This is a genomic window from Pseudomonas sp. TH10, assembly GCF_016651255.1.
GTDB lineage: Bacteria > Pseudomonadota > Gammaproteobacteria > Pseudomonadales > Pseudomonadaceae > Aquipseudomonas.
Genome location: NZ_JAEKEG010000048.1, coordinates 1 through 46,714, shown reverse-complemented (window position 1 = coordinate 46,714; position 46,714 = coordinate 1). Strand labels below are relative to the sequence as shown.

Below are 46,714 nucleotides of genomic sequence, written 5' to 3'. Positions count from 1 at the left end.
GGCAAATGCCTTGTAAGCCTCATGAAAACCGATGGGCGTGTGAACCTTTCCATTCTCATAGCGGCACCCCTGCTGATCCCCAGCGGCATTTATCGGTGCTAGCACACCGCTGGTAAAGCGTGCGGCTTCCTCGAGAACTTGTGCGGCAAGTTCGCGGTCAAGTCCAGTCATTACAGGCATTTTTTGCCAATCCTGAGGGGCCTGCAGCCAGTCCTCAATGACGTAACGCATGTCGCGTAGTGGCGCTTGGTAGTGCTGCATGGTGATCCTCGAGAATCCGTCAGCGGAGGGGCAGGAATAAGGGGGCGCCTAGGAGGGCCATAGGCATGAGAGGCCAGCCCGCGTTGCAGGAGGGGCTGGGCCAATTCTTGCCAAGCGGGTCAAATAGTTAATCGTGGTAACTATTATTTTTTGGATGCTATGGCTTCTTCGACGACTCGTCAACGTCAAGTGGGTCGATGAGTCCCGCAATTTGAGGCTTGGGCCACTCTCGGTACGTGCATGTCGCAACAAGGGCGTGTGCTCGGTTGATAGGGTTGGGCTGGCGGTCGGTACGAAGGGTGAGGAGGGCAGTTTTAAGGGGACGCGGATGTCTATCGACTTTTGCGAGTCGGGCATTCGGGAAGCCGACAGTCTGTACAAAAAATACAGTAGTGTATTTTGATATTTGTCGATTTCTTTTTTTACGAAAGCCTTTCGTTGGCTGCGCCTTTTTTTGGGAAAAATGAAAAAAACATAATTAAATCAATATATTGATGTAGTCGGAAAACATAAAAAATGCATCAAAGAAAAATTCTCTTGCCTCGTGTTGACGGTGGTGTATTTTGCCCATAGCATAAAGATACACCACTGTATTGTGATGGTGGGCGACAGCAAGCGGCATTTTGGTCATGCAGGCGAGGCACACTCGCCGCTGTACGGACGTTAGTGGAGCGGATGATTGAGCAGGTTCGAATGTTCAAGTGCTCGTGGACGTTGCCATCGAATTAGTAATGTCTGTGGAGGCAATCCCTTCTTCGGGAGAGTAGAAATTTCGTAATGTTGAGCTCACCTGCGACTGGACATTGCTCCAGGTATGTTCAAAAGACATAAATATAATAAAAAGGTGTTTGTATGAAAAAAGTCTGGTTAAGCCTGCTTGTGTTATGGGGTTTTCTAAATGCCTGCCAAAGCGTTGCCGGAGAAATGAGTGATGATGAACTGAATAATATCGTCCTCCGTTCATATCAATATGTCGCGATGTACAATTCCATTAACAATGTCGCCATGCAGGACCGAAACCCGTTTGGGACTCATGGTTGGAATAAAGTTTTTGTACCTGCTGGCCTACAGAATCATGAAGTCACAGCCGTTCCGCGTCCGAATAACGACACTCTGTATCTCACCTCGACATTAGATCTGCGTGATGATGCAATCGTTATCCGATTTCCTGCATTTGATTCCAAGTATGTATCCTTGGAAACTTCTGCCTACGATCATTTCGTCGAAATGCCGCTGTCCACAACAAAGGGCGACTTCAGAAAAGCGACAACACTATTATTTTATTCAGATCGCACCAAAAATTACCACGGTGAGCCTGTAAGAGGGGTCGATAGGATCCTGAAGATGAATGGCGATTTCGCAGTTGCCTTCTTGCGGATTGCACCGCACTCGACCGACAAGGTGCGTATGGAACGAATTTTGGCGCAGATGAAAACTCAACAGTTGATGACACTTTCAGATTTTCAGGGTACGGCGGCGCGGCCCGTCACTCCTGTAGAGTTTCCTGCGTTCAGTAACGACCAGTCTGTCTTCAAAAACAATTTTCTGGAGGTCATGCAGTTTGTTTTCAATCACACCAGTTTTGACCCAGACTTCGAGATGGACCAGAAAGTTTTGTCAGCATTCAAGCCTCTGGGCGTCGAGCCGGGAAAGGCATTCGATACAACGAAAGTCGTACATATAGACGGTGAGCGGCTTGCCACGGTTGCAGCGAAAGTACTTGCCGAATCATTGAGTATTTGGAACGACCCTAAGGGCAACCCTTATCTGGCCGGTTTATTTGTTCCCAAGAAAAATATGGCCCTGAAACCGATGGTTCTGCAGTCTGCGGTTGGGCCGCTCGGGATGCCGGCAGATCAGGCTCAGTACCCTGGAATAGGAACAGTTGACGGTCAGCCAATATTAGCGAGTGGGCATTATTTAGTTCGTATGACGAAAGACCAGTTACCCCCAGCGCGAGCGTTTTGGTCAGTAACGGTTTACGATTCGAAGCACGGCTTGTTTATTCCCAACGAATTTTATAAATACAGTGTTGGGGAAAATGGAGGCGTAAAGTTGAACGCTCAAGGTGGGGTAGATATTCATATTGCCCCGACGAGGCCTGATGGTGTCGTCGCGGAGAACTGGTTGCCTTCTGGTGGTGGCGATACCCAACTCGACTTGATCATGCGTATCTACGCCCCCGACGTTGGCATCATGAAAACATGGCATGCGCCAAAAGCAGTGAAGCTCGAATTGCAGGGTGTCGTAAAAGAATAAATAGTTGCGCTCGCTTTACGCTTTAGCCCGTAAGGCAGGGTTGATAGTTTGGTAAGGGTAAAAAATAAAAATGAAAATACTCAATGCTTCGATCGTCATGCTGTCTAGCTTACTTGGCGTAGCCACCAGTATGGCCACGGAATTAAATGATGCAGGCATCGATAATGTTGTCCGTCGCTCATATCAGTATGTCGCGATGTACAACACTAATAACAATTTCGCAATGCAGGAGCGCAACCCGTTTAGCACGCATGGCTGGAATAAGTTTTATGTGCCTGATGGGTTGATGGACCACACCGTCAAAGCGATCCCACGGCCGAATAACGATACGTTGTACTCAATATCGATGCTTGATCTACGTGATGATGCTGTCGTTATTCAGTTTCCTGCCGTTGATTCTATCTACGCCTCTTTGGAAACTTCGGCATACGATCACTATGTCGATATTCCGCTGTCTACAACCAAGGGCGACTTTCAGAAGCCTACGACAATCTTGTTCTACTCGTCTCACACCGACGGTTATAACGGGGAGCCCATCAGCGGAGTTGATAAAGTCATGAAAATGACGGGTGACTTTGCAATGGCGACCCTGAGAGTTACCCCGCATGCGAGTGAGCCCGAGCGCATGAAGCGAAACCTTGCGGCAATGAAAGGTCAACGGCTGCTCACCTTGTCGGAATATCAGGGGCGTCCAAAAAACCTGTCAGTGAAGTGACGTTTCCAGAATTCAGTAACGATCAAGCGGTGTTCAAGAATAATTTTCTGCAAGTGATGCAGTTCGTTTTTAATCACACAAGTTTTGATCCCGAAAATGAAATGGATCAGGCCGCATTGGCGGCGTTGAAGCCCTTGGGTGTAGAGCCCGGTAAAGACTTCGACAACTCGGGTGTCGCGCGTATCGACGGCGAGAAGTTTGCAAAAACAGCTGCGGACATTCGTTCAGAGTCGCTTGATATAAAGATCAAGTCTCAAGGTTCAACTGAGTTGGATGCGGTTTTTCTTCCCAAGGGTGAGATGACACTCAGAAACATGGTGATTCAGTCTGCCGTGGGACCTGTGGGCCTACCGACTCAGGAGGCGCAATATCCGAGCATTGGCACAATTGATGGTCAGCCGATGCTCGCCAGTGAACACTATGTAATCGGTATGACCCAAAAGCAGTTACCGCCCACTAGCGCATTCTGGTCAGCAACGCTTTATGACTCCGAGAGCGGATTGTTCATACCCAATGAGGGCCGCAAATACAGTGTCGGAGAAAACGGCGGTGTGAAGCTGGATGAGCAAGGCGGGGTCGAAATTCATATCGCACCCGCACAACCCGAAGGAGTTCCCGCGCAAAACTGGCTGCCTTCGGGCGGAGGGGCGGGGCAAGTGGATGTGATGTTGCGAGTCTATGGCCCGGATATTGAAGCCATGAAAGTCTGGCAGGCGCCCAAGGCGATCAAGTTATAGAACCCACATACGGGCTGGCCATTATTACTGGTCCTCGTGGTGCCGCAAAAAGCGTTCTTGTGCCCAATAACTACAGGAGTTGTTTGGAATGAAACTTAATCCTCAATGCCAGTCACTGCTGGACTTTATGGACGCGTCGTTCGCTTCCCTCGATACCAGTACGCTTACTGCATCCGAAATGCGGGCACGCGTCGACGCATCGGTGTCCGCGTTCGCTCCTGGTGATGAAGTAGCCTCGATTGAAAACATCAGTATCGGCGGTCCTGGTGGGCCGCTTCGGCTTCGGTTTTATCGGCCCATTGGCGATTTTGATGTGCTACCTGCAACCCTTTACTTTCACGGCGGAGGCTTTGTCTGCGGTGCCGTCGAGGGCCACGACAATGTTTGCCGGACTCTCGCTCAACGCGCCCAAACTCTGGTGGTATCCGTGGACTATCGACTGGCGCCTGAGGCGAAGTTTCCGGCCGCCACTCACTGACGCATTGGCGTCATTGGAGTGGTTGTTGGCAAACGTAAAAGAGTTGGGTATCGATCCAGGTCGAGTCGCTGTTTGCGGTGATAGCGCGGGGGGAAATCTGGCTGCAGTAATCGCCCAGCAGGCTCGCAGTCAGGCATTGCCGATCTGCCATCAGTTGCTGTTCTACCCGCTGACAGATTGTCGTATGGACAGTGAGTCATACACGGCTAATGGTGAGGGTTACCTGCTAACGAAAGATCTCTCGCAATGGTTCATGCACCAATACCTTCCCGATGAAAGCTGTGCGTCGGATCCCACTGCCTCACCCTTGCGACAGCCCGATCTTCGCGGGGTAGCCCCGGCGACGATCGTCACTGCCGGTTTTGATCCGTTGCGTGATGATGGGCGCGCCTATGCAAAGGCGTTGGAAGCGGCGGGTATCCCGGTTGTTCTGCGTGAGTGGGGTGATCAGATTCACGGTTTCGCCAGCATGCTTGGACTCCTGGAGGGTGCGGCCGAAGCGCTGGACTTCGGTGCGAAGGTATTGCGCGAAGCTTTCGCCCCCGCTCAGACAGATTAAGAGACAGATCCTGGAACCCTGTCCTCGAATCTTGTCGGTTTTCGGATTGAAACGTCGAAAAAAGAGGGGGAATACAACGTACAAATGCCCACCCACTCTTCAGTGGTGGGGCACGTACAGACCCAACGCAGTACCTTTATTCAGCACGTTGTAATTGGCGTGCCGTACTGCAGACCAATAAGAAAAATCTTGCGGTGGATGTCTTTACGCAATGGCATGGAATTGGAAACCTATGAACACTCCTGTGTATATCGCTGGCGTTGGCATGACTCAGTTTGGTCGTCACATCGAGCGCTCTTTGCAATCACTGGCCCAAGAGGCGCTGGATGCAGCGTTGAGCGATGCTGGCGCCGCGATCAAAGACATTAATCAGGCTTACTACGCAGGCGTGACTCAGAGCCCGCTTCAAGGCCAGATTGCCATACCGGGTCAAGTCGTTTTTTCTAAAATTGGCTTGACGGGTTTGCCCGTTTACAACGTTGAAAATGCCTGCGCATCAGGTACAAGTGCTTTCCAGTTGGCGGTACAGGCGCTGCGTGCCGGGTCTTGTGATGTCGCCCTGGCACTGGGTGCCGAGAAGATGAACGTCGAAGATAAAACGCGCGCCCTCGCGGTCTTTGAGGGCGGGTGGGATGTATTGACTGCCGATGAGAATGCCGATCGGTTAATCGCTCTTGGTGCTGGGGTTGAGGTTCCGCCAGGGAGCGAGTCTTCACGTCCTTACAGTCGCTTCATGGCGATCTACGCCGCGATGTGCCGTCATTGGATGAAGAGTTTTGGTACCACGCAGCGTCAAATAGCGGCAGTGGCATCCAAGAATCATATGCACTCAATGCACAACCCTCTGGCGCAATATCGTGTGCCGTTCACGATTGAAGAGGTTCTGGCCGCTGCGCCTATTACCTATCCGTTAACCATGCCGATGTGCTCGCCACTTTCAGATGGTGCGGCTGCGGTCATCGTATGCACTGAAGCAGGCCTGAAGAAACTGGGATTAGATCGCCGCCGAGCAATTCGGGTGGCAGCTACTGCAATTGCGACGGCCACTCCTCGTGCTGCCGACGAGTTCGATAAAGCAGTGTGTCGCCGTGCCGCAAACGCTGCCTACGAGCAGGCAGGTTTGGGTCCTGAAGATGTGTCGGTTGCTGAGGTGCATGACGCAAGTGCGATGGGCGAGATCATGGCTGTGGAGTACCTGGGACTTACCCCCATGGGCGGCGGCGGTGCCGCGGCAGAGGCGGGTGAGCTGTCCATAGGTGGGCGCATTCCAGTTAACACCTCAGGCGGGCTGGAATGTAAAGGGCATCCGATTGGTGCTACAGGGCTAGGACAGATTCATGAGCTCGTCACTCAACTGCGGGGCGAAGCCGGCGCAAGGCAGGTGGCCAATGCAAAGGTGGCTGTGCAGGAAAACGGCGGTGGTTCGATTGGCTTCGAGGAAGCGGTAGTGACGATCAACGTGCTGACACGTTAAAAGATTCCCGAGGCTTATAAACATCTGTTTGTAAGTTGCTCAAGTAACTCTTTCTACGTTAACAAAAACAAAAAAAGTCGGCTGTGACCGACTGGAGGAGCGAATACAATGACTCACCACATCAGAGAGTCGCATGCAGCGGCTTTTGCACTATTGTTCGCCTCAAATATCGGTGTGGCGCACGCCATCGAAGTTGATACGGGAAACACCGACTTCAAAGTACGTTGGGATAACACTGTCAAGTATAACTACGCCAACAGGGTTAACAGTCAGGACAAGCACCTCCTGGCAAGTCCGAATTACGACGACGGTGATCGTAACTTTGATAAAGGCACCGTCTCCAGTCGTGTCGACGTGCTTTCAGAGTTTGATGTCGTCTACAAGGGCAATATGGGCTTTCGGGTCAGTGCGGCTACCTGGTACGACGATGCTTATAACAACCTTGATAACAATAATGTTGCGTCGTCCAACCACTTGGAAAATGGAGTGCCGGCTTTAGGTCTTGGCAACACGACCGAGCGCTTCCATAAGGGTGTGTCCGGCGAGATTCTGGATGCTTTCGTATTTGGTGGATTCAATGCCGGGGACATGCCTGTCAACGTCAAGGCCGGTCGTCATACCTTGTATTGGGGTGAGTCGTTGCTGTCGCCCATTCATGGCATCAGTTACGGCCAGTCTCCGGTTGATTTGCGCAAGTCCTTATCAGTGCCAGGAACCGAGGCGAAAGAATTACTGATACCGCGAAATGCGATTTCCGCACAGATGTTGATGACTCCCGAGTTTTCGCTCGCGGCTCAATACTTTCTCGATTGGGCTCCCTTTCGACTGCCGGAGACAGGGTCATTTCTGGGTTCTCAAGACATGATTCTTGATGGTGGCGAATCACTTTCTGCCGGTGGCGGCAGCCGTTTTCTGCGCGCGCATGATGTGACACCGAACAAGACCGGTGATTGGGGTGTTGCGGGTCGCTGGAGCCCTGAGTGGCTGGATGCCACGATGGGTTTCTACTACCGTAAAACGGCTGACATCCAACCTCAGTTAGCCATCACTCCGGCGGTAGCGGCTGTGCCCGCTGCTGGCTGCGCAGGGCTTGGTTATCAGGCGCTGGGGCCTGCCACTTGCTACATCAATCCTTCTGCCGCCAGTCTCACGCAATTGCAAAACGGGAGCATTGGCCAGTATCGCCTGGTGTACCCCGGTGATATCGACATCTACGGTATTAGCGTCTCTAAAAATATTGAAGGCATCAGTGTGGGCGCTGACCTGAGCTATCGGGTGAACATGCCGCTGTCCAGTGATGCCGTATTGATTCTTCCACAAGCGATTGCCGCCGTAACTCCGGGGGCGATTTCTTCGCTGCCCAATAGCGGCGACGCAGCCGGGGCTGTCGGCGATACCTGGCACGGGGTATTCAACCTGGTAGGTTCCATTGCCCCTAATCCGTTTTTTGATAAAGCGGACTGGATAGGCGAGTTGCAATGGAACCGTTGGCAGAAAGTGACTTCGGGCGAGGCTCTGTTTAAAGGTCGCAGTGATTACGACGGTATCGACAAGGTCACCAAGGACTTCTTTGGGCTGGCGGCTACGTTTAAACCTACCTGGTTCCAAGTGTTCCCGGGCATAGACCTTTCCATGCCGTTGGCCTACTCAACTGGGCTGTCGGGTACTTCCGCGGTTTCAGCGGGCGGTAACGAGCATGCCGGCACCTATTCGGTCGGTGTCAGCGCCGATATATATCAACAGTACAAAGTTGACTTGAGCTATGTCGACTACTTCGGCAAGTACAGAACCGATACCGAAGGGCAAATCGCGTCTGCTAGCGGGAATAACTCCCTGCTTCAAGACCGTGGCTTTGTGTCCCTTACATTAAAGACCACATTCTGACGTAATCAGAGGAGCTGAATATGACGTTCTCTAAATGCATACTGGCTGTCGCCCTCAGTGCTGCTTTCAGTATGGCGGCTCACGCTGCAGTCACTGCAGAAGAAGCCAAACAACTGGGTACGACGCTAACGCTGGTCGGGGCCGAAAAAGCCGGGAATGCTGACCAGTCAATTCCGGCTTATACCGGTGGGCTCACGACGCCGCCAGCCGCTTACAAGTCTGGAAGCGGCATTCGCCCAGACCCTTATTCAAATGAAAAGCCACTGATTTCGATTACTTCCAAGAACATGGCTCAATACAAGGATAAGTTGACAGTTGCAACCCAGCAGTTGCTGGAAAGATATCCAGACTCCTATCGAGTGGATCTTTACCCCACCCATCGTTCAGTCGCATTGCCTAAATTCGTCACTGACAACACTTTCAAGAACGCCACAGGCGCCAGTACGACTGACGAAGGTGTAGGGTTGAAAGGTGCTCATGCGGGTTATCCATTCCCCATTCCCAAAACCGGTAATGAGGTGATGTGGAACCACCTGCTGCGTTACGTAGGGCAGGCTTACATCAGTAAATTCGACAGTGTAGTGGTCGATTCGGCGGGTAAAGCAACGCTGTCGACCACCGGGGAGATCACCCAGGAGTACCCGATATACGACCCGAAAAAACCGGTGAAATTGCCGCAACCGACACCTACTTCAGACTCAAAATCCAATATTTGGGCCCTGCACGCCGTGCCGGTGAAGGCGTACTGACCGTCGACTCCGTCAATCCATCGGTAAAACCCCGTAGAGCCTGGCAGTACCTGCCTGGACAACGCAGGGTCAAGCTGGCGCCTGATATTTCCTACGACACCCCTAACCCGGGTAATGCTGGGATGTCGACCTACGACGACTCCTGGATATTCAACGGGGCACTGGATCGTTATGACTTCAAGCTGGTAGGCAAGAAGGAAATGATCGTTCCGTACAATGACTATCGCATGCTCTATGAAACGAAGGGTGAGGACGTCACTAAACCGAATCACCTCAATCCTGACGTTGTGCGCTGGGAACTCCATCGGGTTTGGGTCGTTGAAGCAACGCTTAAACCAGGCAAGCGCCACATCTATGCCAAGCGCGTCTTCTACGTCGACGAGGATAGCTGGGTGGCCTTGGCGTCGGATCAATACGATGCACGAGGGAAGTTGTATCGCGGAGGTTTCTCCTTTATTACCGCCGCCTACGAGATGCCCGCGCCATCTGCTGATGCCAACGCTACCTACGATTTGATATCGGGGTCTTATGCGATGACTGGCGTCAATCTTGGGTCCTATTACGGCGTTAAATTTATTGAGCCGTTGACCGAGTATGACTGGTCGCCGGATGCCTTGGCAGGCCAGGGCATTCGTTGAGTTAGCCTTGTGGTCCGCACCGGGTTGTCGAATAGACAACTCGGTGCCAGTAAAGTAGGTGCATCTGATGAGCGTTTTTTATTTAATTCGTAACGCCGTTCTCGCGTTGACGATCTCTGTGGCAGCGCCCTTTGTTTTGGGTGCGGACTTTATTGCGCCTCTGGACTTGCCTGCACGGCAAAGCGTCCTGGCCAGTCTCTCCTTGATGCAGGGAGTGGTCGACGTCGACGGTCGATTAGTGGCAGTCGGACAGCGTGGACACATTATCTACTCTGACGATCAAGGAGGAACCTGGAAACAGGCATCTGTGCCGGTGAGTTCGGATCTGACGGCGGTGTACTTCGTAAATGCCAAGGCAGGCTGGGCGGTAGGCCAGGATGGTGTGATAGTGCACAGCCAAGACGGCGGTGCCTCCTGGGTCAAGCAGCTGGATGGTCGGCAGGCCAATGACCTGGTGGTCAACGCTTTACAGCAACAGATCGAAGCAGGTGATCAATCGAGCCGAACGCAGGCACTCCTGACCGAAGCCATTCGTAACCAGGAAGCGGGTCCCGACAAGCCGTTTCTGGATGTCTGGTTTGCCGATGAGAACAACGGGTTTGTAGTGGGTGCTTATAACCTGGTTTTTAAAACCACTGACGCGGGTAAACATTGGGTTTCGTGGTTTGACCGTACCGAAAACCCGAACCTGTACCACTTTAATGCCATCCGCGGGATGGGGGATCGCGCCTACATAGTGGGAGAGCAAGGGTTGTTCTTGCGGTTGGATCCCGCGCGTGAGCGCTTCGTGGCAGAACCTACTCCTTATCGCGGCAGTTTCTTCGCCCTCGCGGCGACGACCACTGGGGTTACTGCCTTTGGCATGCGTGGCAATGTCTATCGCACTGCAGATGAGGGCAAGTCCTGGAATAAAGTCGAGAGCGGTATTGAGTCAGGCTTGTTCGGTGCGTCTGTATTGGATGACGGACGTTTGGTTGCGGTCAGTCAAGCGGGTCAGGCGCTGATCAGCATCGACGATGGAGCCTCCTTCACGCTAATACCTGGCATTCGGCCATTGCCGTTCACAGCGGTCACATCCGCTGGAAAAAATAAAATTGCTATTTCAAGCGCTCGCGGCGTGCAGATCGAACAAGTTCCGTAACGTCCCTTGATGCCTGTCGAACAACGGCGTCTGTATACGCTCCGGTGTACCCGGCATTTGAATTCCGGACGTGTGATTTAGCCTCCAATGCCCGCTGATTACCTCGGCTATAAGAATAAGGAGAGAAGAAATGGCCACCGCCTCTAATGACTTTGAAACGATGCCGGTAATACGCGATCTCAAAGATTTCGATCGTCACTCCGGAAGCGCATTGGAGCGCCTCGTATTCAATCATCGAGCATTTCTGGTGATCAGTTGTATCGTGATCACCGTTTTGTTGGCGCTGCAGGCGACAAAGTTGGTCGTAAACGCCGGCTACGAAAAAATGCTGCCGCAAGGGCATCCTTATATTCAGAACTACTTCGATAACCAAAGAGAGTTACGTGGGTTAGGCAACTCGGTTCGAGTCGTGGTTGAGAGCGTCAATGGCGATCTTTTCGCTCCTGAATACCTGGAAGTATTAAAACAGATCAATGACGATATTTTTCTAACGCCTGGGGTCGATCGTGCCTGGATGAAGTCGCTGTGGACGGCCTCTGTGCGTTGGACAGAGGTCTCTGAAGAAGGCTTCACCGGTGGCCCCGTGATGCCGGACACCTACAACGGCTCGCCCCAGTCTGTCGATGTCCTGAAGCATAATATCGCCCGTTCAGGGATTGTTGGGCAGTTGGTCTCCAATGACTACAAGTCCAGCATGATCTTTGTGCCGCTTCTCGATAAGAACCCTCAAACCGGTGAGAAGCTCGATTATACGACGCTGTCCAAGGCGCTAGAGGACATCCGTGCCAAGTATCAGCATGCTGAAACCGGTGACGGCCAGGCAGGCGCTAACAACGCAGCGGCAGTTAAAATTCATATCATTGGTTTTGCCAAGCTCGTCGGTGATTTGATCGATGGACTGGTCAAAGTCATGAGCTTTTTCTGGTGGCTGCGCTGATTGCCGCCGGACTCATTTACGCCTACACCCGATGCGTTCGCAGTACGCTGCTGGTCCTGTTCTGCTCACTTGCCGCTATTGTCTGGCAATTGGGGCTCGTCCGGCTGTTGGGTTTTGAACTTGACCCCTATTCAGTGCTCGTCCCTTTTCTGATTTTTGCAATTGGCGTAAGCCATGGCGCGCAAAAAATGAACGGGATCATGCAGGATATCGCGCGTGGCACCCACAAACTGGTGGCGGCGCGCTACACATTTCGCCGGTTGTTTCTTGCAGGGTTGACTGCGTTACTGGCGGACGCGGTGGGTTTTGCGGTGCTGATGACGGTAGATATCCCGGTTATCAAAGACCTCGCGCTGACCGCAAGTGTTGGCGTGGCCGTACTGATCTTTACCAACCTTCTGTTATTGCCGGTTTTACTGTCCTACCTTGGCGTCAGCCCTAAAGCGGCTGCCCGTAGCCTGAAAGCAGAACAGCTGGAGTCCAAGGGGGCCTCGGCAGGCGCCGTCTGGTCCTTTCTTGATCGCTTTACCGAGCGACGCTGGGCAACGGGTGCTCTGGTTGTGGCGGCATTACTGACCGCCATTGGGTTTGTGGTTAGCCTGAATCTGAAGATCGGTGATCTTGATTCCGGCGCTCCCGAGCTGCGCGCCAACTCTCGTTATAACCTCGATAACGCCTATGTAACGAAGAACTACTCGTTGTCCAGTGACCTCTTTGCAGTCATCGTCAAGACGCCGCTGGAAGGGTGCCTCAAGTATCAAACGCTGGTCGAGGCCGATCGTCTGGCCTGGGAACTGCAGCAGTTACCCGGCGTACAGACGACGGTATCGCTGGTTAACGCGGTGCGTCAGATTACTACCGGTTCCTATGAGGGCAGCATGAAGTGGCTGACCATCAGCCAGAATCAGGATGTGCTCAACTACGGCGCTCAACAAGCGACCGTTAATAACCCTGAATTATTCAACACTGAATGCTCGGTAATGCCGGTTATCGCCTACCTCAGCGATCATAAAGCTGAAACCCTTGATAGGGTCGTCAAGACCGCCGCAGCCTTTGCCGAGCAACATGGCAACAAGGATTTGAAGTTCCTGCTTGCTGCCGGTAATGCGGGCGTTGAGGCAACGACCAATATCGTTGTCAAAGAAGCTAACCACACCATGTTGGCTTATGTTTATTTAGCCGTAATCCTGTTGTGCTTCGTGACCTTCCGAAACTGGCGCGCGGTGGTCGTTGCCGTTGTTCCATTGATTGTCACCTCCATCCTCTGTGAAGCCCTGATGGTGATGTTGGGCATCGGTGTCAAGGTGGCGACATTGCCGGTGATTGCGCTCGGTGTTGGTATCGGCATCGATTACGCGCTCTATCTGCTCTCGGTACAGTTGGCGCAGCAACGTCTGGGCTTGCCGCTAGCTGAAGCTTATAAGCGGGCGGTGCAATTTACCGGAAAGGTTGTCGCCCTGGTGGGCATCACGCTCGCAGCGGGCGTCATTACCTGGGCATTTTCTCCAATCAAGTTCCAGGCCGATATGGGGATATTGCTGGCCTTCATGTTCGTCTGGAACATGCTCGGAGCGCTGATCCTGATTCCCGCGTTGTCTCATTTTCTACTGCCAACTCGCGTGGTCTATCGAGGTGGAAAGAGCGCAACAGGCCCGGCATTAAAGAAGCCCACACCGGTTGCGTGTGACATAACGAAGTGATAACCGCCTCGCCCCTTGTCATGGGGCGGCGTGGTGATGCCCCTGAACATCGAACGGTCGAAGGGGCTATTACCGTCCTCACAACCATCGACACTGACTCGATATAAGTGGTTATGACTACCTATAAGAAAAACCTGCTCTCAATCCTGACAGGCCTGGCAATCGCCGGTTTTGCCTTGGCCGCGCCAGACAGCAGCACGCGGGTGACAGGGTCGGAAAACGTACCCGAGATTCGCCCCGGACTCCTGGCCGGCTACCTTGGCAAGGATCTGCCTGACAGTCATTTATTATTACCGCCCCCGCCTGCGATGGACTCGTCCGCGTTCAACAATGACCAGGCCGTCAGTCGCGCGTCGCAGCAGTTGCGCGATACGCCACGTTATACGCAGGCTGTCAAAGATGCCGACCTGAGCTTTCCAGCGGCGGCCTCTACGTTCTCCTGTGCGCTGGGGATATCCATTAACCAAAAGGACACGCCACGCTTGTATGTGCTGTTGCGAAGGACGATGACTGACGCAGGACTTGCAACCTATGGCGCTAAAAACTACTACAGCCAGGTTCGGCCGTTTGTTTACTTCAAGGAAGCGACCTGCACGCCTTCAGACGAGGGAGGGTTGCGCAAGGATGGGTCGTATCCATCGGGCCATACTTCGGTTGGCTGGGCCTGGGCGCTGGTGTTAAGTGAGCTGGCTCCTGACCGCACCAATGCGTTACTCGCGCGGGGACGCGCTTATGGTGAAGTCGTCTGGTGTGCAACGCGCATTGGCAGAGCGATATTCTGGAAGGTCGTACGGTGGCGGCTGGAACGGTGGCGCATCTGCATTCCAGCACAACTTTTAAAGCCGATATGGAGGTCGCACGTGTTGAAATCGACGCGCTGCGACTCAAAGGCCGCCAGCCTGATGGTGACTGCGTAACCGAAGCAGCAGCGCTGGCGATCAAGATTCCGGGAGTACTGTAGACCCGTGCTTGCGTGCCTTCGAAACGGGAATGACACGCCACCCAGCCACCAGGACTGTAAGTTAAAGTCCTGGTTGTTTTCGAAATACCCGATACTCACGAGTGTTTGGGTCAGTAGTTCAAACTCGTTCAGTCAGCCCGAGCATACTTGCCCTTGCCACTACATGCTTGCGACTGCCGGCATCCAGCTTGTTGAACAGATTTTTTATGTGCCATTTGACCGTCTGTTCACTGATGTCCATCGCGCGAGCGATTTCTCGATTACTCAGACTACGGGTGAGCAGGGTCAGGATTTCTCGTTCCTTCAGGGTCAACAGACCTGCGCCTAGCAGGAGCGAGTCCTTTGGCGCAGCGGCAACACTTTCCTTGGGTTTGTCTTCAGCTGCCGGTTTCGAATGGGTGGGTGTCGGGTGGATACCGTTTACGCGCTCACGTAAGAGCCGGCCCATTCCACCTGCGGTTGCGAGGCTTATGGCCTCGGCATATACACCGCTTGCATCATGGGAGCCTTGCCGGCGCAACACTTCGGCACACACCAGGCGTGCTTCGATGGAATCACCGTGACGTTTGAGCTTTTCCGCCAAGCGCTTCGCTGAATCTGCGGCCCTTATGGCAATCACCAGGTCGTCATCGGCGAGACAGGCGTGGGCGCGGGCCAAATCAGAATACAACTCCAAAGAGGTATCAAACAGTCCGGTGGAGTGCACTGGATTCGCACGCAGCAATTCGTCCAGTTGCGCACTGATGGCCATTGCCGTATTGCCTCGCCTATGCCCGGCGTGCAAACGGATGCGCTCGAAGTGAGCCATGGCTTGAACGCGCAAAATTGAGTTTTCCTGCCCGATGGCTTGCAGTGATTCCAGCAGATTCAGTGCCTGGTCCTGCCGCCCTTTGTGGTCTGCTACGCGCGCCAACACTTTGTAGGCGGCCATCAGAGCATCTGGAAGGCCATGTCGCTCCAGTACGATCAAGCGCCCCGCCAGCAATGCGGTGCATCCTTCATCCTGATCGCTTTCCCACTGCGCTTCAGCCAGCAACGCAGCCAACATGCAAACAACGGGGTTGCGTCGGTCCATATGCTCTTCGGCGCGAGCCAGTGCAGGCCTTAAATGCTGCTCTGCCAGCGCATACCGGCCTTCCCACAGATAGCTCAAGCCGACGCCGTAATCGGCAAAGCCATAGGCCATCGGAGAATACGCTTGGGCCTTGTCAAAATCGGCAATGCGTAAAAAGTCCAGTCGGGACTGGTCTGGCTTCCCTCCATATAGCGCGGTGAACCCCTTGACTACCCAGTAGATGGGCGCCTCGTCAATTCGCGCTTCAGGCGGGGGCGCCGGCCATCTGGCGAGTATTTCAACCATCAAGTCGACATTGTCGGTGTATCCGGCAATCGTGGCGCTGATCAAGTCCGCCTCGAAGTGTTCCGCCGCAGACAGGTCAGGTTTGTCGAGCATCAATTTGATGAGCGGGTGGGCGAGGGAATGTTGTTCGCTCATAGCGAAACCCCATGCCACAGGTGCCCAGAAGCCTGGGTATTTCTGCAGTTCTTCCGCCGACAAGCGGTTGTACCAGGCGAGTATTTCATCGCTGCGACCCCCGGCCATCATCTGGTGAGAAGTGCTTTCGACCAGGGACAGGGCCTTGTCGATATCGCCTGCGAGAAACGATTGCTCAGCCGCCTCTTTGCAAAACTGATGAGCGACGTACCAATCGGATGCCTTTCTTGCGATTCCCTGTCGTTCATCTTCTGGAAGCTGCAGGAAACGCTCGCGTAAAACCTCGCGTGCCACGGGATGAAGACGCATCCATTCGCTGCCCTCAGCCTGGGATAAAAGGGGGTTTCGTCCTGGAGAATCATCAGGTGGCGAACCAGCTCGTCATCCTCGAAAACCGCCAAACATAAATCCGGATGGATGAGGTCGATATTGGCTAGACGCACCAACAGGTAGGTCGCCACTTCCGATTGTCGGTCAATCAGGTTATCAATGAAGTAGCGTCGGACATCCGCCGACCCCCTCCGCTAACAACCCCTGCAGACTGCCCATCCGATGGGCAGTTGCGGCGGCTAGCTGCACGCCCAGTGGCCAGCCGTCGGTCAACTCGTGCAGGCTGATGCCTTCTTCCGGATTACAGCTGCTGCCCAATGCTGATGAAAGCACTTGCAGTGTTTCTTCCGGGCGCAGCCGCAAATCTGAAGCGGTCACGCGCGTAATCGGAAAGGTGTTCAATACGCCGCTCGACATCAGAGCATTGGTAGGGCGTGCGGCCAACGCAATGTGCAGGTTCGCGGGTGCGTTGCCCAGCAAGTAACCGAGTACCTGGCTCAGGGAGTCTCCCGGCAGGAACTCGACATCATCGAGCAGAAGCAAAACGTTGACTGACAGCGTTGCGATTTCTGCCAGCCAGGCTGTCGCTGCTTCTTGAACATCGGAACATTCACTTATCCATTGCATGAACGGCCCCGCGAAGCCGCGCTTGCCCGACGTGGCCTGGGCCGAATGAGCAAGCCCTGCGATCAGGCGTCTTGGCGTGTCTCGATTGTCGAGACTGTGCCAGAACGCCAGCCCGCCCTGCGCCAGCGCGTCACGCCGCCACTGGACCAACTGAGATGTTTTGCCGAAGCCGGTGGGCGCCAGAAGGAGTGTGGCGTTACCGCTGCCCATTTCGAGACGGCTCAATTTGAGGCGTTCGCGATCCATAAAGCTTTTAAGGGCTCGAGGCGGCGTCGATTTCAGAAGGAGTGCGGGTTCGCTGCTCGACAGATGGGTCACCGGTCTCTCCAATTCGGGTGCCATTCCCGGTCCTGGCGATGCCCTTTGTCTGGGCTCAGGCCAGCGCGATAACGCGATAACGGAGAAGGCGGGCTATTTTTATTTTTGATTGCCTGAGGTCTTTCAGACCAATACGCCTGAATGCGTGTTTAGCCGTCTGCGACCTCTGATCAGTAGCGCTTGGGCTGCATCCTATAGCACGTGCCAACAACAGAGAAGCCAATCCTCCGTTAACACTTTCGGATTCCATTATTGAGGGTTTTCGAGGGGGGATCCCACTCTTTTCTGGGGGGCGCACGCAAGATTGTCTCATTACCGTTGCGTTGCACGCTGTGGTATGTCTGTTTTCGGCTGGCATCCCAATCTCTTGGCAGCGGCCATAAAACAAGAAAAAGGGAGGGCTTTGTTCCGAGAAAAGGTCGTAGTGATCACAGGGGCCGGGTCCGGGATCGGGCGAGCGCTGGCGGTCGAAATGGCAGGCGAAGGCGCACTGCTTGCGCTTGCAGATATCAATGCACACGCGCTGGCTGAGTCGTTGAGTCTGCTTCCAGGGCTCACAGGCCAGATCGTACGTGCTGGATGTGAGGTCTCGGGAGGCCGTATTTCAGTTCGCCGACGAGGTCGTGCGGGATTTCGGATACGCGCATTTCGTTATCAACAATGCCGGAACCTCGGTGCTCGCCACCGTCGAACACACGACGATGGAGGTGTTCGAAAAGGTCATCGACATCAACCTGTGGGGCGTCATTTACGGAACCAAGGCGTTTCTCCCGATCTTGCTCAAGCAGCGCGAGGGTTGCATCGTGAATGTCTCCAGCGTTTTTGGCTTGTTGGCAACGCCTTGCGCTGCGGCTTATACCGTCAGCAAGTTTGCGGTGCGCGGATTGACCGAGACGTTATGGCAAGAGTTGCCGGGCTCGGGTGTGCGTGCCGTATTGGTGCACCCCGGCGGGATCAATACCAATATCAGTAAAGAGCGAAATAACGTCTATGCAGGCGAGATGGAACAAAAAGTAGAAAAAGCCAACCTGGGCCAAATGACCACCACACCTCAGTCGTGTGCCAGGCAGATTGTCGACGGTTTGAAGCGCGGTAAACCCAGGCTTTTGGTGGGTAACGGCGCGAATATCCTGCACTGGATTTCCCGCCTGTTTCCAGACAGTTATGGCGTCCTCGTGCGACGCAAGCTAGGGCTTTGAGTCGTGGCAAAGGCAGACGGTTGTACTGTGGTATTCAACAGACGGAGAGTCGTTACGTAATGTTCAAAGATAAAGTGATTGCTATTACCGGAGCGGGTTCAGGTATCGGACGCGCTTTGGCTGAAGAGTTTGCTTTGCTCGGGGCTCAATTGGCCCTGTCTGATATCGATGAGGCTGCGGTCGAGGCTGTCATCGCGTCGCTGCCTGCCAATAGCCGCGCCCGAGCCTATGCACTGAATGTGGCTAACCGAGCTGCGGTGGAGAAATTTGCCGAGGACGTCGTCAGGGATTTCGGAACGGCTCATTACATCATTAACAACGCCGGCACCTCCGTATTCGCTACCGTCGAAAATCAGAGCATTGAGGAAATCGAGAAGGTCCTGGCCGTGAACCTATGGGGCGTTATCTACGGTACCAAAGCTTTTCTGCCCATCATGCTCCGCCAGCGTGAGGGCTGCATTGTGAATATGTCCAGCGTGTTCGGCTTGGTAGCCTCTCCGTGCTCAGTGTCATACAACATGTCCAAATTCGCCGTGCGCGAGCTGACCGAAACGCTTTGGCAGGAACTGATGGGCACCGGTGTGCGGGCGGTGGTTGTGCATCCTGGTGGCATTAATACCAACATCAAATACGTGCCAAAGGCGGAAAAAAGCGGGGCGCTGGAGCTGGCCGTACTGGAAGGGAATGCCCGCAAGATGACGACCCTGCCACGTGACGCGGCCCTGGCCATTATCGATGGTCTGCGTCGGGGCAAACCCCGCCTGCTGGTGGGCAAGGGGTCAACCGCGTTGTTTTGGTTGTCGCGCCTGATGCCTGATCGCTACGGTGCGATTCTACGTCGTGAACTCGGGGTTTGATCGTCGGCCGGGTTCTGCGATGAGGGCGAGGGCCACTGCTTGGCCAGCGTCTTCACCGCAATCCGGCGTGTCGGATCAATAGCGGTTACAAGGGAGGACGGGCCATGCTGGACCGCAGCAAGACAGGTACCGTATTTGCACCGTTCACGGTGGTAGTAGGGCTGCGGCAATTGATGTTTTTCGCCAAGGCCATTGGTGAAACCAACCCTGTTTATGTGGATGAAACTGCAGCCCGGGCGGCTGGTCATCGCTCGATTCCGGCACCGCCCACGTTTGCGATGGTGCTGGACATGGACCGGCAAGAAGACCTCTCGCCCGAAGTGGCGCTGTTGCAACTGGACGTCAGGCGTATTCTGCATGGCAGCCAGTCCTTTGAGTATTTTGCTCCGATCTATGCCGGTGACGAGATCACGGTCACTCGGCAGATTGTCGATATCTACGACAAGAAGGGCGGTGCACTGGAATTCGTGGTCACTGAGAGCCGCTATACCAATCAGGATCGACAGTGTGTTTCAACGGCTCAATGCTGTCTGGTGTATCGCAATTAATGGGAGAGAGTCGCCATGTCGGTTATTGCAGTCGCAGATGAAATACCTCCCCTGGAACTGCCGGCCATTACCCGCCACACCTTGGCGCTTTATTGTGGCGCTTCCGGGGATCATAACCCTATCCATGTGGATATGGATTTTGCCAGGCGAGGTGGCTACGACGATGTGTTCGCCCATGGAATGTTATCCATGGCTTACCTGGGGCGGATGTTGACCAACTGGCAAGCGCAATCGAAGCTCAAGAAGTTCAGCTCCCGCTTTACCGCGATCACTCATGTGCATGATGTCGTTACCTGTACCGGCACCGTAGTGGAGGTGTATGAGGAGGGGGAACGCAATACGCTCGCCTTGAGATTTCAGCGTCCAGAGCCTCGGGCGAAAAGACCCTGGTCGGTGAGGCGTTAGTCTCACTGTAGAAATGCCATTGGCCCGGCATAGGCCGGGCCAATGGTGGGTTACAACACCTCGAACAAACCGGCCGCGCCCATCCCCCGCCAATGCACATGGTCACCACAACGTAACGGACATTGCGACGCTTGCCTTCCAGCAAGGCATGGCCTACGAGACGCGAGCCTGTCATGCCGTAGGGGTGCCCCACCGCAATTGCACCGCCGCTCACATTGAGGCGGTCATCAGGAGATGCCCAGCTTGTCGCGGCAATACAGGACCTGCACTGCAAACGCTTCGTTCAGTTCCCAGAGACCAATATCGCTGACTTTAAGTCCGGCCTTTTTTAGCAGTTTTGGCACTGCGTACACGGGGCCGATCCCCATTTCGTCGGGCTCACATCCGGCGACCTGAAACCCCAGGAAACGGCCGAGCGGTTGCAGCCCCTGGCGTTCAGCGAGCGTCGCATTCATCACTACGCACGCCGACGCGCCGTCGGACAATTGACTGGCATTTCCGGCGCTCACCGTTCCATTGGCTTGAACAGAGCGGATCTTCGCCAGGCCTTCGAGCGTGGTGTCGCCGCGAATGCCTTCGTCCCGGCTTACCGTGACCGTTTGGGTGACGACCTGGCCATCGGGCTGGAAGGTTGCCATCCGTGTTTCAAACGGAGCGATTTCAGCCTCGAAGCGTCCTTCAGCCTGAGCTTGCGCAGCTCGCAATTGGCTTCGTACGCCGTAGGCATCCTGCTGTTCCCGGCTGATTTTGTAGCGACGAGCCACGACTTCGGCAGTGTCGAGCATGCCCCAATAAAGTTCCGGCTGATGCTGCTCAAGCCATGGTTCCTTCATGTTGAAGGGTGTTCATGTGGGTTTGCACTTGGGTGATGGACTCCACGCCTCCGGCCACATACACATCGCCTTCGCCGGCGATCACGCGTTGCGCGGCCAGCGCGATCGCCTGCAAGCCTGTCGAGCAGAACCTGTTGATCGTCAAGCCACTGGTGCTCACCGGGCAACCAGCCCGCAAGGCGACTTGACGGGCGAGATTGTTCCCCCGGGTCCTTCGAGGAAGGAACTGCCAAATATAACGTCTTCAACCTGATCCGGCGCAATGCCGGCCCGCTCGATAGCCTGACGCACGACATGGGCGCCAAAAGTCACCGGGTGTGTGAGGTTTAATCCACCACGAAAGGATTTGGTCAACGCGGTACGCGCGGTGGAGACAATGATCGCGTCGTTCATGGAGTTTCCTTCAGATTGAATTGGGCGAGTGATTGGCCACTTTCAGCCAGGCGCACCAGCAGGGGAGCAGGGCGCCAGAAGTGTTCGGCGTGCTGATAAACAGGCCCGACAGAGAAACGCGACAGTGCAGCAATCACGTCTGCCAGGCCTCGTTGTTCGGCGTAAAGCATTGGACCGCCACGCCACCGTGGGAAGCCGTAGCCGGCGGTGTACACCACATCAATATCGGAGGCACGCTGGGCGATGCCCTCTTCCAGAAGTTTGAAACCTTCATTGACAAGCGCCAGCACGAGGCGGTCGACGATTTCTTCATCACTGATGTGCCGGCGCTGCAGACCCAGTTGGGCGGAGTGCGCAACCACCGTGCTTTGCACTTCAGGGCTTGGTGAAGGCTTACGTGCACCGGGGGGATAGTCATACCAGCCGCGACCGGCTTTTTGACCATAACGGCCCATGGCAGTGATCAGGTCGCTGACGCCGGAATAGACCCGCGAAGCGTCTCGCTCGATACGCGCGGCCCGAATTTTTGCGCCAACGTCGTTGCCGGCCATGTCGGACATCCGGAACGGCCCCATCGCCATGCCCCATTGCTCCATCGCAAGGTCAACCTGGTGCGGCAAGGCGCCCTCGTCGAGAAGTAAACCGGCTTGCATGAGGTAGGCTTCGATCATTCGGTTGCCGATGAACCCCTCGCAAACGCCAGCCACTACGGCGGTTTTGCCTATTTTTTTGGCGAGTGCCAACGCACTGACCAACACGTCGGGTGCCGTTTTGGCTCCGCGTACAACTTCCAGCAACTTCATCACGGGAGCGGGGCTGAAAAAGTGCAGGCCTATCACATCCTGAGGGCGACGGGTGAAGGCTGCAATGAGATCCAGGTCCAGCATCGAGGTGTTGGAGGCCAGGATTGCGCCCGGTTTGGCGACGGCATCCAAGCGTTCAAAGACCTCACGTTTGACCTCCAGGTCTTCAAACACGGCCTCGATCACCAGGTCTGCCTCGGCTATCCCGGCGTAGTCCGTCGCGCCGCTAATGAGCGCGATACGGGCAGCGGCCGTGTCACTGGAAAGTTTTCCCCGTTGCACAGACTGTTCGTAATACTCGCGAATGGTCTTGAATGCTCGGTCCAGCGCAGCCTGCTCCCGTTCGATCAGCAGGACCGCAAGCCTGGCATTAGCGAGCGTTATGGCGATGCCGCTGCCCATGGTGCCGCCGCCGATAACAGCGGCTCGTTTTATTTCTCGCGCAGACGTGCCATCCGGCAAATCGAGCACGTTGGCAGCCGCTCTTTCTGCCAGGAAAGCGTGACGCAAGCCGGCAAACTGCGAGCTGGTTGCCAAGCCACGGAATCGCTCCGACTCGACAGCCATACCTTCTGCGAAAGGCAGGCATACGGCCGCCTCGATACAGTCAAGGCAGGCCTGTGCGGCAGTCGGTCCGCCTGCCGGCGTCTTCAAGGTGCTGCGGGCGAACGCTATGAAAGCCTGGGCGTTATCCATGTGGCAGGCCAGCGCGCTGGTGCGTCGAAGAGTGTGATTTTCAGCCACGTCAGCAGCCAGCGATCGAGCCAGCGTAATGGCTTCCTCCAGCACACTGCCTTCAGTTACCCGATCGAACAGCCCGCTGTCGGCCAGTGCAGCGGCACTGCTGACAGTGCCCTTGAGGATCAGGTTGAGCGCCGTTTCAACGCCCACCAGGCGCGGCAGTCTTTGAGTCCCCCCAGCCCCTGGCAGCAGGCCCAGGTTGACTTCCGGCAGACCCACCTGGGTGCTCGCATGGGCGACCCGAGCGTGACACGCCAACGCCAGTTCCAGACCGCCGCCTAAAGCCATGCCATGGATGGCGGCAACCACCGGTTTTGGACTGGCTTCAAGCCGTGCAAACAGCGCGGGCGCCTGAGGTTCTTCAGCACCCGCGGGCAAGTTGAACTCGGTGATGTCGCCGCCACCGCTGAAGCAGCGGCCAGCGCCGGTGATCACAATCGCGACCACGTTGCTGTCACTGCCAGTGGCGCGTAGAGCATCGTCCAGGTGCCGGCGCAATGGCAGGCCTTGAGTGTTCAGCGGTGGGCGATCCAGGGTGATGATGGCAACGCCATCGTTGACTTCGTACAGGCTCATGTTGGGTCCTTTTGGACTGGGGGCATCGGGTAACAAGGCCCGGCTCGTGTCACGCAATCCAGTGAACGGGTTTGCCGTGCGGCCAGTTATCCCTGCATTTTTTCGGGGTGCCGAGCGAGTCCTCAGCGCAATAGCCGTTCCAAGCCTCGCACTTTAAGGCGCTCCTCGGCAGTTTCCCCCCTCTGCGGGGGTGGGGCGAGCTATGCCTGCGCACTTGTTACAACCGCACATTCCCCACTCCTCGTGGGTGGCCTTGATCGTAAATATCAATGGCACATTGCAGGCGTCGACGGCGTGTCACTCAAGTGATTGCGCGTACCCAAATTTCGAGGAAGATTTTGTGAGTTCATACAGCGCCCCTTTGGAAGATATTCACTTCGTACTAAACGAGCTCTCTGATATAGGTCATGTCGCGGGGCTACCAAGTGCGGAGGCGCTTGCCCAGCCGGACCTGACCGGCGCGATTCTCGAGCAGGCGGCACGATTTGCAGAACAAGTGCTGTTGCCTGTAGATGCGATCGGTGATCGTCATGGTGCCCGCTGGAGTCTCGAAGGCGTCACCACCGCTCCCGGGTTCCTGGGGGCTTATCAACAGTTCACCGCAGCGGGCTGGAACAACATCGAGATAGCGACCGAACTCGGTGGGCAGGGATTGCCAACGTTGTTGTGCGCCGCTATCGAGGAAGTCTTCACCTCGGCCAACAAGTCATTCTGTTTTTGCCCCGGGCTCACCGCGTTTGCCGTGAAGGCCTTGGCCGCCAGTGCAGACGAAGCTGTGCGCTCGCGCTTTTTGCCAAAACTGGTGAGCGGTGAAGTGGGCCGCAACCATGAACCTGACAGAACCACAGGCGGGTTCGGATGTGGGGGCATTGCGCACTCGTGCGGTCGAAATGGCTGATGGCACGTATCGCATTTCAGGGCAGAAAATTTTCATCAGCTACGGTGATCACGACCTCACCGAAAATATTGTGCACCTGGTTTTGGCGCGCTTGCCTGGCGCCCCTGAAGGGTCCAAAGGCGTATCACTGTTCGTGGTGCCCAAGTTTCTGCCTACCGAAAGTGGCTCCGGTGGGGGGAGCGTAATGATGTGGTTTGCGCCGGCATCGAACACAAGATCGGAAACCACGGCAGCCCGACCTGCACCATGGTGTATGGCGGTTCAAGTGAAGGTGCGGTGGGGTGGCTGGTCGGGGAGCAGAACAAAGGCCTGCAGGCCATGTTCGTGATGGTCAATGCCGCACGCTTCAACGTGGGTACCGAGTCGCTTGCGATGAGCGAGCGCGCTTACCAGTTGGCATTGGGTTATGCACGCGAGCGCGTGCAAGGTTCGTTACCCGGGCAGCGCGGCGAATCCGTACCGATCATTCGCCATCCCGATGTGCGTCGCATGCTGTTGCTCATGCGTTCCCAGACTGAAGCCATCCGGGCATTGGCGTACCTCATTTCCGGGGCTCGTGACTTGGCGGGAGGCCACCCGGACTCCAAGGTAAGACGCGAGCGGCAAGCCTTTGTCGATCTGATGATCCCCGTCTTCAAGGCCTGGTCTTCCGAAACGGCCAACGAGATCACCTCGATGGCCATTCAGGTGTACGGCGGCATGGGGTACGTGTTGGAAAGCGGTGCATCACAGCCTATGCGTGATGTGCGCATTTGCGCCATTTATGAGGGCACCACCGCCATCCAGGCGCATGACTTCATTGAGCGAAAATTGGTACGCGACAGTGGCGCGGCATTGCATGCCTGGCTGGCGGATGTCGACGCTACATTGGGGCGTCTGGCTTCGCAGCAAAAACATGAGCTGCTGGACATCGAGTGCAATTTGCGTAAAGGCGTCGAGTTGCTTCGGGAGGCAACCGATTGGGCAAGGTTGAACTACTCCCGCCGACCGTTGGTGGTTCTGGGCGGTGGCGTTGCGTTGATTCAATTGTGCGGCATCGTCGCCGGTGGATGGCAAATGGCAAGGGCGGCCCTTGCAGCCATCAAGCGTCTTGAAGCCGGTGCGGATCAGCAAGAATTCTTGCGGCGCAAGCTGCTCAGCGTGCGCATCTACGGCGCTCATGTTTTACCGCAGGTATCGGGCTTGGCGGTGGTGGCGATGCGTGGTGGTGATTCGGTGATGGCGATGGATGATGCCGCCTTCTGATCCCGTACGCTCGTGACGCTTGATCAGTGCCTGGCTCAGCGCGCCTCTCGCTTGGAAATAGAGGGGCTACCACTCTTTCATGGGGGTGAGTGACCGGCGATGTTTGTACCTTGGGCGCTATGTCTGGTGCGGGTTTGGGCTGTTGATCCCGAGTGCGGTTCAGGCCGTTGTTGCTTCAAAGATGGCGCGTCAAAACTAATAAAAACAGGAGACAAACATGAGTACACCTCATGAAGTGCCGTTACCGGTTGTGGGAATTTCGGGTTTCGATGCAGGCCTGAGCGAGGACGAACTGGCCGTGCAACAGGCGGTACATCGCTTTGCTCAGGATGTCATGCGTCCCATCGGGCGCGAACTTGACCGCATGCCGTCCGAAGAGGCTTTTTTACCGGGTTCGCCTTTTTGGCAGTTCCATAAACAGATTCAGGCGTTGGGGCTGGGCCCTGAAGCCATGGCCGGGCTCCCGCCAGACCAGGCTGCTCGAATGGAGGGGTTGGTCTTTCAGGAATTGGCTTGGGGTGACGCCGGGCTTGCGACCTCGTTCGGTGCCGGCGCCATGCCGATGCTCATGGCGCAAGCGAGCGGCCAGCAGGAGCTGATTGATCTGTGCGAGGGGCGACTTGGCTGCTGGGCGGCTACCCAACCTGACCGCGGTTCCGACGGGTTGATCCTCTACAAGCCGGAACGCTATCCGGGATCGAAGGGCAATAAAGGCAACTTGCAAGCGACCTTTGTCGGCGATGAAATCATCATCAATGGTCAAACTTCTGCCTGGGTTTCCAATGGTGCTGTGGCGCAGGTTGCCTTGCTCGACATCGTGGCTGACTACGGCACTGGCTTCTTCGATGCGCAAGGCAGCACCTATGGCTGCAACATCATCGTGCCGCTGGATTTGAAAGGCATTTCACGCGGCAAACCGCTGGAGAAACTCGGAAAGCGGGCGTTGCCTCAGGGCGAGACCTACTTCGACAGCGTGCGCGTGCCACGACGATTTGCCATCGCAACCCAGGACGACTACGACATCAAGCACGCCTATGCCTGGGCGCATGCTGGCACTGCAATGAGCCACTTGGCTGCCGGTTTGTCACGGGCGGCATTCGAGTTGGCACTGGCGTACGTGCATGAACGCAAACAGGGCGGGGCCATGCTGGCCGAGCATCAGCTCACGCAATATCGCCTGGGTGGAATCGGCATGAAGGTTGAGGCTATCAAGGCAATGGCGCGCCATGTCGCTCACTTCACCAAGTGTGCCCCTCGTCCCCATCCTTACTTCACCGCCTCGGGCAAGGCTTTTTGCAATAGCGAAATGATGACGGTGGTGCGCGAGTCGTTGCAGCTCTTTGGCGGGATGGGGCTGACTCGCGAACTGCCTATCGAAAAGCTCCTTCGCGATGCACAAGCGATGCAAATCGAAGACGGCGAAAACAACATCCTTCAGGCCCACTACGGCTACCTGTTGAGCCAACTTCACCTGCAAGAAGGCTTCGGCCGCCACTAAAGCCGAACCATTCAATAACTGATACGAGGAGACTTCCTTGAGCAAAGATTATCCAGTCGTCGTGTACGGCGCGAGCGGTTATACCGGGCGCCTTATCGCCGAACACTTGCGTGACCTTGGTGTTCCTTTCATTGCCGCCGGCCGAAGCCGCGAGCGCATTGTCGAAGCATTCAAGCAAGTGCCGGGCATGGAGAATGCCCGCTATGAAATCGTTGAGGTGGAACATACTGTCGACGCACTGACCAAGTTGCTCACTGGCCGCAAGGTCATCTGCAACACGGTCGGGCCATTTAAACGGTTCAACCTCGAGGTGGTAGAGGCCTGCCTGCGTGCAGGTGTGCACTACCTCGATACCACCGGCGAACAAGCCGCGATTCGGCAAATTGATGAAGCCTTCGGCAAGGACTTCGCCAAGGCCGGTCTGGTCATGGTGCCCTCGCTGGCGATGCAATACGCCGTCAGCGAGATTGCCGCGCAGTTCTGCCTGGAAGTACCAGGTGTCGATTCGCTGGAAATGCATGAAGTGTGCGAGGCAGTGCCTACCGTAGGTTCGGCCAACACCATTCTCGACTCGGCCTGCCAACCGTTCCATTACCTGAAAGACAATGAACTCGTTCCTTACAAGAAGATTGAAGTCAGCCAGATTTCAACGCCTGGGGGGCAGGTGCTGACCGCGACCAGTTGGGGGGGCAGCACCAACCCGCTCTGGTTTGCCAAAGACGGTCGCGTGCGCAACTGCAAGATGGATGTCGCCATGTGGAACCAGGCGCTGTACCAGAAGCAGCTGGACTTGGAGCGGTTGTATTTCACCACGCTGCAATGGATTCCAGAACATCAACTCCAGCCGATTCTCGACAACATCGCCCGAGGTATCACTGCCACGATGCCGCCGCGTGAGTCCAGAGGCGTTCATCGATCGATCGACTGGTGCATGGCGACAGGCAACAACGTTGCTGTCAAAGCCAGCATCTTCAGCACCGGTGGTTATCTGCAAACTGGCCTCCTACAAGCTTACGGGGCCCGCCGACTGATTTCTGAGACACCTCGCGTTTCGGGATTCTGCTCGCCGTCTCGGGTGTTCGGACATCACGAACTGCTCGGAACGCTAAAAAGCTTTGGTTATGCCGCGCTGCAATTCGAGCGAATGGTTTAAACCCTCCCTGCACATTGAAGGATTTCTCTCATGAGTTTTTCGACGTTTTCTCTGCAGCAGGACGGTGAAGTCCTGCGCCTGACCTTTTCGGCTCCTCCGATTAACTTGATGACCGCGAAGATGGTCGAGGAATTGTTCCAAGTGGCGGGTCGCCTGCAAGTCGACCCAAGCGTGAAGATTGTAGTGATCGATAGCGCAGATCCGGATTTCTTCATTGCCCACTTTGATATCGGTGACATCGTGGCCATTGCCGAAGATCCGAGCATGGCCAGCAAGACGCCTGATCTCAATGCGTTTCAGTCCCTCACGCTGACCTGGCAGATGTTGCCGCAAGTCACCATCGGTAAGGTCAATGGCCGTGTCCGCGGCGGCGGCCTGGAGTTTCTGCTGTGCTTGAACATGCGTTTCGCCAGCAGCGAATCGTTGTTCTGTTTCCCGGAAGCCAGTGGCGGCTTTGTTCCGGCAGGTGGCGGGGCGACTCGCTCGGCACTGGCGCTGGGCCCGGCTAGAGCGTTGGAGTTGCTGCTGACCTCGCGTGACTTCAGCGGTGTTGAGGCCGAGCGCTACGGTTTGATCAACCGGGCATTGCCGCAAGGTGAGCTGGACGGTTACGTGGAAGACTTGGTACGCCGAGTGGCCAAGCGCTCACACGCGGTAATCGCGATGAATCGTGAAGTGGTGCGTAGGGCCTTTGAACCCTTTGTCGAGCCGCTGTTTGCTGGTCTGGCTGCAGAAAACGATGGCCTGCGTACGGGCATGGAAAGCGCGGAAATGCAGGCTGGCATGGCTGCATTGATGAGAGATGGCCAAGTCCGCGAGTTCGAGCTGGACCTGCCGGGTTCAATCGACGCCTTGCTGCCGTTCGCCAAGTAATCCCGAATCCATAACACCCATAACAACAGGAGGCTGCAATGGCCATCATCGACTTCTTCGACCGCGGTCGGTCGTTGAACCCGCAGGGGACTGCTTTCGTCATGGACGGGCAGCGTTGGGCATACGAGGAGTCTTACGGCATTACTTGCCAGGTGGCTCAGGCGCTGGTGGCGGATGGCGCCCGTAAAGGCAGTCACGGTGCTGTGCTGGCCGGGAACCATCCCCTGGCCTGGATGTGCGTACTAGGCCTGTGGCGTGCCGGCCTTGCGTGGGTACCTTTGAATCCGCGCAGTTCGGCTGACGAAAGCATCCAGTTGGTCAAGGGCTTCGATGTTGAAGTGCTGTTTTTTCAGAAGGCCTATGCCCCGGTCGTAGAGGTGCTGCGTTCAGCCTGTCCCGGTTTGAGAAAACTGGTCTGCATCGACGGCCATGTCGAGGGTTGCCTGTCACTCCCCGACTGGCTGGCGGTGCAAGGCCAAAGTGTTCCTTGCGTCGAATCCGAGCCTGACGATGTGGTTGCGATCATGCCTACCGGCGGCACTACGGGTCTGCCCAAGGGCGTGATGCAGACGCATCGAAACCTCGGGCTTTCAGTGCTCAACGGCATCATCAACACGACCTACGCCCCGGGCGAACGCATCGTGAACCTGGCTGCCGCGCCGATGACTCATACTGCCGGCTTTCTGTCGTTGTCTGCCAGTGCGCGGGGCGGGACAGTGGTCGTGCTGACCAAGCCTGATCCAATGTCTTTGCTGGATGCCATCGAAGAACATCGGGTCACCGAGTTATTCCTGCCCCCCACCGTGATCTATCGCTTGCTGGAAACGCCGGGTATCGAGCAACGGGACTTCTCATCGCTGCGTTACCTGATGTATGGCGCTGCGCCCATGTCGCTGGAGAAACTCAAGCATGCATTGGCGGTTTTCGGTCCTGTGATGATGCAGGGTTACGGCCAGACCGAGGCGCCGGGTTCGATTGCTTTCCTGCGCCCCCAGGACCATTTCTTGGACGGTCGCATCGCACCGGACAGCCGTCTCTCAGCCTGTGGTTTGCCGTCAGTTACCAATGCATTGGCGGTCATGAGTGACGACGGGCGTCAACTGCCTCAAGGCGAAAGTGGCGAGATCTGCGTGCGTGGTGACATCGTCATGAAGGGTTATTACAAGGAGCCGCAGAAAACCGTAGAAGCCGTGGTGGATGGGTGGCTGCACACCGGCGATGTAGGGCATCTGGACGTCGAGGGGTTCCTGCATATTACCGATCGCAAGCGTGACTTGATCATATCTGGCGGGTTTAACGTCTATCCCGGCGAGGTAGAGCAGGTTCTATGGTCCCACCCGGCCGTATTGGACTGTGCGGTGATCGGTGTGCCCGACGCAGACTGGGGTGAGTCGGTCAAAGGCGTCGTCGAGCTCAAGCCAGGTTTCAGCATAGATGCGCAAGAACTGATTGATCTGTGCAAGAACAAACTGGGTTCAGTGAAGGCGCCGAAGACAATCGATTTCCTTTCGCCATTACCACGTAGCGCAGTCGGAAAAGTATTGAAGAAAGAGCTGCGTGAAAAATACTGGGGCGACCAAGCGCGTCGCATCTGATTCAAATGAAGAGAAAACAAGAAGATGACCAGTCCTGTGAATCGTCAATGGTTACTAGCCCGTCGCCCGGTAGGCGCCGTTGTGCCTGAAGACTTCCGTTATTGCGAGGGGCCGTTGCCTCAGCCGGCGGAGGATGAGGTGTTGGTGCGTTCGCTGTATTTTGGGTTCGATGCCAGCCAGCGCATCTGGCTGACTGATCATGGCGGCTACCTGCCGCCTGTTCAAATTGGCGAACCTGTGCGCACCATGGGCATTGGCCAAGTGGTGGATTCGCGCCACCCGGGTTACGCAGTGGGAGACCTGGTTGAAGGCTTCCTGACTTGGCAGGACTACAGCATTGCCCGGGCCGACGGCCCAATGCCTTTACGCGTGCTGCCCCCGTCTGAAGATATGCCGCTCACCTGGCATCTGGGCGTTTTCGGTGTGGGCGGCTTGACCGCTTACTTCGGTGTGACCGACGTTCTCAAGGTTGGGCCTGGTGATACTGTCGTGGTTTCGGCTGCCACCGGGGCGACGGGTTCTCTGGTGGCAGGGATCTGCAAGGCGGCCGGTGCCGATCGGGTCATCGGCATCGCCGGTGGTGCAGAAAAGTGCCGCTGGATCGTGGAGCACGCCGGTTACGACGAGGCCATCGATTACCAGAACGAGGACATCGGCGCACGTCTTGCCGAACTTTGCCCTGAAGGCGTGAATGCCTACTTTGACAACGTCGGTGGCGACATGCTCGACACCCTGTTGCTGAACATGGCGCCACGCGGGCGGGTGCTCATCTGCGGCGCCATGTCATCCGGCTACACCGGTGTTCAGTTGCAAGGGCCGCGCAACTACATGTTTATTTGCGTGAAAATGCTCAAGGTAGAAGGGATCCTGCTGACGTTTTATCGTGATCGGCTGGAAGAGGGCGCCCGGCAGATGGCGCAGTGGATGGCTGAAGGCAAGTTGAATGTGGTCGAGAACATCGTGGAAGGCTTCGAGCATGCACCGTCGCTGCTGCCCACTCTGTTTACCGGTAAACAACCTGGCAAGCTGGTTCTGAAAGTGGCTGACCCGGTTTGATGCTGTTGAGTGGGGGCTACTCACCCCCACAGACTCACGACTTCAATACCTACAACAACAGGAAAGTCGGCAGATGACTCAAAATAAAACACAGCGCCCGGCCATCATGGTGACTGGCGTATCGACCGGTATTGGTCTTGCGATTGCCGAGGATCTTATGGAAGCCGGTTACCGGGTGTTCGGTAGCGTACGTCGACCGGAGGACGCTGCGGGATTGTCAGCAACCTATGGAGAGCTTTTTTTCCCCTGGTTTTCGATGTGACCGACACCGCGGCATTGGCAGCAGCCGCGCAAACGGTCGCGCAACACTTGCAAGGGCTGCAGCTGGCTGCGCTGGTCAACAATGCAGGCATCAGTCTCAGCGGGCCACTGGCGCTTCAGCCCATTGAAGAGTTTCGCAAGACATTTGAAGTGAATGTCTTTGGCGTGCTCGAGGTGACTCGGGCGTTCTTACCGTTGTTGGCCGTGCGGTCGCCGCGAAGTGGCAGGGCTGGACGTATTGTCAACATCGGATCGGTGGCCGGGGCAATGACCACGCCGTTCATGGCCGCCTATTCGGCTTCAAGCATGCGCTGGAAGCATTGAGCTAAGGTTTGCGACGTGAGCTGATGCCTTGCGGTATCGAGGTCTCGACAATTGAGCCCAGCTTCATTCGTTCAAGCATCTTCGAGAAAGCCGCCGCAACCAGCCAGACACACCGCTACACGGGCACGCGTTATGAGGCATCGTGGTTGCAGTTCAATCGCGCGCTATTGCAACAGGAGAGCGGGGCGGCGCTACCGAGCAAGGTGACCCGCGCTGTACGGCATGCGATAGAGTCGCGCGTACCTCGTACGCGCTATCCCCTGGATCGGATTTGGTACATCAGTCAGTGGTTACCGGATCGGGTCTTCGATCGGTTCATCTTCAAGGCCCTGGGACTCAACAAGTTGATGAGCTCAGACACTTGAAGGCGCGCCGGTTTTAAGTGGCGGCGCGTGGTGGACATCCGTATTCAAAAGGATGTTTGCCATGCGGGCGCTGCGATCCTGGCGGCTGTTCGATGTGCCTTCGGTAGACAGAAGTGACAGCCCCAACTGGTAGGAGTAGATAAGGAATGCTCGATCCCGCGCTTCTGTCTCCCCCATCTGCATTTGCATCAGCAAACCCTCGATATAACTCAGGCGGTGCTTGTCGACCTCGTCAATGGCCTGCCGTGCCTGGCGATCCGCGCGTGCCCAGGCGCGAATTCCCAGTTCCACTGCCGCCGCTTCCTGGGCGGCATGCCCGTGATAGGGCAGTTCCAGAAGCCGGATGAGCTGTTGCTCGGCAGAGGTCTGCGCATTGCGCAGGTGCAAAATCACATCCTCTGTAGCCCGCGCCCGCCAATTGCTGAGTATCCCCTGCAGCAGCTCGTCGCGATTGCTGAAGTGGTGATAAAAGCTGCCGCGCGTAATGCTCATGGCCTTCGCCAGCGTATCGACACGTACAGCGTCGACCCCGCTTTGCTCAACAGTTGCTGGGCCGTTTGAATCCAGTCCTCACGGGTCAAATTGGGACGCGATGCCATACCAGAAAACCTTAACCCACATGGGGTGCGACAAGTGTGCGCCGCGAACGGCTATGGGTCGGATTCTAACGGGATCCTTGCGTTGTTGCAGCACTGCGCCCGTCTATGAGTCCAGACGGACCATAGCATACATATGTGTATCCTATAATTAATAGAAGATTCTCAGTAAAAATAGGATCTTCATGATCTTATAAAGATAAAAACATACATAACTGTATTGACTGTGTCCGCAACCATCGTTATTGTTGACATACAAGCCTGTATGTTCGCAAAAAATAAAAACCGGAGGTCGTATGGAAGGTCTGGGCAAGACGCTGCTCGCTGCAGGACACACCACCAATTACCACGAGTCAGGCGCGGGCAAGCCCTTGTTCCTGCTGCATGGGTCGGGCCCAGGCGTTTCCGGCTGGAGTAATTGGGCGAAAAGCATGGCGTCTTTCGATGACGCCTGGCGGGTGATCGTTCCGGATATCGCGGGGTTCGGTTTCACCCCTTATCAGGAAGGCCTGAAGTACGACATCAAACTGTGGGTCAACCACGTCGTCGGCATCATGGATGCGCTGGATATTGCCAAAGCATCGTTTGTCGGTAACTCCTTCGGCGGCGCCGTGGCCATCGGCCTCGCTATCTTCGCGCCGGAGCGAGTGGACCGCCTGGTGCTCCTGGGTACCCCGGCCGGGGAATTCGTCCAGACCCCGGGTCTGCGCGGTGCCTACACCTACGAGCCTTCTCTCGAGAACATGCGCGCCTTGATGGCGTTGTTTCCCTACAACCCCGAATTGATCACTGAACAGCTGGTTCAAAGTCGCTATGTCGCCAGTGCCCGCCCAGGCGCCCAGGATGGCTTGCGCAAACTGTTGCCTGCGCCTGCCGCAGAGGGCGAGACCGTGGTCAAGGGTTTTCCGGCAGCGGCCCTGGCAAAAATCAAGGCGCCAACACTGGTGGTCCACGGCCGCGAAGATCGGGTGGTGCCACCCGAGTGCGGCCTGCTGATCGCCAACAGCGTACCGGATGCGGACCTGCACCTTTTTGGTCGCTGCGGTCATTGGGTTCAGAGCGAGCAGCCAGCGCGCTTTGTCTCATTGGTTCGTCACTTTTTGAGCGAGTAAGGCCATGAGTCGTAACGTATTGGAAAGGGTGCTTTGGCAGCTGTCCGTTGATCGTTCGGCGAAGGAACGCTTTCGCGCTGACGGCTCTCGATTTCTTGCGCGGTTCGCGTTGAGCGATGAGCACAAACAAATGGTGCTGGAGTTCGATGTCGCGGGTCTGCAGCGCGCCGGGGTCAACCCGATGCTCACGATGGGCTTTTGGCAAGAGTTGGCGCCCGATCGAGACATGGCGATTTACAAGCGTCGCCTAGGCGCTACCGAAGAACATATCGCAGCGTTCAGCGCTGCGCTGAAGGGTTGACTGAGCCATGGGCAAAATCGTTGGCGGTTTCTGGATGCCGCATGATCCAGTGATGTTTGTGGCGCCTGAGGCACCTGCCGAGGCGGTGAGAAACAAGATCTGGGGCGCTTTCGATATCTGTGCGCAGCGCTTGGCGGAGCTTGAGCCTACCAGCGTGATCATCGTCGGCTGCGACCATTTCATTCTGTTCGGCCCGCAATGTTTGCCCAAGTACGTTATTGGTACCGGTGACATCGATGGTCCGGTTGAAAGTTTGCCTGGGCTGAGTCGTGGGCCCATCAGCAATCATCAGGCATTGGCCGAGCACATCGTCAATGACGGCGAGGCGAAAGCGATTGACTGGACGGTGGCGCGCAGTTTCACCGTCGATCACTCATTCTCCATTCCCCAGCAGATGGTAGTGCAGCCGGCGGAAAAGATTCTGGGACACACGTTGCCTTGCATTCCTGTTTACCTGGCGTGCGGTGTCGACCCCTATATCTCGCTGTCGAGAGCGGCGGACCTGGGGCGCCAGATTCAACAAGCCGTCGCCTCTTTCGATGAGCATGAGCGGGTTGTGATCATCGGCAGTGGCGGCATCAGTCACTGGGTGGGTACTGCACAGATGGGGCAGGTGGCCGAAGATTTCGACCGCGAAATTCTTGATCTGGGCGTGCGCGGTGATCTCGCCGGACTGACCGCCTACCGCGATGAGGAAATCCTTGAGCGCGCCGGTAATGGCGCCATGGAAATCCGTAACTTTGCCTGCGCCATGGCCGCGGTTCCCGAGGCTTATGGCGAAGTGATTGCTTACGAACCGGTACCAGAATGGGTGACCGGTCTGGGCTTTGTGCAACTGCATTCGAGGGGCTCCCGCGATGAGTAACGTTCTCCTCTGCCAGCGCGATGAGTTGGCACCGGGCTGCAAAAAGAAAGTGCAGAACGAGCAGGTCGGCGATATCTGCGTTTACAACCTGGACGGCACGTTCTATGCCACGGCAGACACGTGCACCCATGCCACGGCATCCCTGGCGGATGGCGACATCGAAGACGACTTGATCACGTGTCCGGTGCATTGGGGCCAGTTCGATATTCGCACCGGCCAGGCCGTGACCTTTCCCTGCGAGCGCCATCTGCGCACCTATCGAGTCATTGTCACTGATGGTGGAGTGTTCGCCGACGTCGAGAGTCAGTCGGTAGAAGCCGAAGCTGCCGCAGACAGTCCTGTCTGATTCGCGGCTCCCCAATAATAAAAATGTGAGGGTCTTATGACCGACATCATCAAACTCAGGGAAATCGAAGCCACTGAACCGCTTCGCAACCTGGATCGAATCTGCGACATGGAAAGCGGGCGTATGTCCGGCAAGGTGTTCTGGGACAAGGACATCTACGAGCAGGAGCTTGAAAAGGTTTTTGCGCGGTGCTGGCTTTTTGTGGCGCATGAATCGCAACTGCCCAAACCGGGTGACTACCTCACCACCACGATGGGTGAGGATGAGGTGCTGGTCGTTCGGCAGAAAGACCAATCGGTCAAGGTCATGCTCAATGCCTGTCCGCACCGCGGTAACAAGGTCTGCTTCGCAGAAGCGGGCAATGCCCGGGGCTTTATCTGCAATTACCACGGTTGGTCATTTGGCGCCGACGGCGGCCGCTTGATGGGCATGCATGAATCCAAATGCTATGAAGAAAGCGGGTTCGACAAGTCCGAGCACGGCCTGCGCCAGGCTCGGGTAGCTACTTATAAAGGTCTGGTTTTGCCACCTTTGGCGCGGATGCGCCAAGCCTTGAAGAATACCTGGGACCCATGGCGTGGTACCTGGATGTACTGCTGGACATGGACGAAGGTGGCACTGAATTCGCCGGCGGCTGCATCCGGTCGACCATCGAGTGTAACTGGAAGATCGCCGCTGAAAACTTTGTGGGCGATATCCTGCACGGCGGCTGGACCCACGACTCAGCCGCGAAGGCAATGTTGGGTGGCCCGGTGATGAATGTCGGCGAGTTGCCTGAGTCCTACTCGGTCAACTGGAACGGTCACGGCTATGAATTTGCCACCGATGTCGTGGGCAATGCCGCAACCCTCGGCGAACGCGACATCAACAAATACATTCACACCATTCGACCCAAGGTTGCCGAACGTCTGGGTGAGTTCCGTTCAAAGCTGATCGGCGCTGTCTCTTCGTTCACCGTCTTTCCCAACTTCTCCTTCCTGCCCGGCCAGAACACTGTCCGCGTATGGCACCCCGTGGCCCGGACAAAATCGAGCTGTATACCTGGGTAATCGTCAACAAGAGTGCCCCGCAAGAAATCAAGGACAAGTGGCGCAAAGGCGCAATGATGACGTTTTCGCCGACTGGCGTATTCGAGATGGACGATGGCGAAAACTGGGAATATTGCACCAAGACCAGTCGCGGCATGGTGACGCGCTATCAGGACCTGTACGTCGGGCTGGGCATGAATACACGGATCGATGATGGCGTGCTCCCAGGCAACGTTTTCAAAGGGCAGCTCAACGAATGTAACGCTCGCGCGTTCTACCAACGCTGGAAAGATCTGCTGCAAGCACCGACCTGGGCCGATGTGCCAGACCGCAACGGCACGATGCGCTGATGGAGCCTGTGACCATGGAAATCACAACCGAAAAACCGGTGAGTGTCGACGATGCTCGCCAAGTGAAAGCGTTTCTGCTGCGTGAAGCACGCCTGCTGGATCACGAGTGTTGGGACGACTGGCTGATGACAATGTCCGAGCAAATCCATTATTGGATGCCGGGCATCGAGAACCGTCGCCGTGAAGATAAATCCGGTCCTTACACCGCAGAGCACATGGCTTTTTTCGACGACTCCTTGCGTGATTTGCAACGCCGGGTTGCCCGTTTCAAGCAACCCTCGGCATGGGCTGAAAACCCGCCAACGCGCAATGTGCACGTCGTCAGCAACATCGAAGTGTTCTCGGGCAGCCAGCCGGGGAGTTCACTGCCTATTCCTGCTTCATGAACGTGCGTAGCCGCGGTCTGAGCGAGTCGGCACAGATAGTCGGTCGACGCGAAGACGTGCTGCGTCTGGAGGGGGATGGCTTGAAACTCCTCAAGCGCAAAATCCTTATCCCCAACGCGATGTTGCTGTGCAAGAACATCAACACCTTTCTTTAGGAGACGCACATGGGTTGGCTTGAAGGTCAGGTGGCTCTGGTCACCGGCGGTACGAGGCGGTATCGGCAGCGCCATCGTGCGTCGCTACGTCGAGGAGGGGGCCAGGGTCGCTGTCATGGCCCGGGATGAAACTCAACTGGCCGCACTGCGTGATTCGCTTGGTGACAGCATCATTACCGTGCGTGGCGATGTCTCCAGCGCGGCCGACAACCAGGCCGCCGTTGCCGCGACACTGGATGCCTTCGGCAAGCTTGACACCTTTGTGGGAAACGCAGCGGTTTTCGACTATTTCACCCGCCTTGATCGGATCGCCCCGGAAGATTTCGCCGCAGCCTTTCAAAAGCTATTTTCGATCAATGTCCAAGGCTATCTGTTGGGCGCGCGCTGCTGCACCGAAGCGCTGCGTGAAAGCCGTGGCAGCATGATTTTTACGCTATCCAACAGTTCGTTCTATGCCGGTGGCGGCGGGATTCTGTATGTCACCGCCAAGCATGCGTTGGTCGGAATGATTCGCCAACTGGCCTATGAGCTGGCGCCGGATATCCGGGTCAATGGCGTGGCGCCCGGCGCGACCAACACCGCGATGAAAAGCCTCGACGGGTTGAACAAACGCAGCATACCGCTCAACCAGATTCCCGGTTTCGAGAAGTCAGCGGCTGACGCGGTGCCGCTCAAGTCCATCGCCGAACCCGAAGACCATACAGGTCACTATGTGCTGCTGGCGTCGCGACGCAGTGCCAGCCAGACCACAGCAAACATCATTCACAGTGACGGCGGGTGGGAGGTACGTACCCAAGGCTGACAGCACCCTCGGCGACAACAGAACTTCGATAACCATAATAATGAGGCTGGCCAATGAGCCTGAAAACCATAACGTCCGAACGTGCACCGCCGAATGCGTTGAATACGTTATTCAGCGACCTTCGACTGCCGGTTATTGCAGCCCCGATGTTCCTCGTGTCCGGACCGGAGTTGCTGAAAGCATGCTGTCGTGCCGGAGTGATCGGCAGTCTTCCGGCGCCGAACGCACGGACGGTCGAAGTCCTCGACACGTGGCTTGCGCAGTTGCATGCAGATTTTGCCGCCGCTCGCCTCGAAGGCATCGAAGTGGCGCCCTGGTTGTTCAACATGATCGTGCACAGCACCTACGATCGATTCGACGCCGAGCTCGAATTGGTACGGCGCTATCAACCACCGCTGGTCTCGACCGCATTGGGCAGCCCCAAACGCGTCATCGACGCAGTGCACAGTTATGGTGGCCAGGTCATTTCCGATGTCATCACTCCGGCCATGGCGCGCAAGGCGGTGGAGGCGGGTGTCGACGGCCTGATCCTCGTGTGTAACGGGGCGGGGGGACACACAGGTCATTACAACCCGTTTGCCTTTGTGGCCGAAGTTCGCGAGTTTTTGGAACGGCCCTCTGGGCATTGCCGGCGCTATCTCCAGTGGTCGCGACATTCATGCGGTGCAAGTGATGGGGGCGGACTTTGCCGTCGTGGGGACGCGGTTTATTGCAGCCACTGAAAGCCTGGTCAGCGACGAGTACAGGGTCATGCTGACCGAGTGCTCAATGGATGACCTGGTGCCCACCAAAGCGGTCAGCGGAGTATTGGCCAACTGGATGAAGCCTTCTTTGATTAAGGCACAAATTGATCCGGAAACAGTATCGGCAGCCGCGATCGATTTTTCCGGAAATATCGCCAGCGCCAACAAGGCCTGGAAAGACGTCTGGTCTGCCGGGCACGGCGTCGGCCAGATCAAGCATTTGGTCAGTACCACGCAGTTGATCAATGAACTGGAACAGGACTATCACGCCAGTCTGCAGCGTTCTCTCGCTCATCCCTCGCTCACCAGGAGTCACCGCTCATGACGCAAGTTCAGCAACGCCTGATCGACGCCGCCGCTGCGCTTCAGGCCTCAAGAGACAGCGCTTCAGCCATTGGACGTATTTCGGATCGCTTCGATGTTCATACCCTCGAAGACGCCTATGCGGTGCAAGAGTTAAACACCGAACGGGCGTTAAAAAATGGCCGCCGGTTGTCCGGACGCAAGGTGGGCCTGACGTCGTTGGCCGTTCAACAGCAGTTGGGTGTCGATCAGCCGGATTTCGGCATGTTGTTTGCCGACATGGAAGTGCTCGACGGCGGCCTGATTGACTGCAGCCGGCTGATCCAGCCCAAGGCCGAGGGCGAAATTGCATTTGTGCTCAAGCGAGATCTTCTGGCGGCAGACACCACCCTTGCGGAGTTGCTCAGTGCCATCGACTACGTGTTGCCGGCGTTGGAAATCGTCGATTCGGCCATCGAGAATTGGAAAATCACCCTGGTCGACACCGTCGCCGACAATGCCTCGAGTGCCCGCTACGTATTGGGCAAAAACCCGGTGCAATTGTCTGATCTGGACTTGAGCCTCGAGGGGATGACCTTGGCGAAAAACGGTGAACAGGCGTCGATGGGTGTTGGCGCTGCCTGCCTGGGCAACCCGTTGGACGCGTGCTTGTGGCTGGCGCGAACCATGGCCAAGGCGGGTCGACCGCTGCTCGCTGGCGATGTGCTTTTATCCGGCGCCCTAGGGCCAATGGTCTCGGTAGAGAAGGGTGATCGGCTGCATTTGCGCCTGACTCGCCTGGGCGAGGTCAGCTGCCGCTTCGTCTGATAACACCGTCACGCCGTATTCGCCTTGTGCAATTGCTAATACCTCAAGCAACAAAAAAACAATGAAGCGTTAATACAAACGCTCAGGAGGTTGTAACAGTGACTGACCTATTCAAAGGCCGGCTTTTGGCGCCTGCGCGCGTGGAGTATGAACCCGGGGAGGACGGCGGTTTTGTGCTCCGCTGCCCGGAACCCCTGCAACCCTACGCTCGCTGCGTGGGCGAGTGGCTTGAGCATTGGGCGAGCGCGCGCTGATCTGACCTTCCTCGCCGAGCGTCGGGAGGGGCAATGGTATCGACTGAGTTATGGCCAGGCGCGGCAACAGGTCGGTGCGTTGGCGCAGGGCCTGCTGGATATGCGGCTCGCCAAGGATGCACCGTTGGTGGTGCTGTCCGAGAATGACATCGACCACGCGCTGTTGGTGTTGGCGGCCATGCATATTGGTGTGCCGGTGGCGACCATTTCCGTAGCCTACGCACAGTCAGCGGGCGACTGTGCCAAGCTGCAATCGATTCTGCGTGCGCTGGGCCCGGCGGTGATTTTTGCCAACGACGCAGCGCGTTACGGCCATGCATTGGCCGCGATCCAAGCGGATTGTCCTGTCATTGTTGCCTGCAATCATCACGCGGTCCTGGGCGCGATTCCTCTGAGCGATTTGTATGAGTGTGTTGAAACCCCAGCGGTGATGGCCGCTTTTGCAACCGTGGTTCCCGACACAACCGCACGTTACTCGCTGACTTCCGGTTCCACCGGGGTACCCAAGGTTGTTGTCACCACTCAGCGGATGCTGTGCGCCAATCAACAATCGATTGCCCAGTGTTGGAAATTTGTCGAACAGCGGGCAATGGTCGTGCTGGACTGGCTGCCCTGGAGCCATGTGTTTGGCGCCAACCACAACTTCAACCTGGTTTTACGCAATGGCGGCACCCTCTACATCGACGATGGTCGCCCGTTGCCCGGTTCGATCGAGCGGACGCTGGAAAATATTCGTTCGGTCAGGCCCACGCTGTTTTTCAATGTGCCAAAGGGCTACGAAGTCATGCTGCCGTTTCTGGAGACTGATGACGCGTTGGCTCGTAGCTTTTTCGAGCGACTGGAGATGGTGTTCTTCGCGGGTGCGGCATTGCCCGCCAGTCTTTGGCAGCGCCTGAAAGCGGTCGCGGCTCGGGTGAGCATCAAACCGTTATTGTTTTCCAGCGCCTGGGGAGCAACCGAAACGTCTCCGGTGCTGACCATGGTGCATTACCTGACTCAAGCCAGCGGCAACATCGGCCTTCCGGTGCCCGGTGTTGAAATCAAATTCGTGGCCAGTGGCGACAAGCTGGAAATGCGTGTTCGAGGCGAGGCCGTGTTCAACGCTTACCGCCATAGCCCTGAACTGACCGCTAGCGCATTTGACGACGAAGGTTATTACCGCATCGGTGATGCGGGTGAACTGGTTGACCCTCAAGCTCCGGAAAAAGGCATCCAGTTCAACGGCCGGATTACTGAAGACTTCAAGCTCACCAGCGGCACCTGGGTCTCGGTGGGGGCTTTGCGCGTACGGTTGCTCAGCGCTTTGTCGCCCTATGTTCAAGACTGCGTCATCACCGGGCATGACCGCGACGAGTTGGGGGCGCTCCTGTTCGCCTCGCCGGCACTTCGCGAGTTGGCGGGTGAGGGCGGCCACTGCATGACGGCTGATGAGTTATCGGCCTGCGACGCCGTGAGGCAGGCGCTGTTAGCTGCCATCGTGCGCCTCGCTAAAGAAACTCCCGCGACCTCCAAACATGTTACGCGGCTGGTCATTCTCGACACCCCGCCCAACCTCGAAGCCGGTGAAGTTACCGACAAGGGGTACATCAATCAACGTCAATCACTGAACCTTCGTGCCGATCAGGTCGCGCGTTTGCACGCCGAAAACCTTGATCCGGCGGTGATTCAACTGGCCCAGGCCACAGGAGCATTTTCCTATGCCATCTGAACGTAAATACAAGGTCGCGATCATCGGCTCCGGCAACATCGGTACCGATCTGATGATCAAGATCCTGCGCAATGCCAAGCATCTGCAGATGTCGGTAATGGTCGGTATCGACGCCACTTCGGACGGTCTCGCTCGCGCCGAGCGCATGGGGGTGGCGATCACTCATGAAGGTGTCGAGGGGCTGACACGCATGCCTGAATTCGCCGACATCGACTTCGTGTTCGATGCCACGTCGGCCGGCGCGCACGTGAAAAATGACGCGTTCCTGCGCACGATCAAACCTGGCATCCGCCTGATCGATCTGACGCCCGCAGCCATTGGTCCGTACTGCGTTCCGGTGGTCAACCTCGAGCAAAACCTCGATCAGCTCAACGTCAACATGGTCACGTGCGGTGGTCAGGCGACCATCCCGATGGTGGCGGCGGTGTCGCGAGTGGCGAAGGTGCATTACGCCGAAATCGTCGCCTCGATTGCCAGTAAATCTGCTGGCCCCGGCACACGTGCCAACATCGACGAATTCACCGAAACCACCTCCAAAGCCATCGAAGTCATCGGCGGCGCCGGCAAGGGCAAGGCGATCATCGTGATGAACCCGGCCGAGCCGCCACTGATGATGCGCGACACGGTGTTTGTGTTGTCTGAAACGGTTGATCAGTCGCTGGTCGAAGCCTCGATTGTCGAGATGGCTGCCTCCGTTCAGGCCTACGTGCCGGGCTATCGCCTGAAGCAAAAAGTGCAATTCGATGTGATTCCTGAAGACGCTCCGCTGAACATTCCTGGCCTGGGTAAATTCTCCGGGCTCAAAACCTCGGTGTTCCTCGAAGTCGAAGGCGCCGCCCATTACCTGCCGGCCTACGCCGGTAATCTCGACATCATGACCTCCGCTGCCTTGGCCACCGCCGAGCGCATGGCGCAGTCGATGCTGAACGCCTGAGGAAACCGACATGACTTCTTTTAATTCCGGCAAAAAACTCTACATCTCCGACGTGACCCTGCGCGACGGCAGCCACGCGATTCGTCACCAGTATTCGATCCAGAATGTGCAGGACATTGCCCGCGCACTGGACAAGGCCAAAGTCGACTCGATCGAGGTTGCCCACGGTGACGGCCTGCAAGGTTCGAGCTTCAACTACGGCTTCGCCGCGCACACCGATCTGGAGTGGATCGAAGCCGCGGCCGACGTGATCCAACACGCCAAGATCACCACACTGTTGCTGCCTGGTATCGGCACGGTGCATGACCTGAAAGCGGCCTACAACGCCGGTGCCCGAGTGGTGCGCATCGCCACCCACTGCACCGAAGCGGACGTGTCGAAACAGCACATCGAATACGCCCGCGAACTGGGCATGGACACCGTCGGTTTCCTGATGATGAGCCACATGATCCCGGCCGAACAATTAGCCGCACAAGCCAAGCTGATGGAGAGCTACGGCGCGACGTGCGTGTACATGGCCGACTCCGGTGGCGCAATGAACATGCAGGACATCCGCGACCGCTTCCGCGCATTCAAGGCTGTGCTCAAGCCGGAAACTGAAACCGGCATGCACGCTCACCACAACCTGTCGCTCGGCGTGGCCAACTCGATCACTGCCGTCGAGGAAGGCTGCGACCGCATCGACGCCAGCCTCGCCGGCATGGGCGCGGGTGCCGGTAACGCGCCGCTGGAAGTGTTCATTGCCGCCGCCGAGCGCTTGGGCTGGAACCACGGCACTGACCTGTACACGCTGATGGATGCAGCTGATGACATCGTTCGGCCCTTGCAGGACCGGCCGGTGCGCGTTGACCGTGAAACCCTGGCGCTGGGGTATGCCGGCGTCTATTCGAGCTTCCTGCGCCACGCCGAAATCGCGGCAGCCAAGTACGGCCTCAAGACCCTCGACATCCTCGTCGAACTGGGCAAACGCCGGATGGTCGGCGGCCAGGAAGACATGATCGTCGACGTGGCCCTGGATCTGTTGGCCGCGGGTAAAGGTCACTGAGGAATCGCGATCATGAGCTTTCTAGTATCTATTGAACCATCGGGACATACCTTCGAATCTGATCCTTCGCAATCGATTCTTGACGGTGCTCTCGCTGAAGGCCTGATGCTCAAGCACAGTTGCCGCTCAGGCACTTGTGGCAGTTGTAAGGGGCAGGTGCTCAGCGGCGAGGTCGATCATGCTGACAGTCCTTTAGAGGTGCTGTCACTTGCCGAAAGGGAAGGGGGGCTAGCTCTGTTCTGTTGCGCTCGGCCGCGCTCTGCCCTGGTCATTGATGCGCCAGAGGTGACCGAGCATAAAGGTATCTCTGTGCAGCAAATCGCTGGACGCGTGGCAAGTGTCGAGAAGGTCAGTGACGATGTTGCGATTTTGCGCTTGATGCTACCTCCTGAGCACAGTTTCCGTTACCTGCCTGGACAGTATGTGCAAGTGATGCTCAAGAATGGCCAGCGTCGCAGCTATTCCATGGCCACGAGTGTGTTGCGCGACAACCAGTTGGAATGGCACGTCAGACACATGCCCAATGGCACCTTCAGTGGGCATGTTTTCAATGCGCTCAAACCACGCGACCTGTTGCGGCTCGAGGGGCCTTTCGGAGGGTTTTTCCTGCGTGAAAGCGATAGGCCCATGGTGTTTCTGGCCAGTGGAACCGGTTTTGCGCCGATTCAGGCCTTGCTTGAACAACTCGTTGATCAAGGTAACCGTCGGCCGGTCTACCTGTATTGGGGTGGGCGGAGGCGCTCGGACCTTTATCGACATGCAGAGTTACTGGAAATGGAGCGCACGCTGAGCTGGTTGCGCTATACGCCGGTGCTCTCCGAGCCTGGCCCTTCGTGTGATTGGCAAGGTAGTGTGGGGTTTGTACATAAAACGGTCATGAAAGATTTTTCCAGCTTGCGCGAGTTCGAGGTGTACGCCTGCGGAGCTCCCATCGTCGTGGACTCGGCACGCACCGACTACACGCTTGAACGAGAGCTTGATCCAGGCTGCTTTTTTGCAGATGCTTTTGTCTGACTCGGATGCTGCGCTGCGATATTTCGGAGTACCCGTACTTGATCTTAGGCAGAAGTATCGAGAACGGTGTGTAGACGGAATGAATGCTCTTGGCTGCCGATTCAAACGGTCATGACCGTCCAGAATTGATACGCAGTAAGTACGAAGCGATACATACGAAATCACGAGGAGTTCGGAGTGCAGAATCTGATCTACGGAGTTGGCAGGGTTCCAGTGGCGACATAGGTTGGGAAAGACATCATCGACTCGGTCGGCGTGTGCTCATAGGCTGAGGACAGCACGGCACTGAGTCGATCGCCCAACAGGTTCCAGGCTTTTTTCTTCTCTTCGGCATAATCGTGATGCAGGTAGTGGCGCCTCACCCGGGAGCCGGCCAGCACATGATTTTGGCAGCGATCGATGACGTCCAGGCTGACACCCAATGCCTGCATCATGGTCGCGCCGGTGCGGCGTAGGTCATGCGGTGTCCAGTCACCGTTCTGGCCGTTGGCAAGGACCAGCGTGTCGTCATGACGCCGTCTGGAGAGGGCCTTGCGGTTTTTGAACCGCGCCTGGCGATCGCCGACCTGTTTACTCACCACTTTTACGTCCACATGCCCATCATCCAGCTTGCTCGGAAAGCACCATTGGGAATGTCCCGTCAGGGTTTTCAGTTCCTGAAAGAAATGCAGGGCGAAGGGGAGAGGAAGACATGGTGGTCCTGTTTCTTGCCGCGAGTGCCTTTGACGTTTTCACTGGGGAGGAACCACGTCTGCTGGTCCAGGTCGACATTTTTCCATTCGGCCTGCAGCAACTCGCCAATGCGGCACAAAGTACCCAAGCTGATCCAGAGCGCGAGCTGGGTCTCCTTTTTAACGGCCGAATGCCCTCGTATTTTTGCCCGGCGGGGAGGGCATTGTAATCGGCCGTCATTTGCTGGAAGCGGTTGTGCAGTTCTAACAGCTCCGCCGGCGAAAGGATCCGACTTCTTTCTGCCTCGTAGTCGGCAGGGATCAGTGGGGTGATGTCGACCAGTTCTGTTGGATCGCTCTCGACTAATAGGGCACGCCAGGGCTGGCGTTTTCTGGCCCAGCCGAACA

At 56.5% G+C, this 46,714-nt stretch carries 41 protein-coding genes and 7 pseudogenes; 41 read left to right on the top strand and 7 right to left on the bottom strand.

Going from position 1 to position 46,714, the window contains the following annotated elements:
- The coding region (locus JFT80_RS07590; protein ID WP_201147454.1) for an acyl-CoA dehydrogenase N-terminal domain-containing protein at positions 1-261 on the bottom strand (261 nt) is incomplete at its 3' end.
- Between the two features lie 852 nt (positions 262-1,113).
- Here JFT80_RS07590 and JFT80_RS07585 point away from each other — a divergent pair.
- The 11 genes and pseudogenes from JFT80_RS07585 (at position 1,114) to JFT80_RS07535 (ending at position 14,449) form a co-directional block, all read left to right on the top strand.
- Positions 1,114-2,520: a DUF1214 domain-containing protein gene (locus JFT80_RS07585; protein WP_201147453.1), complete on the top strand. Its 1,407-nt coding sequence runs from the start codon at positions 1,114-1,116 to the stop codon at positions 2,518-2,520.
- 70 nt (positions 2,521-2,590) lie between these two features.
- Complete coding sequence (locus JFT80_RS07580) at positions 2,591-3,235, top strand: DUF1254 domain-containing protein (RefSeq protein ID WP_201147452.1); 645 nt, start codon at positions 2,591-2,593, stop codon at positions 3,233-3,235.
- 29 nt (positions 3,236-3,264) lie between these two features.
- Positions 3,265-3,972: a DUF1214 domain-containing protein gene (locus tag JFT80_RS25095; RefSeq protein WP_201147451.1), complete on the top strand. Its 708-nt coding sequence runs from the start codon at positions 3,265-3,267 to the stop codon at positions 3,970-3,972.
- 88 nt (positions 3,973-4,060) lie between these two features.
- Complete coding sequence (locus JFT80_RS07570) at positions 4,061-4,450, top strand: alpha/beta hydrolase fold domain-containing protein (RefSeq protein WP_201147450.1); 390 nt, start codon at positions 4,061-4,063, stop codon at positions 4,448-4,450.
- Positions 4,353-5,009, top strand: coding sequence for an alpha/beta hydrolase (locus tag JFT80_RS07565; protein WP_307833059.1), 657 nt, complete (start codon positions 4,353-4,355; stop codon positions 5,007-5,009). Before JFT80_RS07570 ends, JFT80_RS07565 begins: the two co-directional genes overlap by 98 nt.
- A 232-nt stretch (positions 5,010-5,241) precedes the next feature.
- The gene (locus JFT80_RS07560; RefSeq protein ID WP_201147448.1) at positions 5,242-6,483 is read left to right on the top strand and encodes a thiolase family protein; all 1,242 of its coding nucleotides are present in this window, start codon (positions 5,242-5,244) and stop codon (positions 6,481-6,483) included.
- A gap of 108 nt (positions 6,484-6,591) precedes the next feature.
- Complete coding sequence (locus JFT80_RS07555; RefSeq protein ID WP_201147447.1) at positions 6,592-8,367, top strand: DUF1302 domain-containing protein; 1,776 nt, start codon at positions 6,592-6,594, stop codon at positions 8,365-8,367.
- Between the two features lie 20 nt (positions 8,368-8,387).
- A pseudogene (locus tag JFT80_RS07550) lies at positions 8,388-9,754 on the top strand (DUF1329 domain-containing protein).
- A gap of 67 nt (positions 9,755-9,821) precedes the next feature.
- A complete protein-coding gene (locus JFT80_RS07545) occupies positions 9,822-10,895 on the top strand; it encodes a YCF48-related protein (RefSeq protein ID WP_201147446.1) in 1,074 nt (357 codons plus the stop codon).
- Between the two features lie 130 nt (positions 10,896-11,025).
- Positions 11,026-13,532, top strand: a pseudogene (locus tag JFT80_RS07540) (RND family transporter).
- 113 nt (positions 13,533-13,645) lie between these two features.
- Positions 13,646-14,449 (top strand): phosphatase PAP2 family protein, encoded by an 804-nt coding sequence (locus tag JFT80_RS07535; protein ID WP_201147445.1) that lies wholly within the window; start codon positions 13,646-13,648, stop codon positions 14,447-14,449.
- A gap of 162 nt (positions 14,450-14,611) precedes the next feature.
- Here the strand turns inward: JFT80_RS07535 and JFT80_RS07530 are convergent, their stop codons facing one another.
- Both JFT80_RS07530 and JFT80_RS07525 read right to left on the bottom strand, forming a co-directional pair.
- Positions 14,612-16,297 carry a LuxR C-terminal-related transcriptional regulator gene (locus JFT80_RS07530; protein WP_201147444.1) on the bottom strand — a complete coding sequence of 562 codons (1,686 nt, stop codon included), beginning with the start codon at positions 16,295-16,297 and terminating at the stop codon, positions 14,612-14,614.
- Positions 16,298-16,474: 177 nt separating this feature from the next.
- The gene (locus tag JFT80_RS07525) at positions 16,475-17,263 is read right to left on the bottom strand and encodes a hypothetical protein (RefSeq protein ID WP_201147443.1); all 789 of its coding nucleotides are present in this window, start codon (positions 17,261-17,263) and stop codon (positions 16,475-16,477) included.
- 337 nt (positions 17,264-17,600) lie between these two features.
- Here JFT80_RS07525 and JFT80_RS07520 point away from each other — a divergent pair.
- From JFT80_RS07520 to JFT80_RS07505, 4 genes and pseudogenes are all read left to right on the top strand, one after another.
- A pseudogene (locus tag JFT80_RS07520) lies at positions 17,601-18,462 on the top strand (SDR family NAD(P)-dependent oxidoreductase).
- A 59-nt stretch (positions 18,463-18,521) separates the two neighbouring features.
- Complete coding sequence (locus JFT80_RS07515) at positions 18,522-19,319, top strand: SDR family oxidoreductase (protein ID WP_201147442.1); 798 nt, start codon at positions 18,522-18,524, stop codon at positions 19,317-19,319.
- Between the two features lie 104 nt (positions 19,320-19,423).
- Positions 19,424-19,867 carry a MaoC family dehydratase N-terminal domain-containing protein gene (locus JFT80_RS07510; RefSeq protein ID WP_201147441.1) on the top strand — a complete coding sequence of 148 codons (444 nt, stop codon included), beginning with the start codon at positions 19,424-19,426 and terminating at the stop codon, positions 19,865-19,867.
- 15 nt (positions 19,868-19,882) lie between these two features.
- Complete coding sequence (locus JFT80_RS07505; protein ID WP_307833057.1) at positions 19,883-20,272, top strand: MaoC/PaaZ C-terminal domain-containing protein; 390 nt, start codon at positions 19,883-19,885, stop codon at positions 20,270-20,272.
- Positions 20,273-20,322: 50 nt separating this feature from the next.
- On the opposite strand, the pseudogene JFT80_RS07500 reads toward JFT80_RS07505, so the two are convergent.
- Together JFT80_RS07500 and JFT80_RS07495 are read right to left on the bottom strand one after the other, a co-directional pair.
- A pseudogene (locus JFT80_RS07500) lies at positions 20,323-21,498 on the bottom strand (acetyl-CoA C-acyltransferase).
- Positions 21,495-23,618, bottom strand: a complete 2,124-nt coding sequence (locus JFT80_RS07495) for a 3-hydroxyacyl-CoA dehydrogenase NAD-binding domain-containing protein (RefSeq protein WP_201147440.1) — start codon at positions 23,616-23,618, stop codon at positions 21,495-21,497. The pseudogene JFT80_RS07500 and the gene JFT80_RS07495 overlap by 4 nt, the downstream one beginning before the upstream one ends.
- A gap of 253 nt (positions 23,619-23,871) precedes the next feature.
- Here JFT80_RS07495 and JFT80_RS23960 point away from each other — a divergent pair, with 253 nt between their 5' ends.
- The 10 genes and pseudogenes from JFT80_RS23960 (at position 23,872) to JFT80_RS07455 (ending at position 32,521) form a co-directional block, all read left to right on the top strand.
- Complete coding sequence (locus JFT80_RS23960; RefSeq protein WP_242482837.1) at positions 23,872-24,516, top strand: acyl-CoA dehydrogenase family protein; 645 nt, start codon at positions 23,872-23,874, stop codon at positions 24,514-24,516.
- A pseudogene (locus tag JFT80_RS25085) lies at positions 24,446-24,604 on the top strand (acyl-CoA dehydrogenase family protein); the annotation flags it as partial. The gene JFT80_RS23960 and the pseudogene JFT80_RS25085, both read left to right, overlap by 71 nt.
- Before the next feature lie 101 nt (positions 24,605-24,705).
- The gene (locus tag JFT80_RS23950; RefSeq protein ID WP_307833056.1) at positions 24,706-25,761 is read left to right on the top strand and encodes an acyl-CoA dehydrogenase; all 1,056 of its coding nucleotides are present in this window, start codon (positions 24,706-24,708) and stop codon (positions 25,759-25,761) included.
- Positions 25,762-25,978: 217 nt separating this feature from the next.
- Positions 25,979-27,259: an acyl-CoA dehydrogenase family protein gene (locus tag JFT80_RS07485; protein ID WP_201147439.1), complete on the top strand. Its 1,281-nt coding sequence runs from the start codon at positions 25,979-25,981 to the stop codon at positions 27,257-27,259.
- A gap of 37 nt (positions 27,260-27,296) precedes the next feature.
- Positions 27,297-28,412 (top strand): trans-acting enoyl reductase family protein, encoded by a 1,116-nt coding sequence (locus JFT80_RS07480; RefSeq protein ID WP_201147438.1) that lies wholly within the window; start codon positions 27,297-27,299, stop codon positions 28,410-28,412.
- Positions 28,413-28,442: 30 nt separating this feature from the next.
- Positions 28,443-29,285 (top strand): enoyl-CoA hydratase/isomerase family protein, encoded by an 843-nt coding sequence (locus tag JFT80_RS07475; protein WP_201147437.1) that lies wholly within the window; start codon positions 28,443-28,445, stop codon positions 29,283-29,285.
- Positions 29,286-29,323: 38 nt separating this feature from the next.
- Entirely contained in the window at positions 29,324-30,880 is a 1,557-nt protein-coding gene (locus JFT80_RS07470) for an AMP-binding protein (protein WP_201147436.1), read from the top strand.
- Between the two features lie 24 nt (positions 30,881-30,904).
- Complete coding sequence (locus tag JFT80_RS07465) at positions 30,905-31,936, top strand: NADP-dependent oxidoreductase (RefSeq protein WP_201147435.1); 1,032 nt, start codon at positions 30,905-30,907, stop codon at positions 31,934-31,936.
- 73 nt (positions 31,937-32,009) lie between these two features.
- Complete coding sequence (locus JFT80_RS24775) at positions 32,010-32,198, top strand: SDR family NAD(P)-dependent oxidoreductase (RefSeq protein ID WP_201147434.1); 189 nt, start codon at positions 32,010-32,012, stop codon at positions 32,196-32,198.
- The gene (locus JFT80_RS07455; protein ID WP_201147433.1) at positions 32,195-32,521 is read left to right on the top strand and encodes an SDR family NAD(P)-dependent oxidoreductase; all 327 of its coding nucleotides are present in this window, start codon (positions 32,195-32,197) and stop codon (positions 32,519-32,521) included. The genes JFT80_RS24775 and JFT80_RS07455 overlap by 4 nt, the downstream gene beginning before the upstream one ends.
- A gap of 353 nt (positions 32,522-32,874) precedes the next feature.
- Here JFT80_RS07455 and JFT80_RS07450 read toward each other — a convergent pair whose 3' ends face one another.
- Positions 32,875-33,378 (bottom strand): TetR/AcrR family transcriptional regulator, encoded by a 504-nt coding sequence (locus JFT80_RS07450; RefSeq protein WP_242482835.1) that lies wholly within the window; start codon positions 33,376-33,378, stop codon positions 32,875-32,877.
- Positions 33,379-33,778: 400 nt separating this feature from the next.
- On the opposite strand from JFT80_RS07450, the gene JFT80_RS07445 reads away from it, so the two are divergent.
- The 16 genes and pseudogenes from JFT80_RS07445 (at position 33,779) to JFT80_RS07385 (ending at position 45,635) form a co-directional block, all read left to right on the top strand.
- On the top strand, positions 33,779-34,594 hold the full coding sequence (locus JFT80_RS07445; RefSeq protein WP_201147432.1) for an alpha/beta fold hydrolase: 816 nt from the start codon (positions 33,779-33,781) through the stop codon (positions 34,592-34,594).
- A gap of 4 nt (positions 34,595-34,598) precedes the next feature.
- Complete coding sequence (locus JFT80_RS07440) at positions 34,599-34,895, top strand: extradiol ring-cleavage dioxygenase (protein WP_201147431.1); 297 nt, start codon at positions 34,599-34,601, stop codon at positions 34,893-34,895.
- A gap of 7 nt (positions 34,896-34,902) precedes the next feature.
- Positions 34,903-35,760, top strand: a complete 858-nt coding sequence (locus JFT80_RS07435; protein ID WP_201147430.1) for a protocatechuate 3,4-dioxygenase — start codon at positions 34,903-34,905, stop codon at positions 35,758-35,760.
- The gene (locus JFT80_RS07430) at positions 35,753-36,106 is read left to right on the top strand and encodes a non-heme iron oxygenase ferredoxin subunit (protein WP_201147429.1); all 354 of its coding nucleotides are present in this window, start codon (positions 35,753-35,755) and stop codon (positions 36,104-36,106) included. Before JFT80_RS07435 ends, JFT80_RS07430 begins: the two co-directional genes overlap by 8 nt.
- A gap of 36 nt (positions 36,107-36,142) precedes the next feature.
- Entirely contained in the window at positions 36,143-36,862 is a 720-nt protein-coding gene (locus JFT80_RS25395; protein WP_374091335.1) for an aromatic ring-hydroxylating dioxygenase subunit alpha, read from the top strand.
- Positions 36,793-37,155, top strand: a complete 363-nt coding sequence (locus JFT80_RS23940) for a hypothetical protein (protein ID WP_374091334.1) — start codon at positions 36,793-36,795, stop codon at positions 37,153-37,155. The genes JFT80_RS25395 and JFT80_RS23940 overlap by 70 nt, the downstream gene beginning before the upstream one ends.
- On the top strand, positions 37,110-37,484 hold the full coding sequence (locus JFT80_RS23935) for an SRPBCC family protein (RefSeq protein ID WP_242482833.1): 375 nt from the start codon (positions 37,110-37,112) through the stop codon (positions 37,482-37,484). Before JFT80_RS23940 ends, JFT80_RS23935 begins: the two co-directional genes overlap by 46 nt.
- Positions 37,484-38,025: pseudogene (locus tag JFT80_RS07420) on the top strand (3-phenylpropionate/cinnamic acid dioxygenase subunit beta). Before JFT80_RS23935 ends, JFT80_RS07420 begins: the two are co-directional and overlap by 1 nt.
- 19 nt (positions 38,026-38,044) lie before the next feature.
- Complete coding sequence (gene hcaB / locus JFT80_RS07415) at positions 38,045-38,827, top strand: 3-(cis-5,6-dihydroxycyclohexa-1,3-dien-1-yl)propanoate dehydrogenase (protein WP_242482830.1); 783 nt, start codon at positions 38,045-38,047, stop codon at positions 38,825-38,827.
- 53 nt (positions 38,828-38,880) lie between these two features.
- Positions 38,881-39,549 (top strand): nitronate monooxygenase family protein, encoded by a 669-nt coding sequence (locus JFT80_RS24770; protein WP_274610166.1) that lies wholly within the window; start codon positions 38,881-38,883, stop codon positions 39,547-39,549.
- Positions 39,446-39,895 (top strand): nitronate monooxygenase, encoded by a 450-nt coding sequence (locus JFT80_RS24765; protein ID WP_274610168.1) that lies wholly within the window; start codon positions 39,446-39,448, stop codon positions 39,893-39,895. The genes JFT80_RS24770 and JFT80_RS24765 overlap by 104 nt, the downstream gene beginning before the upstream one ends.
- Positions 39,892-40,680, top strand: coding sequence for a 2-keto-4-pentenoate hydratase (locus tag JFT80_RS07405; RefSeq protein WP_201147428.1), 789 nt, complete (start codon positions 39,892-39,894; stop codon positions 40,678-40,680). The genes JFT80_RS24765 and JFT80_RS07405 overlap by 4 nt, the downstream gene beginning before the upstream one ends.
- Positions 40,681-40,908: 228 nt before the next feature.
- Positions 40,909-42,642 (top strand): feruloyl-CoA synthase, encoded by a 1,734-nt coding sequence (locus JFT80_RS07400; protein WP_242482829.1) that lies wholly within the window; start codon positions 40,909-40,911, stop codon positions 42,640-42,642.
- Positions 42,632-43,576: an acetaldehyde dehydrogenase (acetylating) gene (locus tag JFT80_RS07395; protein WP_201147427.1), complete on the top strand. Its 945-nt coding sequence runs from the start codon at positions 42,632-42,634 to the stop codon at positions 43,574-43,576. The genes JFT80_RS07400 and JFT80_RS07395 overlap by 11 nt, the downstream gene beginning before the upstream one ends.
- A 10-nt stretch (positions 43,577-43,586) precedes the next feature.
- Positions 43,587-44,621 carry a 4-hydroxy-2-oxovalerate aldolase gene (gene dmpG / locus JFT80_RS07390; protein ID WP_201147426.1) on the top strand — a complete coding sequence of 345 codons (1,035 nt, stop codon included), beginning with the start codon at positions 43,587-43,589 and terminating at the stop codon, positions 44,619-44,621.
- A 12-nt stretch (positions 44,622-44,633) separates the two neighbouring features.
- The gene (locus JFT80_RS07385) at positions 44,634-45,635 is read left to right on the top strand and encodes a CDP-6-deoxy-delta-3,4-glucoseen reductase (protein ID WP_201147425.1); all 1,002 of its coding nucleotides are present in this window, start codon (positions 44,634-44,636) and stop codon (positions 45,633-45,635) included.
- Between the two features lie 191 nt (positions 45,636-45,826).
- Here the strand turns inward: JFT80_RS07385 and JFT80_RS07380 are convergent.
- A pseudogene (locus tag JFT80_RS07380) lies at positions 45,827-46,714 on the bottom strand (site-specific integrase); the annotation flags it as partial.

Coding starts and splice junctions, on each gene's coding strand:
- JFT80_RS07495 (WP_201147440.1), bottom strand. CDS start 23,618: ATGAGCCTGTACGAAGTCAACGATGGCGTTGCCATCATCACCCTGGAT.
- JFT80_RS07560 (WP_201147448.1), top strand. CDS start 5,242: ATGAACACTCCTGTGTATATCGCTGGCGTTGGCATGACTCAGTTTGGT.
- JFT80_RS07555 (WP_201147447.1), top strand. CDS start 6,592: ATGACTCACCACATCAGAGAGTCGCATGCAGCGGCTTTTGCACTATTG.
- JFT80_RS07475 (WP_201147437.1), top strand. CDS start 28,443: ATGAGTTTTTCGACGTTTTCTCTGCAGCAGGACGGTGAAGTCCTGCGC.
- JFT80_RS07580 (WP_201147452.1), top strand. CDS start 2,591: ATGAAAATACTCAATGCTTCGATCGTCATGCTGTCTAGCTTACTTGGC.
- JFT80_RS07485 (WP_201147439.1), top strand. CDS start 25,979: ATGAGTACACCTCATGAAGTGCCGTTACCGGTTGTGGGAATTTCGGGT.
- dmpG (WP_201147426.1), top strand. CDS start 43,587: ATGACTTCTTTTAATTCCGGCAAAAAACTCTACATCTCCGACGTGACC.
- JFT80_RS07430 (WP_201147429.1), top strand. CDS start 35,753: ATGAGTAACGTTCTCCTCTGCCAGCGCGATGAGTTGGCACCGGGCTGC.
- JFT80_RS24770 (WP_274610166.1), top strand. CDS start 38,881: ATGAGCCTGAAAACCATAACGTCCGAACGTGCACCGCCGAATGCGTTG.
- JFT80_RS25395 (WP_374091335.1), top strand. CDS start 36,143: ATGACCGACATCATCAAACTCAGGGAAATCGAAGCCACTGAACCGCTT.
- JFT80_RS07545 (WP_201147446.1), top strand. CDS start 9,822: ATGAGCGTTTTTTATTTAATTCGTAACGCCGTTCTCGCGTTGACGATC.
- JFT80_RS07440 (WP_201147431.1), top strand. CDS start 34,599: ATGAGTCGTAACGTATTGGAAAGGGTGCTTTGGCAGCTGTCCGTTGAT.
- JFT80_RS07450 (WP_242482835.1), bottom strand. CDS start 33,378: ATGAGCATTACGCGCGGCAGCTTTTATCACCACTTCAGCAATCGCGAC.
- JFT80_RS07435 (WP_201147430.1), top strand. CDS start 34,903: ATGGGCAAAATCGTTGGCGGTTTCTGGATGCCGCATGATCCAGTGATG.
- JFT80_RS07465 (WP_201147435.1), top strand. CDS start 30,905: ATGACCAGTCCTGTGAATCGTCAATGGTTACTAGCCCGTCGCCCGGTA.
- JFT80_RS07395 (WP_201147427.1), top strand. CDS start 42,632: ATGCCATCTGAACGTAAATACAAGGTCGCGATCATCGGCTCCGGCAAC.
- JFT80_RS07570 (WP_201147450.1), top strand. CDS start 4,061: ATGAAACTTAATCCTCAATGCCAGTCACTGCTGGACTTTATGGACGCG.
- JFT80_RS07585 (WP_201147453.1), top strand. CDS start 1,114: ATGAAAAAAGTCTGGTTAAGCCTGCTTGTGTTATGGGGTTTTCTAAAT.
- JFT80_RS07470 (WP_201147436.1), top strand. CDS start 29,324: ATGGCCATCATCGACTTCTTCGACCGCGGTCGGTCGTTGAACCCGCAG.
- JFT80_RS07510 (WP_201147441.1), top strand. CDS start 19,424: ATGCTGGACCGCAGCAAGACAGGTACCGTATTTGCACCGTTCACGGTG.
- JFT80_RS07535 (WP_201147445.1), top strand. CDS start 13,646: ATGACTACCTATAAGAAAAACCTGCTCTCAATCCTGACAGGCCTGGCA.
- JFT80_RS07385 (WP_201147425.1), top strand. CDS start 44,634: ATGAGCTTTCTAGTATCTATTGAACCATCGGGACATACCTTCGAATCT.
- JFT80_RS07505 (WP_307833057.1), top strand. CDS start 19,883: ATGTCGGTTATTGCAGTCGCAGATGAAATACCTCCCCTGGAACTGCCG.
- JFT80_RS07530 (WP_201147444.1), bottom strand. CDS start 16,297: ATGCGTCTTCATCCCGTGGCACGCGAGGTTTTACGCGAGCGTTTCCTG.
- JFT80_RS07565 (WP_307833059.1), top strand. CDS start 4,353: ATGTTTGCCGGACTCTCGCTCAACGCGCCCAAACTCTGGTGGTATCCG.
- JFT80_RS23935 (WP_242482833.1), top strand. CDS start 37,110: ATGGCACCCCGTGGCCCGGACAAAATCGAGCTGTATACCTGGGTAATC.
- JFT80_RS07445 (WP_201147432.1), top strand. CDS start 33,779: ATGGAAGGTCTGGGCAAGACGCTGCTCGCTGCAGGACACACCACCAAT.
- JFT80_RS24775 (WP_201147434.1), top strand. CDS start 32,010: ATGACTCAAAATAAAACACAGCGCCCGGCCATCATGGTGACTGGCGTA.
- JFT80_RS07515 (WP_201147442.1), top strand. CDS start 18,522: ATGTTCAAAGATAAAGTGATTGCTATTACCGGAGCGGGTTCAGGTATC.
- JFT80_RS07405 (WP_201147428.1), top strand. CDS start 39,892: ATGACGCAAGTTCAGCAACGCCTGATCGACGCCGCCGCTGCGCTTCAG.